General features: G+C 61.6%; 51 protein-coding genes and 3 pseudogenes (1 of these 54 cut by a window edge). 29 read left to right on the forward strand and 25 right to left on the reverse strand.

Translation table 11 applies throughout. From position 1 onward, the window contains the following. Nucleotides 1-495 (forward strand): annotated as a pseudogene (locus AC1Q6Z_RS26675) (hypothetical protein); the annotation flags it as partial. A gap of 37 nt (nt 496-532) precedes the next feature. Here AC1Q6Z_RS26675 and AC1Q6Z_RS26680 read toward each other — a convergent pair. Together AC1Q6Z_RS26680 and AC1Q6Z_RS26685 are read right to left on the reverse strand one after the other, a co-directional pair. Continuing rightward, entirely contained in the window at nt 533-1006 is a 474-nt protein-coding gene (locus tag AC1Q6Z_RS26680) for a type II toxin-antitoxin system VapC family toxin (protein ID WP_137935204.1), read from the reverse strand. Then, nucleotides 1003-1254 carry a type II toxin-antitoxin system Phd/YefM family antitoxin gene (locus tag AC1Q6Z_RS26685; RefSeq protein WP_298799596.1) on the reverse strand — a complete coding sequence of 84 codons (252 nt, stop codon included), beginning with the start codon at nt 1252-1254 and terminating at the stop codon, nt 1003-1005. The genes AC1Q6Z_RS26680 and AC1Q6Z_RS26685 overlap by 4 nt, the downstream gene beginning before the upstream one ends. A gap of 313 nt (nt 1255-1567) precedes the next feature. On the opposite strand from AC1Q6Z_RS26685, the gene AC1Q6Z_RS26690 reads away from it, so the two are divergent. From AC1Q6Z_RS26690 to AC1Q6Z_RS26720, 7 genes and pseudogenes are all read left to right on the forward strand, one after another. Then, entirely contained in the window at nt 1568-2494 is a 927-nt protein-coding gene (locus AC1Q6Z_RS26690) for an ArdC family protein (RefSeq protein WP_137935206.1), read from the forward strand. Continuing rightward, entirely contained in the window at nt 2494-3042 is a 549-nt protein-coding gene (locus AC1Q6Z_RS26695; RefSeq protein ID WP_137935207.1) for a hypothetical protein, read from the forward strand. Before AC1Q6Z_RS26690 ends, AC1Q6Z_RS26695 begins: the two co-directional genes overlap by 1 nt. Further along, nucleotides 3042-3985: pseudogene (locus AC1Q6Z_RS26700) on the forward strand (hypothetical protein). The gene AC1Q6Z_RS26695 and the pseudogene AC1Q6Z_RS26700 overlap by 1 nt, the downstream one beginning before the upstream one ends. A gap of 589 nt (nt 3986-4574) precedes the next feature. Next, nucleotides 4575-4865, forward strand: a complete 291-nt coding sequence (locus AC1Q6Z_RS26705; RefSeq protein WP_292870240.1) for a hypothetical protein — start codon at nt 4575-4577, stop codon at nt 4863-4865. Nucleotides 4866-5792: 927 nt separating this feature from the next. Then, nucleotides 5793-6104, forward strand: a complete 312-nt coding sequence (locus AC1Q6Z_RS26710) for a DUF736 domain-containing protein (protein ID WP_137935209.1) — start codon at nt 5793-5795, stop codon at nt 6102-6104. A 317-nt stretch (nt 6105-6421) separates the two neighbouring features. Next, nucleotides 6422-6589, forward strand: coding sequence for a hypothetical protein (locus AC1Q6Z_RS26715; protein WP_171026527.1), 168 nt, complete (start codon nt 6422-6424; stop codon nt 6587-6589). Between the two features lie 344 nt (nt 6590-6933). Next, entirely contained in the window at nt 6934-7107 is a 174-nt protein-coding gene (locus AC1Q6Z_RS26720; RefSeq protein WP_171026528.1) for a hypothetical protein, read from the forward strand. 43 nt (nt 7108-7150) lie between these two features. On the opposite strand, the gene AC1Q6Z_RS26725 is transcribed toward AC1Q6Z_RS26720, so the two are convergent. Continuing rightward, nucleotides 7151-7420, reverse strand: coding sequence for a WGR domain-containing protein (locus AC1Q6Z_RS26725; protein ID WP_137935210.1), 270 nt, complete (start codon nt 7418-7420; stop codon nt 7151-7153). Between the two features lie 615 nt (nt 7421-8035). Between AC1Q6Z_RS26725 and repA the strand changes: the two genes are divergently transcribed. From repA to repC, 3 genes are all read left to right on the forward strand, one after another. Continuing rightward, nucleotides 8036-9199 carry a plasmid partitioning protein RepA gene (repA, locus tag AC1Q6Z_RS26730; RefSeq protein ID WP_232375874.1) on the forward strand — a complete coding sequence of 388 codons (1164 nt, stop codon included), beginning with the start codon at nt 8036-8038 and terminating at the stop codon, nt 9197-9199. Next, on the forward strand, nt 9196-10203 hold the full coding sequence (repB, locus tag AC1Q6Z_RS26735; protein ID WP_137935212.1) for a plasmid partitioning protein RepB: 1008 nt from the start codon (nt 9196-9198) through the stop codon (nt 10201-10203). Before repA ends, repB begins: the two co-directional genes overlap by 4 nt. A gap of 190 nt (nt 10204-10393) precedes the next feature. Continuing rightward, nucleotides 10394-11608, forward strand: a complete 1215-nt coding sequence (gene repC, locus AC1Q6Z_RS26740; RefSeq protein WP_137935213.1) for a plasmid replication protein RepC — start codon at nt 10394-10396, stop codon at nt 11606-11608. Between the two features lie 20 nt (nt 11609-11628). On the opposite strand, the gene AC1Q6Z_RS26745 is transcribed toward repC, so the two are convergent. Both AC1Q6Z_RS26745 and AC1Q6Z_RS26750 read right to left on the reverse strand, forming a co-directional pair. Beyond that, nucleotides 11629-12009 (reverse strand): hypothetical protein, encoded by a 381-nt coding sequence (locus AC1Q6Z_RS26745; protein ID WP_137935214.1) that lies wholly within the window; start codon nt 12007-12009, stop codon nt 11629-11631. Then, complete coding sequence (locus AC1Q6Z_RS26750) at nt 12006-12689, reverse strand: ParA family protein (protein ID WP_171026529.1); 684 nt, start codon at nt 12687-12689, stop codon at nt 12006-12008. The genes AC1Q6Z_RS26745 and AC1Q6Z_RS26750 overlap by 4 nt, the downstream gene beginning before the upstream one ends. Before the next feature lie 384 nt (nt 12690-13073). Here AC1Q6Z_RS26750 and AC1Q6Z_RS26755 point away from each other — a divergent pair, with 384 nt between their 5' ends. Then, nucleotides 13074-13544: a MobC domain-containing protein gene (locus tag AC1Q6Z_RS26755; protein ID WP_492649889.1), complete on the forward strand. Its 471-nt coding sequence runs from the start codon at nt 13074-13076 to the stop codon at nt 13542-13544. Continuing rightward, nucleotides 13528-16116: a relaxase/mobilization nuclease domain-containing protein gene (locus AC1Q6Z_RS26760; RefSeq protein WP_492649890.1), complete on the forward strand. Its 2589-nt coding sequence runs from the start codon at nt 13528-13530 to the stop codon at nt 16114-16116. The genes AC1Q6Z_RS26755 and AC1Q6Z_RS26760 overlap by 17 nt, the downstream gene beginning before the upstream one ends. 10 nt (nt 16117-16126) lie before the next feature. Here the strand turns inward: AC1Q6Z_RS26760 and AC1Q6Z_RS26765 are convergent, their stop codons facing one another. Then, nucleotides 16127-16345 carry a hypothetical protein gene (locus tag AC1Q6Z_RS26765; RefSeq protein ID WP_492649891.1) on the reverse strand — a complete coding sequence of 73 codons (219 nt, stop codon included), beginning with the start codon at nt 16343-16345 and terminating at the stop codon, nt 16127-16129. A 415-nt stretch (nt 16346-16760) separates the two neighbouring features. Between AC1Q6Z_RS26765 and AC1Q6Z_RS26770 the strand changes: the two genes are divergently transcribed. The 4 genes from AC1Q6Z_RS26770 to AC1Q6Z_RS26785 all read left to right on the forward strand — a co-directional run bounded on the left by AC1Q6Z_RS26770 (nt 16761) and on the right by AC1Q6Z_RS26785 (nt 18196). Further along, nucleotides 16761-17063 carry a hypothetical protein gene (locus AC1Q6Z_RS26770; RefSeq protein ID WP_492649892.1) on the forward strand — a complete coding sequence of 101 codons (303 nt, stop codon included), beginning with the start codon at nt 16761-16763 and terminating at the stop codon, nt 17061-17063. Then, nucleotides 17064-17477: a helix-turn-helix domain-containing protein gene (locus AC1Q6Z_RS26775; RefSeq protein WP_492649893.1), complete on the forward strand. Its 414-nt coding sequence runs from the start codon at nt 17064-17066 to the stop codon at nt 17475-17477. Nucleotides 17478-17789: 312 nt separating this feature from the next. Then, complete coding sequence (locus AC1Q6Z_RS26780) at nt 17790-18002, forward strand: hypothetical protein (protein ID WP_492649894.1); 213 nt, start codon at nt 17790-17792, stop codon at nt 18000-18002. Next, on the forward strand, nt 18002-18196 hold the full coding sequence (locus AC1Q6Z_RS26785) for a hypothetical protein (protein ID WP_492649895.1): 195 nt from the start codon (nt 18002-18004) through the stop codon (nt 18194-18196). Before AC1Q6Z_RS26780 ends, AC1Q6Z_RS26785 begins: the two co-directional genes overlap by 1 nt. Here AC1Q6Z_RS26785 and AC1Q6Z_RS26790 read toward each other — a convergent pair. Next, complete coding sequence (locus AC1Q6Z_RS26790; RefSeq protein WP_492649896.1) at nt 18174-19334, reverse strand: tyrosine-type recombinase/integrase; 1161 nt, start codon at nt 19332-19334, stop codon at nt 18174-18176. The genes AC1Q6Z_RS26785 and AC1Q6Z_RS26790 overlap by 23 nt on opposite strands. Before the next feature lie 643 nt (nt 19335-19977). Here AC1Q6Z_RS26790 and AC1Q6Z_RS26795 point away from each other — a divergent pair. Then, a pseudogene (locus tag AC1Q6Z_RS26795) lies at nt 19978-20163 on the forward strand (DUF3363 domain-containing protein); the annotation flags it as partial. Here the strand turns inward: AC1Q6Z_RS26795 and AC1Q6Z_RS26800 are convergent. From AC1Q6Z_RS26800 to pdxR, 4 genes are all read right to left on the reverse strand, one after another. Beyond that, nucleotides 20133-20921 carry a YggS family pyridoxal phosphate-dependent enzyme gene (locus tag AC1Q6Z_RS26800; protein WP_492649897.1) on the reverse strand — a complete coding sequence of 263 codons (789 nt, stop codon included), beginning with the start codon at nt 20919-20921 and terminating at the stop codon, nt 20133-20135. The pseudogene AC1Q6Z_RS26795 and the gene AC1Q6Z_RS26800 overlap by 31 nt on opposite strands. Continuing rightward, the gene (locus AC1Q6Z_RS26805) at nt 20918-22222 is read right to left on the reverse strand and encodes a serine hydroxymethyltransferase (RefSeq protein WP_492649898.1); all 1305 of its coding nucleotides are present in this window, start codon (nt 22220-22222) and stop codon (nt 20918-20920) included. The genes AC1Q6Z_RS26800 and AC1Q6Z_RS26805 overlap by 4 nt, the downstream gene beginning before the upstream one ends. Nucleotides 22223-22385: 163 nt before the next feature. After that, a complete protein-coding gene (locus AC1Q6Z_RS26810) occupies nt 22386-23105 on the reverse strand; it encodes a glutamine amidotransferase (RefSeq protein WP_492649899.1) in 720 nt (239 codons plus the stop codon). A gap of 89 nt (nt 23106-23194) precedes the next feature. Beyond that, entirely contained in the window at nt 23195-24688 is a 1494-nt protein-coding gene (pdxR, locus tag AC1Q6Z_RS26815) for a MocR-like pyridoxine biosynthesis transcription factor PdxR (protein WP_492649900.1), read from the reverse strand. Between the two features lie 110 nt (nt 24689-24798). Between pdxR and AC1Q6Z_RS26820 the strand changes: the two genes are divergently transcribed. After that, nucleotides 24799-26031 (forward strand): benzoate/H(+) symporter BenE family transporter, encoded by a 1233-nt coding sequence (locus tag AC1Q6Z_RS26820; RefSeq protein WP_492649901.1) that lies wholly within the window; start codon nt 24799-24801, stop codon nt 26029-26031. Between the two features lie 66 nt (nt 26032-26097). Here AC1Q6Z_RS26820 and AC1Q6Z_RS26825 read toward each other — a convergent pair whose 3' ends face one another. Next, on the reverse strand, nt 26098-26883 hold the full coding sequence (locus tag AC1Q6Z_RS26825) for a helix-turn-helix transcriptional regulator (RefSeq protein ID WP_492649902.1): 786 nt from the start codon (nt 26881-26883) through the stop codon (nt 26098-26100). 97 nt (nt 26884-26980) lie between these two features. On the opposite strand from AC1Q6Z_RS26825, the gene AC1Q6Z_RS26830 reads away from it, so the two are divergent. The 4 genes from AC1Q6Z_RS26830 to AC1Q6Z_RS26845 all read left to right on the forward strand — a co-directional run bounded on the left by AC1Q6Z_RS26830 (nt 26981) and on the right by AC1Q6Z_RS26845 (nt 34204). Next, nucleotides 26981-28441 (forward strand): MFS transporter, encoded by a 1461-nt coding sequence (locus AC1Q6Z_RS26830; RefSeq protein ID WP_492649903.1) that lies wholly within the window; start codon nt 26981-26983, stop codon nt 28439-28441. A gap of 439 nt (nt 28442-28880) precedes the next feature. After that, nucleotides 28881-29390 (forward strand): RNA polymerase sigma factor, encoded by a 510-nt coding sequence (locus AC1Q6Z_RS26835; protein ID WP_151653956.1) that lies wholly within the window; start codon nt 28881-28883, stop codon nt 29388-29390. Nucleotides 29391-29514: 124 nt separating this feature from the next. Beyond that, nucleotides 29515-30471 carry a FecR family protein gene (locus tag AC1Q6Z_RS26840; RefSeq protein ID WP_492649904.1) on the forward strand — a complete coding sequence of 319 codons (957 nt, stop codon included), beginning with the start codon at nt 29515-29517 and terminating at the stop codon, nt 30469-30471. A 109-nt stretch (nt 30472-30580) separates the two neighbouring features. Then, the gene (locus AC1Q6Z_RS26845; protein ID WP_492649905.1) at nt 30581-34204 is read left to right on the forward strand and encodes a TonB-dependent receptor domain-containing protein; all 3624 of its coding nucleotides are present in this window, start codon (nt 30581-30583) and stop codon (nt 34202-34204) included. 219 nt (nt 34205-34423) lie between these two features. Here the strand turns inward: AC1Q6Z_RS26845 and AC1Q6Z_RS26850 are convergent, their stop codons facing one another. The 4 genes from AC1Q6Z_RS26850 to AC1Q6Z_RS26865 all read right to left on the reverse strand — a co-directional run bounded on the left by AC1Q6Z_RS26850 (nt 34424) and on the right by AC1Q6Z_RS26865 (nt 38300). Continuing rightward, on the reverse strand, nt 34424-35686 hold the full coding sequence (locus AC1Q6Z_RS26850; protein ID WP_151654450.1) for an aminotransferase-like domain-containing protein: 1263 nt from the start codon (nt 35684-35686) through the stop codon (nt 34424-34426). Between the two features lies 1 nt (nt 35687). After that, nucleotides 35688-36452, reverse strand: a complete 765-nt coding sequence (locus AC1Q6Z_RS26855; protein WP_151654452.1) for an amino acid ABC transporter ATP-binding protein — start codon at nt 36450-36452, stop codon at nt 35688-35690. Continuing rightward, nucleotides 36449-37318, reverse strand: a complete 870-nt coding sequence (locus AC1Q6Z_RS26860; RefSeq protein WP_492649906.1) for an amino acid ABC transporter permease — start codon at nt 37316-37318, stop codon at nt 36449-36451. The genes AC1Q6Z_RS26855 and AC1Q6Z_RS26860 overlap by 4 nt, the downstream gene beginning before the upstream one ends. Nucleotides 37319-37436: 118 nt before the next feature. Next, nucleotides 37437-38300 (reverse strand): ABC transporter substrate-binding protein, encoded by an 864-nt coding sequence (locus tag AC1Q6Z_RS26865; protein WP_192800953.1) that lies wholly within the window; start codon nt 38298-38300, stop codon nt 37437-37439. Nucleotides 38301-38455: 155 nt separating this feature from the next. Here AC1Q6Z_RS26865 and AC1Q6Z_RS26870 point away from each other — a divergent pair, with 155 nt between their 5' ends. Beyond that, nucleotides 38456-39346: a LysR family transcriptional regulator gene (locus tag AC1Q6Z_RS26870; RefSeq protein WP_151654458.1), complete on the forward strand. Its 891-nt coding sequence runs from the start codon at nt 38456-38458 to the stop codon at nt 39344-39346. A gap of 205 nt (nt 39347-39551) precedes the next feature. Here AC1Q6Z_RS26870 and AC1Q6Z_RS26875 read toward each other — a convergent pair whose 3' ends face one another. Continuing rightward, nucleotides 39552-40049, reverse strand: a complete 498-nt coding sequence (locus AC1Q6Z_RS26875) for an RES family NAD+ phosphorylase (RefSeq protein ID WP_151654460.1) — start codon at nt 40047-40049, stop codon at nt 39552-39554. A gap of 7 nt (nt 40050-40056) precedes the next feature. Beyond that, nucleotides 40057-40407 carry an MbcA/ParS/Xre antitoxin family protein gene (locus tag AC1Q6Z_RS26880; protein WP_151654462.1) on the reverse strand — a complete coding sequence of 117 codons (351 nt, stop codon included), beginning with the start codon at nt 40405-40407 and terminating at the stop codon, nt 40057-40059. 297 nt (nt 40408-40704) lie between these two features. Between AC1Q6Z_RS26880 and AC1Q6Z_RS26885 the strand changes: the two genes are divergently transcribed. From AC1Q6Z_RS26885 to AC1Q6Z_RS26900, 4 genes are all read left to right on the forward strand, one after another. Next, nucleotides 40705-42057 carry a purine-cytosine permease family protein gene (locus AC1Q6Z_RS26885; RefSeq protein WP_151654464.1) on the forward strand — a complete coding sequence of 451 codons (1353 nt, stop codon included), beginning with the start codon at nt 40705-40707 and terminating at the stop codon, nt 42055-42057. A gap of 202 nt (nt 42058-42259) precedes the next feature. After that, a complete protein-coding gene (locus AC1Q6Z_RS26890; protein ID WP_151654466.1) occupies nt 42260-43219 on the forward strand; it encodes an AraC-like ligand-binding domain-containing protein in 960 nt (319 codons plus the stop codon). 76 nt (nt 43220-43295) lie between these two features. Then, on the forward strand, nt 43296-45317 hold the full coding sequence (locus AC1Q6Z_RS26895) for a hydantoinase/oxoprolinase family protein (protein ID WP_151654468.1): 2022 nt from the start codon (nt 43296-43298) through the stop codon (nt 45315-45317). Nucleotides 45318-45328: 11 nt separating this feature from the next. Next, entirely contained in the window at nt 45329-47290 is a 1962-nt protein-coding gene (locus tag AC1Q6Z_RS26900) for a hydantoinase B/oxoprolinase family protein (protein WP_492649907.1), read from the forward strand. 234 nt (nt 47291-47524) lie between these two features. Here AC1Q6Z_RS26900 and AC1Q6Z_RS26905 read toward each other — a convergent pair whose 3' ends face one another. From AC1Q6Z_RS26905 to AC1Q6Z_RS26920, 4 genes are all read right to left on the reverse strand, one after another. After that, nucleotides 47525-48433 carry a LysR family transcriptional regulator gene (locus AC1Q6Z_RS26905; protein WP_151654472.1) on the reverse strand — a complete coding sequence of 303 codons (909 nt, stop codon included), beginning with the start codon at nt 48431-48433 and terminating at the stop codon, nt 47525-47527. A gap of 305 nt (nt 48434-48738) precedes the next feature. Next, nucleotides 48739-49605, reverse strand: coding sequence for a TniQ family protein (locus tag AC1Q6Z_RS26910; protein ID WP_151653962.1), 867 nt, complete (start codon nt 49603-49605; stop codon nt 48739-48741). Then, nucleotides 49602-50483, reverse strand: coding sequence for a TniB family NTP-binding protein (locus AC1Q6Z_RS26915; protein ID WP_151653960.1), 882 nt, complete (start codon nt 50481-50483; stop codon nt 49602-49604). The genes AC1Q6Z_RS26910 and AC1Q6Z_RS26915 overlap by 4 nt, the downstream gene beginning before the upstream one ends. A 12-nt stretch (nt 50484-50495) precedes the next feature. Then, entirely contained in the window at nt 50496-52112 is a 1617-nt protein-coding gene (locus tag AC1Q6Z_RS26920; protein WP_151653958.1) for a TnsB C-terminal domain-containing protein, read from the reverse strand. Between the two features lie 387 nt (nt 52113-52499). On the opposite strand from AC1Q6Z_RS26920, the gene AC1Q6Z_RS26925 reads away from it, so the two are divergent. Beyond that, on the forward strand, nt 52500-53066 hold the full coding sequence (locus tag AC1Q6Z_RS26925) for an RHE_PE00001 family protein (RefSeq protein WP_232375875.1): 567 nt from the start codon (nt 52500-52502) through the stop codon (nt 53064-53066). 119 nt (nt 53067-53185) lie between these two features. Here the strand turns inward: AC1Q6Z_RS26925 and AC1Q6Z_RS26930 are convergent, their stop codons facing one another. From AC1Q6Z_RS26930 to AC1Q6Z_RS26940, 3 genes are all read right to left on the reverse strand, one after another. Next, nucleotides 53186-54940: a thiamine pyrophosphate-binding protein gene (locus AC1Q6Z_RS26930; RefSeq protein ID WP_137935221.1), complete on the reverse strand. Its 1755-nt coding sequence runs from the start codon at nt 54938-54940 to the stop codon at nt 53186-53188. 304 nt (nt 54941-55244) lie between these two features. After that, on the reverse strand, nt 55245-55982 hold the full coding sequence (locus tag AC1Q6Z_RS26935; RefSeq protein WP_137935222.1) for an aspartate/glutamate racemase family protein: 738 nt from the start codon (nt 55980-55982) through the stop codon (nt 55245-55247). Nucleotides 55983-56025: 43 nt separating this feature from the next. Next, a protein-coding gene (locus AC1Q6Z_RS26940) for a GMC family oxidoreductase (RefSeq protein WP_137935223.1) crosses the window boundary here: on the reverse strand, nt 56026-56131 show its 3' end. Its footprint extends 1604 nt past the window's final position; 106 of the gene's 1710 nt are visible here — the last part of the coding sequence; the start codon falls outside the window, past its right edge; the stop codon is at nt 56026-56028.

Raw genomic sequence — 56131 nt, forward strand, 5'->3', positions numbered from 1 at the left:
GATGCCGCCCAGGCGATGCGGATCGCCGAAAGCTTCGGGACCGCCGTCGTCGACGGCGACGGCGTGCGCGACACGCATGAACGCCTGATCCTCGAAACCGTCGATGCTCTATCCGAAGGCCTCGGTGAGCGCGCGATGCAGATCCACCTGCAACGCATCGTCGGAGCCTTCGTCGGATCCGCCCATGGCGCTGGCCAGTTCTACTCGCGCGCCGTGACCGAAGCCCGCGATGCCACGGCCAAGGCCGCCAGCGATGCCCGTGACGACGACCGCGATGGCATTGTCGGTTACGACAGTTCCGCCCAGCGCAAGCGGGAATTTGCCGCCGACATGGGTATCCAGGCATTCTCGCTCCGCATGGCCGCCGAAGGCGCGGTTGCGGCCTACGAACACGCTGTCGGGGAAGCCTGGAAGCCCTTCGATCGCCCGATCGACAATCCTGGTCAGACCCTCGACCGCAAAGCGGCCGAAGCGCAGATGGACGCGCTCGGTTGAGCGATCAGGTGGGGCCGCGGCCCCACCATTTCCGTTGCTACCGGGGCCTATTGGCCCTTGGACTCAGCGGAAACTTGGCCGGGTCATCGGTCCATGGATCGAAAATTGCCGCGCCCGAGTGGCGCGTGTCTTTCACGTTGCGCGTGACGAGATAGAGCTCGTATTCGATCGCGGTCGCTGCCAGCATCGTATCGATCACGGGCGGTGGATGCCCAGTGTCCTTTTTGACTTCTCCCGAAATGCGTCCCCACAACCGCACGGCCTCGTCGCGCAGGGAAAGCACACGATCGCCAAACCGATCCGCAAGAGCGTCCCGCGACGCGATATAGCGCGAGCGGTCGGGATGGTCGTTTGGCAGGTTATGAATTCCCTTGTCATACTCGGCGAGTGTCAGGATGCTGAGATAGAAAGTCTCTTCGTCTTGACCAGTCGCCCATGCTTTTACGGAGGGAGCGCCCTGCGGGTTGGTCAGCGCGGCCACCACATTGGTATCGAGCAGCCATCCCCTCACAGCTCGACATCCCGGCCAAGGTCGTCGTCGCGTTCAAGATCCAGGCCCCCGAGATGCAACGCCTCCATGAAGTTGACGAACGGTACGCGTGGCGTAGCCGGTGTCAGGCGCTCGAATTCTTCGACGCTCATGATGACAACCGCATCATGTCCCCGAACGGTTACGCGTTGGGGACCGTCCTCACGGGCATGCCGGACAACCTCGCTGAAGCGCGCTTTCGCGTCCTCGAGTTTCCACCGCCCGCTCATTGTCGGGTTCACTGATCTGTTCGTACCTGAAAGTTGTGTTTGCTTGCCCATTCGTTCCACCTAGTCAGATGGTCAGATATATAGCATGTCCTTCGTTCCGACACCAGATCGAACCTGAAAAGGAAAGAAGAAAGGCGAGCGCCAGGCGACCCGTCCGGCTTCGGTCCTGCCGGAGCCGGGAACCCGCGCAAGGGCTTCGCCCTCCTCCACTTCGTTCCGGCGCTTAGCGTGCGCCGTGCCCCTATGGCTCCGGCTTCCGGACCGCCGTGACGGGGTCGCGATAGGCGCGACCTCTCGAACGGAGGTAAGGAAAATGAGGAAAAAGACCGAAGCGCAGCGCGTCGACATCTACACGCGCATCACCGACAGGATCGTCGAAGATCTCTCGAAGGGGGTCCGCCCATGGGTGCAGCCGTGGTGCGCGTCCAACATGGAAGGCAGGATCACCCGTCCCTTGCGGCACAACGGCCTTCCTTATAGCGGCATGAACGTCCTGCTCTTGTGGTCGGAGGGCATCGCGCGAGGGTTCTCCTCGCCGATGTGGATGACGTTCAAACAGGCGTTGGAGCTTGGCGCAGCCGTGCGCAAGGGCGAGTCCGGCGCGACCGTGGTCTTCGCCAGTCGCTTCAGCAAGTCCGAATCCGATGGTCATGGCGGTGAGATCGAGCGCGAAATCCCCTTCCTCAAGGCGTATACCGTCTTCAACGTTGCGCAAATTGACGGCTTGCCCGACCGGTACCACCACGCCGCAGCGCCAATTACCGATCCCGTCGAGCGGATCGAGCATGCCGATCGGTTCTTCCGCAACACCGGCGCGCATATCCGCCATGGCGGCGACCGGGCCTTCTTCAGCCCTGCGTCCGACCACATACAGATGCCAGTTGTCGAAAGTTTCAAGGATGCGGCCTCCTACGTGGCAACCGTGAGCCATGAGGCCACCCACTGGACGGCGCCGGCGCATCGCGTCGGCCGCGATCTCAGCCGCTACAGCAAGGATCGCAGCGAACGCGCCCGCGAAGAACTGATCGCTGAACTCGGCAGTTGCTTCCTCTGCGCCGATCTCGGCATCGTGCCCGAACTGGAGCCGCGCCCGGATCACGCATCCTACCTTCAGTCGTGGCTGCAGGTGCTCTCCGACGACAAGCGGGCGATCTTCGCTGCCGCCGCGCACGCTCAGCGCGCCGTCGCCTACCTTCACAGCCTGCAGCCGGCCGCGGCCGAAGAGCGGGAGGCAGCATAATGGCTCCCCTCCCCGCAAACCGCCTTCTGATCCTCGCCTGCTCGGCGACGAAGCGCGACGGCCCGGCCTATATGCCGGCCATCGAACGCTATGACGGCCCCCTATGGCAGACGCTGCGATCGGTGGACCCGCGTGGAGAGAAGGCGAAGGTCGCCTTTCTTTCCGCGCGCTTGGGGTTCCGTGCCGCATCCACGCCGATCGAAATCTACGACGCGCGCATGACCCCGGCGATCGCGGCCGAGATTAAGGCGGGCGATCTCGGAACGCGGTGGCCGAAGCAGAAGACCCAGCGCCGCGTCATCGCCTCCGGCGAGCATCCCGGAATGCACATCGCGACGCTGACGGGCTATGGGCGCATTCCCTTCTCGGATATCGCCCTCGTCGGCGGCCATCTTTATCTCGATGTCATGCGTCATCTCATCGATCTGTTCCGCGAGCGCGGACATATCGTCGGCGATGGGAGGATCACCGAGATCAACGGCTCCATCGGCATCATGCGGCGGGATCTTCGCCGCTGGCTTGACCGCGAATTCGCGGAGGGACGCTGATGCTCAACGCTCCGCCTGTTTTCGAGCCGGTGGGGGGAAACCCCTCCGCCATTCGCCTTCGCGCGCTGAGCCTTGGCGCTGGGGTGCAATCCACGACCCTCGCTTTGATGGCCGCCCACGGTGAGATCGGTCCGATGCCCGATTGTGCGATCTTCGCCGACACGGGCTGGGAGCCACAGGCTGTCTATGATCATCTCGAATGGCTCATGTCCGGCAACGTGTTGCCGTTTCCCGTGCATATCGTCTCCGCCGGCAATATTCGTGACGACCTGATCGGCGCCGGCGACGGCAAACGCTGGGCGTCGATCCCGGCCTTCGCAAAGACGGTAACGCCCGTCGGTGCGGCTGTCCCGGTCTACGACGAGGACGATGACGGAGAGCTGATCGAAATCGGCACACGCGCAACAGCCCGCGAGACCGTGTCGATCGGCATGATCCGCAGGCAGTGCACCACGGACTATAAAATCGTCCCGATCCGACGAAGGGTCCGAGAGCTTGCCGGCCTCGCCCGCAAGCGTTCCCCTGACCATGCCGTGGTGGAGCAATGGATCGGCATCAGCTGCGACGAGATCGTCCGGGCGAAGCCCAGCTTCGAGCCTGGCAGGTCAAGCGCTTTCCGTTGATCGAAAAGCGCATGAGCCGACGGGATTGTCTCGCCTGGCTGCGCCGGCACAGCTATCCTGATCCCCCAAAGAGCGCCTGCGTGGGGTGCCCGTTTCATGACAACGCGCGCTGGCGCTTCATGCGTGACCACGATTTTGCGGCGTGGGCCGACGCCATTGAGGTCGACCAGGCGCTACGCAATGGCATCAGCGGTATTCGCGGTGAGGTTTTTTTGCATCGCTCGTGCGTGCCGCTGGACGAGGCCGATCTCTCGACGGCGTCAGATCGCGGACAGCTCGACCTCTGGCCGAACGAATGCGAGGGGATGTGCGGTGTCTGACGACCCCCGTGAAAATCGGGGCCGCCGCTCCTGGTACGCCCCCAGACGCAACGGCCCCACTCCGCGACCACTCCCGGTCTTTCAGCGAACCGGGAGCGAGTGAAAGCTTAGCCACTCGCGATAGCTGCGGCTTTCATGAAAGTGCCAGGATATCGAAATCCTGCCATGAAATTCCAACGTCTTCGGTATCAGCCGGTGCCTGCGGTAGGGAGCCGCCCTCAACAGAGCACGGAGCGCTGCCGCGGGGGCAGTCGGTCCCGCCTCCTCTTCGAGCCGCTACGCTGAGGCTCCTGCGGCTGCCCTGTTTCCCGCGCCGGCGCGTCGAGAATTCCCGAAATCCCGGCCTCCGGCCGTCGCTATGCTCATTTCTCCGATGCTCTTCATCTCTCCAGATCTCGTCTAGCCCGCGTCGCGGCGCGTCGGCGAGATTGAGGTCCGGCCGCCGCCGGACCCGTACTTCCCGTCCCTCGTCCTGAAAGGAAAATCGATGACCAAACTGCATCCCCTCACCCAAACAGAGCACGATGCCATTTGCGATTATGCCCTGGAGCATGGGCGGTACTGGTAAGCCAGTCTGCGCGATTACTGGATGAACGCGCGAACCACAGGCGTCATGCAGGCGCTGCGAAACAGCCATGGCCCGAGCTGGTTGGTTTCGTTTTCACTGACGCGGGATGAATCTTCGGCAGGACCAATCCGTGCAATATCTGTCACCGCGGGCAATGGCGACATCTTCGAAGCGACCATGATGGGAGCCGATGATCCCTGGACGATCACCTACCCCGAAGGGCAAGACCGATTTTACGGAACCGAACTCGAGGTCCGCGCGCACATCAGGCAGCTCATCCTGTCTCGTGCGGCCGCAAAGGTCGCGCCGTAAGTCGACATGGGGAGTTACGCGGACGCTCGTCGACCTGGAGGCTGATTCTGTATCTTGTCTTTGGCCATCGCCTGCGGCGACCGCGCTCTATGCCTCCGGCACGTAGCCAGCCTTCGGCCGTCTTCGCCGATTCCGGTGACGATCGACTTGTCCGGGTCGGCGCTTCGCCACCTCTATTGTAGTCCCGGCCGCGCTGTCTTCTCCAGATGGGCGCGAACGGTCGCGCTGGCCCATGGTGATTGGCGCGGCAACCGGAAGACCAGGGAGCGCCCCGCCTTGGCAGGCGGGCTGAGCATCAGTCATCCGTTCGACGGCGGCAGCTCAGGTGAACCCGGCGGCATGGCGCTGCCAAGGTAGCAGATGACCGGAGTGCATGGAAGCGGTGCCCCTATGCCTGCGGAAGAAGAGGATTCCGTGTCATCAAGGGTGTCGTCGTCCTACCGGCATTCGAGGAAAACCCTCCGACAGCCAACGCGGAAGGAGCGATATCGTCGGCAGTGGGCTCAATCGTCTGCGGCGCCACACCGGACATATACCTGCAGCGCAGTGTCGCCGACGAGGTTGCCGGCGGGAGCGAAGAAGGCCTGACGATGACGGCCCGCCATTTTCGAGACCCTTCCGGTTTGGTCAACCCTGGCGCGGCCAACACGTCCTCGATGTGGCATGTCTGATCGGAGACCGGCTGCGCCTCGATCGTCCTCCCGCAACGGCCGTCTCCAACTTTCTTCCCCTGCCGGAACCCACCCCATTCGACAAGTCGAACAGGGACCCCGGGCCGCCGTCATTCCTCGCTGGACAAGAAAGCCGGCTCCGGCCGCCCTCCACTTCGTTCCGGCCCAAGGGGTGCGGTCCGATCGTCCCCGATCCTTTCGACAGCCATCGAGGTCGCGATGGACGCGACCCGAGCAACCCGAAAGGATCTCGAAAATGGCTATCATCGGCAACTTCTCCACCAACGGCAACCTCATCAGCGGCGCGGTCCGCACCCTGACGGTATCGATGAAGGCACGCCTGGTTCCGATCGAGCGCACCTCGCGCGACGCTCCCGACTTCCGCGTGATGGCGGGCATGGCCGAGGTCGGCGCAGGCTGGAACGCCACCTCCACCGACGGCGAACCCTACATCTCGGTCAAGCTCGACGACCCGAGCTTCAACGCCCCGATCAACGCGGCCCTGTGGCCGAGCCAGGCCGACGGCGACTACGACCTGGTCTGGAACCGCCAGAAGCGTGACGCCTGACATCGGAAGCCCCGCCTGCCAAGGCGGGGCGCTCCCCTCTTAAGATGAGCGGGAAACGGGCATCGAGCCCGCGTCCCGCTTTCCGGGTGCCATTCGGAGAGGAAAAGTCTGCTCAGTCCGTCCGAGGGTGCCATGGCGGCAGGCAGGCCTCAAGGACATCGTGGTTCCCCCAAATTTCAGTCCCGCCCCTTGAGGGCCGCGCCAGAAATTCGGCTCCCCCACTCGCCGGCTCCGCCGGTCGCGTTCCGCGATCCTTGACTCCTGCCTGCCACCATGACCGCGCGCGTCGTCTTTCACAAAACGTCAAGGAGACGACGATGACCTACGACCTCGACCGCACGATCCTCGAACTCGAAGCTGAAGCCCGCAACGCCGATCCGGCCGAGCGCCGTCAGATCGAGGCCGAACTCGGCCTGGCGCGGGCCGAACGGGAAACGATCCTGGCCGAACAGGACGGTCGCATGAGCGCCGAGCCGCCGTTCTAGGGGCGGTTTCTGCCGTGTCGACGGGCCAGCCGCGGATCGACCGACGCAGCCGGCGCGAAGCCCAGCTTCGCCTTTCCAGGCGGGAGGAAAGCGGCCGGAGGAGGAGAAAGGCCGGTTGCCGCTCCTTCCTTTCGATGCCCTGTCATCGGCATCGGGGATGTTGCATCCCTCCCGGCGCGCCGCAACCCGCCGCCGCCAGAATTTTCCCCGCCTGCGGCTCCTCGCGCGCCAAAATTCAGGTGCCGTCTGGTCCTCCGCATCCGCTGCGGCCGTCCCGGTGCAGCGCGCCTCTCCGGGTTGCCGCCTATCCCCGCAATGAAAGCTTATCGAAAGGAGTAGAGATCATGCGCCAACTCGCCAAATTCCTCACCGTCACCGGCCGACGCCTCCGCACCCTCGCCAAGGTCGCCGCCCAGTTCTTTCGCAAGGGCAAGCTCGGCCTGAAGATCGCGTTCAAGATCCCGTTCTTCGTCGAGATCGAAGTCGCCTTTGAGACTGACTGGACCCGACGTCGATGAGGCTTCCCGCGAGGCCCGTCGTCGCGGGCCTCCTCCCCCTCCCTCAGACGGCGCGGTCGGTTCGACTCGGTCCCGCAGGACGATAGCCGCGCGCCCGCTTCTGGCGTAGGAGATCGAGGAACAAGTGAACCGCCTCTTCCTCCCGCTCGAAATGATGCACCTTCTCCTGGCCCATCCTGCCGATGCGTCCCCATCGCCGTGTCAGGCAGGCCGTTCCGAACAGCGTCGGTTCGATCGTCATGGCGTAATACCGGGCCATGTTCTTCGTTGGCTCGGTGCGCTCGACATAAAGCTGGTAGGGCTGCGTGATCATGACGGAATCGTCGCTAATTGGGGCATTACTGTCCAACGACAATTCTGAATCGTTCGGACTTGATTGATTCACGTCGTTGATGGACGGCTGGACCGAGGAGAATCGGGCGAGATGCTTTGGCGATCGCGTGTTAGTCGATGCGCCGGGGAGCCCGAATACGGTGTCCGCCCATTCAACCCACCCCTCTCAAACTCTCCCCATGAAAGGTCAGGGCAGGATCTGCCGCCTCAAACACCCCACCCAAGGAAGGGCAAGCCCCTCCCTTGAACTCTACACTGGGGGAAGGGGATGGTTTCTTCCTCCCTTTCCTTAGACCCTATGCCTTTCCCGAGGGTGGCCCTTCGACGTGGACTTTTCGTTTTGCCTTGTTTCCCAAGGGGTTCAGCGAGTTGCCACATGGCAACTTTCGGCCCGGATCACCTATCCTGCTCCGCGGGAATCCTCATCGCTGGTTTCTACAAATCGCGTTAAGGTTTTGTTAACCCTATTTTCCTTGCCAACGATTGCGACTCGGAGCATTCTCGCCTACGACTTATTCGCCAACTTTGGAGAATTTTCGTAGTTATGTTGAAGGCTCGTAGTCAAGCCGCCGTTCCAGAGGCACCGAAGCCGTTGATGACCGACGTCATCGCGGGCGATGGCGCTGCGCTCTCCGAAGAGCTGCTTGCGATGCGCAAGGCGCTGTTCCCACCCGTTTCGAAAAAGACCCTTCGCTCTTTCTCCTCCGTCGAATCCGCGAAGTTAATTGGTATTGGCGACGCATACCTTCGTCAGCTTTCTCTTGGCGGGAAGGGCCCCCAGCCGGAAATCGGGTCTGGCGGCCGCCGCTGGTATAGCCTGGACCAGATTAATCAGATTCGCGCCGTCTTGGATGAGAATTCGAAGAGCAAGAATTATGTCCACCGGCGCAGGCCGGGTGAGCATTGCCAAGTCATGGCCGTCGTCAATTTCAAAGGTGGCAGCGGCAAGACCACGACCGCCGCTCATCTCGCGCAATATCTAGCGCTCCAGGGCTATCGCGTCCTTGGTGTCGATCTCGATCCGCAGGCCTCTATGACGGCATTGCACGGGTATCAGCCCGAGTATGACATCCAGGCGAATGAAACCATGTACGCTGCAATCCGCTACGATGATAAGCGGCGTCCCCTCTCGGAGATCATCAAGCCGACCTACTTCACCGGCCTCGATCTTATTCCCGGCAATTTGGAGCTGATGGAATATGAGCACGATACGCCCCGGGCCCTTGCAGAGCGATCCACGGAGCCCTTTTTCGGTCGCGTTGCATCCGCGCTCGGTTCCGTGGAAGCCAGATACGATGTGATCGTGATCGACTGCCCGCCACAGCTCGGTTTCCTGACACTGGGAGCGCTTTGCGCTTCGACGGGTCTGTTGATCACCGCCCATCCGCAGATGCTCGACGTCATGTCGATGTGCCAATTCCTGCTAATGACGTCCGACCTGCTCAGTGTGGTGCAAGATGCCGGTGGTGATCTCGACTATGATTTCATCCGATATGTCGTGACCCGTTACGAACCATCTGACGGCCCACAGGCGCAGATGGTCGGCTTCATGCGCTCGCTGTTTCGCGAAAGAGTGCTCACAAACACAATGCTGAAATCGACGGCAATTTCCGACGCTGGCTTGTCGAAGCAGACCCTGTACGAGGTGGGCCGTGAGAACTTCGCCAGGTCGACGTATGACCGGGCCATCGAGTCGCTCGATGCCGTAAACGGGGAAATCGAGAGCCTGATGAAGCAGGCCTGGGGGAGGGCGTCATGAGCCGCAAGGATACGCTCAAAGCCATGCTTTCCAGGCGAGACAGCGAGTTGCCACATGGCAACTCCGATGAGGAAGCGCACGAACTTGAAGCGGGCCAAGAGAAGAAGCTTCAGCATATCCGCTCGGGCGCCGTTGGGGCCATGGGACGATCGTTGGGCAACATTGTTAGCGCCGCAGACCAGGCGCGTGCCCTGATCGCGGAGGGGGCGGCAGTTGTCGATATCGCCCCCGACTTGATCGACAGCTCCTTCGTCTCCGATCGTCTGACGGATGACGGCGATAGCTTCCAGCAACTGCTGGAGGCTATCCGCACCTCCGGTCAGAGGAGCCCGGTCCTTTTGAGGCCGCACCCTGAAAAGTCTGATCGCTACCAGGTCGTCTTTGGTCATAGGCGCGTGCGCGTTGCCACCGCACTCCGGCGCCCCGTCAAAGCGGTCGTGAAGAACCTGTCCGACGAAGAACTGGTCGTTGCACAAGGTCAGGAAAACGCAGCGCGGGCCGACCTTAGCTATATCGAGCGCGGCCTGTTTGCTCTCGCACTCGAGGAGCGCGGCTTCGACCGGCAGGTAATCATGTCCGCATTGGGGATGGAGAAGACCCAACTCTCAAAACTTATGAGCGTCGCGCACTCGGTGCCCAGATCGATCATCGAAGCAATTGGACCAGCCCCGAAGGCTGGACGACCGCGCTGGATGGGATTGGCCGAGAAGCTCGCGGCAAGCAAGCCGAAGGCACTCGACGGTCTTCTGCAGAGCAAGGAATTCCGGGCTGCTGACACCGACGACCGCTTCGCGATGGTGATGGATGTGCTGACAGCAAAGCGCAAGGGAGTGAAACCCGAGACCGTCAAGTCAGAAAGCGGCCAGAAACTCGCGACCGTGCAGAGATCTGCCAAGGCCCTCAATCTGAGTTTCGATGAGAAATCTTCGCCTGCATTCGGCGATTTTGTGATCAGCAAACTCGAGCAGCTTCATCGTGAATATCAGGCGTCGATGGAGAGCTGACGTGGTTTACTTCTAGGACGACGGAAAGGATCAATCCGCAAAAGAAAAAGGCCCCCAATCGGTAAACCGTGGAAGCCTTCCTCGTATTCTGTAGCAAGATCGAGAATCGCATTTCCACGAATCACAGTCAAGAGTCTTTGGCACCGTTTTGGTGAGTGGATTTCTTTTGCCCTTTGAAAGGTGAAAGAAAATGCAAATTGGACGTGTGACAACGCCCCATGGGCGGCCGATGACGCTTGCCCTGGTGAGAGGCCAGCTCGAAACTGCCGACCGCGGCGCGGGCAAGGCGGTCAATAAGTGGAAAGTCTTCAATGACGTCGGCGAGGCGAAGGATGTGTTCGGCCTCCAGGATCGTTCGATAACGGTGCTGCAGGCACTGCTGAGCTTCTATCCGAGCGATGAACTCGCGGATGAGAGCGGTGGTCTGGTCGTTTTTCCGTCGAACAATCAGCTGTCGCTGCGCGCGCACGGCATCGCCGGCACGACCTTGCGCCGGCATCTTGCCGCGCTGGTCGATGCCGGCCTGATCGAGCGCCGCGATAGCCCGAACGGCAAGCGCTATGCGCATCGGGGTAGGGGAGGGGACATTGAGGCTGCTTTCGGCTTCAGCCTCGCGCCTCTGCTCGCCCGTGCGAGCGAGTTGGCCAGCCTGGCGCAACAGGTCGCTGCCGAGCGTCTTCAATTCAAGCGCGCGAAAGAGGCGTTGTCGCTTTGCCGCCGTGACGTTCGCAAGCTGATCTCAGCCGCCATGGACGAGGGCGCGGATGGCGATTGGGAGGCGATCGAGGCGATGTACATTGCGCTCCTGGCCCGTCTGCCGCGCTCTCCTCGTCGTCAGGACGTCGATGCGGTGCTCGAAGAAATGGCGCTTTTGCGTGAGGAAATCATCAACCGACTGGAAATTCAGGTAAAAGCAGAAAAAACGGGTGTCAATGACAGCCATGGCAGTCGTCACATACAGAATTCAAAACCCGAATCCTTCCATGAACTTGAACCTCGCTCCGAAAAAGAGCAGGGCGAGATGCCGAGCCCGAAACCGAACCGGACTGCCGAGCCTTTGAAAGCTTACCCGTTGCCACTGGTGTTGAGGGCCTGCCCGCAGATTGCCGACTACGCGGCCGGCGGCCGGATCGAGAGTTGGCGCGAGCTGATGACGGCCGCCGTAACCGTCCGATCGGCGCTCGGGGTCAGCCCGTCGGCCTATCAGGAGGCTTGCGAGGTGATGGGGCCGGAGAATGCCGCGATTGCGGTCGCCTGCATCCTGGAGCGGGCCGAGCACATCACCTCGCCCGGCGGCTATCTGCGCGATCTCAGCCGCAAGGCGGCGCGTGGTGAATTCGGGCTCGGGCCGATGCTGATGGCGGCGCTCAGGGCGAATGGGGAGGCCGCAAAGCGAAGCGCGTGATGACCTCTCCCTTTTCCCGCTCAGGAAATATCGGGAATCCGCTCGGCGATCTTTTCGAGATAGTCGTCGATCGCCTCCTCGATGTAGGAGTTGAACTTCCGCCGCTCGATCGCAGCGAGGATCTTCAGCTTCTTGTGGACCTCGGCGCGGATATGGATGCCGGTGGTGACTTTCTCGGTGTCGCGGAAGCGTTTGCCGGCAACCGGGTCGCGGCTTTCGCCCCTGGCCACCATGTTGCGGAGCTGGCCGCGCGCCAATGGCGGCTTCGCTGATGGTGCCGGCGCCTGGTCTTCTTCAGCGGATTTTGCGGGGGAAACCATCTTTTCGCGAACCGAAGGGCGATCGCGGCCTGTCGAGATCAATCCGAGGACGAGGTTCTTGCTGTCTACGCCGTCGCTCATCGCTTTGCCTCGCTTGTCTTCGACCGGTAGAGGGCAAGCAACTCGCCAAGGAGCGTTTCCATCTCGGCGATCGCCTTCGGATCAGGCTTCGCTGATGTCTGGAGCGTGCCGGCGGCGCCAATCGATTGATAGGACGCGCGGCGCGCGATCGGTTGGCTGGCGAGAGCGACACCGCTCTCGCGTAAAATTTCCCGGAGCGGCTCATGCGCCTTGGCGCGGCCGGTCACCAGATCGTGCTGGTTGATGACGATCATCGTCGAGAGCTTGCGCTTCTGATCCTCTTCGACCACCGGCACATGGTTCAGCGCGAGCTGCATGCCGGCAACGACGTCGTCCTGGGTCGTCTGCAGCGGGATCAGCACGATGTCGGCACAGTAGAGGCCGGCGAACAGGTTTTCGTTGGTCGTGCCCTCGACATCGACGAAGACGATCTTGCCCTCCTGCTGATGATGGAGAGCGAGCTTGTAGATCTGGTTGGGATCGAGGCAGCTTTCGGCTTCCAGCCGGTCGGGCCAGACGTCCATCTTTTTCGACATCGTGACCCAGCGCATCGTATTGGCGCGACTGTCGGCATCGATCAGGAAGACGTCGTTGCCGGCATGGGCGGCCGTGCCGGAGAGAGCGCGGACGAGGGTGGTCTTGCCGGTTCCGCCCTTGGGATTGGCGATGGTGACGATCATGATGGCTCCTTCATTCTGAGAATAAACTATAGTTATTTCCTCGCTTGTCTTTCCGCAATGCATTCGTTGCCCTTTGTTCGTTCACCGTTGATGATTGTCGATTGCTGATTGACCGCCGACAACGGGCAATGACCAACAGACAATTGCCAGTTGCCCGTTGACAATGAGTAACGGAAGCGCGGTTAACTGTCAGTGATTAATGGGTAATTGGGCGATTGCCAGTGATATCGCTAGCAATGATCGCACGAACAACGGGGAACTGTTAACGGGCCGGGTGGCGTTGGAGGTGCGTGGTTGTGGTGGGAGCTTGGGCGAGAGTGTTTGTATTGTGATGATGAATTGTAATAAAATATATTTTAGTTATAGGTGGCAGGATAGTCAAGTTTGTGGTACAAACTCGACGTCGCCCCGCCTTCGGCAGGGCAGTGGTTCGCGCCTCTGGCGCTCTGGGTCGCCTCCGGCAACCTGGCAAGCGGGAAGGAAGACATGCGCAGCGAAGTGGTGAGGGTCCGACTGCAGCCGGAAGAGCGCCAGGCGCTTGCCGCGCTTTGCGGGGAAAGCCGCACCGCCAGCGACGTCATCCGGCTGCTGTTCCGCGAACAGGCGGGCCTGCCGCTCCCCGTCGGACCAGCGGAGGCCGAGGCCCTTCGCGGCACGAATGAGGAACTTCGGCGCATCGGCATCAACCTCAATCAGGCGGTCCGGGCGATGAACGAGGGGCGGGTCGGTTACGAAACGCATCTCGACGCCGCTCTGCGCACGCTCCTCGACGGCGTGTTCCGGCTGCGCGCGGACGTGGACCTGATGCTGCGGATCAGCCGCAAGGAGCGGAGGGCAGATGGCCATGGCGCATGACTGGTCCGGGCTGCTCGGCGAGATCGAGGCTTTATCCGCCCGCCGTGCCGCTTCGCTGATAGACGAGGAAGAGGAATTGCGCCGGCGGCGCGCCAGCGTTTTCGGTCTTTCGGCCAGGGAACCGGGGCAACGCTTCGTTCCCACAGAGATCGCGAAAAAAGCGACTGCCGGGGCTTTCGTGCCTTCGAGCGAGCCGACGATTGCATCGATCCTGCAGGCGCCGAAGGGATCGCAGCGAGGTATTATTGAGCTGGTCGGTTCTCTTGGTGCCGCTGGCCGCAATGGCGAGGAGGAAGACGAGCCGAAGGTGTCGACCGGCGGAGGAGGGGGCGGTGGTTCGTCCGCGCGCGCGTCGCGCATTGCTCGGCCGACGACCACGCGACAGGCGGCAATGAATCGGACGTCGGCAGAGACAGCAAGCCGTGCAGCGATTGCCGCCGGCGCGCAGCCGGTCGTGATCAAGGTGACGTCGACCGTGTCCAGTCGCGCATCGGCCGCTGGCCTGATGACCTATCTCGGCACGCGCGAGGTCGAAATGGAGAACGGCGATAGGGCCAAGGTCGACATTTCGATCTATGATCAGGAAGGTGTTGCTATTTCCAGCCGGGAGGACAGGGCGGCGGCGCTGGCCGAATGGACTGCTGATTTCCGCGAGGCATATGCGGTCAACGCGCTCGCCACCTTCTCCATCAAGCTTGCCGATGAGGTCGATGATACGGCCCTTCACGACGCCCTGAACGTCTCCTTCAGCTCGAAACCCTTTCTCTATTCCCGGCATCCCGATGGACAGGTCGCGGTTTTTGCTGCGACCGATCTGCCGGCCAAGCGGATCGCCGGCGCGCTGAAGGCCCGCGAGAAGGGCGAGGGGCCGGTGCGCGTCGTCGAAAATGCGGAGGGCGATTTCGTGCGCTGGCTGGCCGACGCCGGCGTCTCGGCCGAGGTTCGCATTCTCGGCGCAGCTGTCTCGGAGAAATCCGGCCGCTACTTCCTCGAGAAATTCCTGCGGACGGAGAAGTCCATCACCACCAGTGAAGGCGATCCGGTCAAGCGCGGTTCCAGCGCCAAGGAGAGGGCCGTTGGCATCTGGCGGGCCTGGTCCTCGCATATTCGCACCGTCGAGCCGCGCAACGCTTTCCACATCATTTTCTCGGCGCGGGCCGGGACCGATCCGGAGGCGATGACCCGCACTGTTCGGGATTTCCTCAGCGAGCAAGTTGCCGGGCACCGCTGGATCACGGCGCATCACCCGGAAACCGGCCATGTTCATGTCCATGCGATGATCTCGGCGCGCGACGATGTCGGCAAGGCGCTGCGGCTCACCAAGTCGGAGCTGTACGAATGGCGCGAGCGCTTCGCGGCGAAGGCGCGGGAGCAGGGCATCGCCATGGTCGCCACCCGGCGCGCAGATGTGGCAGCCACGCGGCCTTATAGCCAGGCGCAGGCTGGCGCGTACGAACGCGGTAAGCAAGATCCTCGCTATCTCAAGACGACCGGCGTCACCAAGCGCGTCGAGCGCAAGCGCGCCGGCGTCGTCGACCGTGCCTCGCTCACCAATGGCAATCTCGCGCTTGCCCCGAAATGGCAGGCGACCGCGAGCGCCCTGCAGCGGGCCGGCGCGGAGCTATCGGTGATTGCGGCGGCCGACCGGTTCGCAGCCGCGGCCACCGCTCAAGCACCGCATGCTGCTGCTCGGGCCAGCGGCTTCGTCCTCCTCCGGTTGGAAGTCCAACAGGCCATGGAGCGCGAGACGATGGCGGTGATTGTCGAGGAGGCCATCGGCGTCGAGGCCAAGTTGATTTCCGCCGAGGGCAAGTCCGTCCAAGTCCTGGCGCCCACGACTGCGAGCGTCAGCAAGATCGAGCGCGAGCTGGCCAGGCAGAACGACGAGTTTGGTCCCGGTCCCGAGATGCGTTCCGTCGCCGGAGATTTCCAGGCGCGGTTGCTGGCGCATGGATTGCGCGCCGCCGTCATCGTCGAGGCGGCCGGCTCAGCAAAGGATAATGCACCGTCGCCCTGGCTGCAGAAGCGTTTTGATGCCCTTGCGCAGCGCTCCGGCGCGCCGTCGGACGAGCCACTGGCGGAATTCAAGACTCTGATCGCGACCATTCAACAGCAGAAGGAAAAGGCCATGCCCCTATCGTTGGAACAGTTCGACGAGCGCGTCTCACGGGCGAACAAATCCATGGACCGCCTGGAGACGATGGTCGACAGCAGCGCGGAGCGTCAGGCCGTCGAGGAGATGCGCAAGGAAATCTCCGCGCTGTTCGAAGAGCAGCGTCGTGACATCCAGATGCAGCAGATGCGCTCGGTCAACGACACAGCGGGGGCAGGGGGCACGCCGCCGCCGGCGCGCGTCGACGAGTCGCGCACTCAGGATCGGCCAGCGCCGGCAACCGTCGATCCCGCAATCGCGGCCCAACAGCAGACCATTGCCGCGGGTCGCGCTTCCCGCGCGGCGCGAGAACAGGCTGGCGCGTCGAGGGCTGCCCAGGACGAGCAGCGTCAGCAGATCCTTCGGCAGGCGGAACAGGAACGTCAGCGCGGCAACGACCGCGACGGGGCCGAACGGTAGGTGCGCTTCCCTATTCCTCCATCAAGCCGTCGAAGACTTCCAGGAGGGCGTTGACGATGGCCTGGCCAAGCGCATTGGCCGCGGCGGCAATCTCATCGTCGCCCTGATCTCGGGTGGCGATCGCAAGGTTGCCACCCTCCTCCGTGACAATCGCCTTAGCTCTCTCGATGGCCCAAAGGGCGAAATCGCTCCGGTTGGAGATCGTCATCGTCTCGCTGGTCTCATCCATGGCGTTTACTCTCCGTCGGCGCAGCACAACCCGCTGGCAGTTTCCCTCTTCTCGAAATCCAGCCATATCGCTTGGCGGGTATCGGGGGAACCATCTTCAGAGTCTTATCTTCGGACTGAATTCATTCGGCATTTTTGCGTCTGAATGTTTGCGCCGCGCCGCGTGATCGCCTAGACTCACGGGTGAAGCAGTGACGCGCTGCTTTAGGGCGTGGAAACCCTTGTACACGGGTACGAGTGCCGACCTGTAACGGTACTATCTCCTTGACCTTATGGTCGGGGAGCCTGCGGCGTATGCAACAGGTTCTCCGAACTAAAGGCCGTGGGGATCGTGTGTACACGGTTTTCCAACTCCCCGATCACCAGGGGTCAAAGAGCAGCGCGGGGGCGTACCGCAAGCTCTTGGAGGAAACCGAGTGTCAGCAGAGCCCTCCTATATATTCTACACCTATTCGTCCGCGATCGACCCGTTGGAGGCGCGCTGGCGCGACGACGGCATTGGTGGCGCGTTCTTCGGCAATGCCGAGACGGCTCGCGCCGCAATCGTCGAACTGCGTGATGCGGTTGCCGACGAGCCGGGTCACGAGTGGCCGCCGATGCGCCTGGAGCGGATCGAAACCGTGCCAGTAACGAGGGATGCGTTCCTCGCGCTGCTTAACGACGGCGTCGGTGCCATCGTAAAGACCTACGACATCATCGAGACGATCGGAGAAAATTGAATGGCGAAGGTCCCCGATCCGATCGACGTCGAAGTCGGCGGCAAGATCAAGGCGCAGCGCCGGCTGGCCGGTATGAGCCAGAATATTTTGGCCGACCGGCTCGGCGTCACCTTCCAGCAGATCCAGAAATACGAAAAGGGCACCAACCGTGTCAGCTCAAGCCGTTTGGCCATGATCGCGGACGTCTTCGGCGTCCCGCCCGCCTATTTCTTCCCGGGCTCAACGATCGACTCTGGTCAAGCCGTGGCGGCCGCCGCGCCGGAACTGGTCAGCTTCATCGAGACCAACGAGGGCCGAGACCTCAACGTTGCGTTCGCGCGGATCAGCTCGCACACCATGCGCAGGAAGGTCGTTGGCCTCGTGACGGCCTTGGCCGCTGCGCTTTCTTCCGGGGAGGGTGCCGCCGGCGAATAGCGCCTGAAGCGCATAATTTCGTTAGGTGGTTCTTGAAGAATGCTGCGATGCAGCATACATACAGATTGTCGGAGCTGCACTCCTCCTCCCAGCAGCTTCGGGCAACGACTGGCAACCCTCCTCCTCCCAGTTGTCAGTCAGAATCGAAGCCCGGTGCATCTCCTCCCGCACCGGGCTTTATCATTTCTGGTCGAAGCAATGTCGGGGCGCGGAGGGCAGGGGTGGCGGACGATATCTATTAGCGACCGAATCGACTTGGATGAGCTGGCGTGCGGCTGTAGATGGGCCTCCACCGATAGGTAGGAGTCGGGGATGAACTGGAAACTGAAGCGCGTCCGGCAATGTGCGAAATGTCCTTGGAAGGTATCCACGGACCCGCACGATATTCCGGACGGCTACAGCGAGGCGCTGCATCGCTCTCTGGCCAGCACCATCGCGGAACCCGGATCGCTGGTCGGCACGGGCCGAGCCATGGCCTGCCATGAGCATCCCCGGGAGACGAAGCGTACTGTGTCGGCTGGCTGATGAGCCAGATCGGAAATGGCAATAACATTCCGCTGCGTCTTCAGGTCAGATCTTGCGAGAATATCGACGCCGTTGTTCTCGACGGTCCGCAGCATGAACGGTTTGAAGACACGCTGCCGAAAGAGACGGCCAGGACAGCGTGCGAGGACACCTTCCGCCGATGGCGGCTGATCAAAGCCCTGCCGCCTTCGTGAGGTTGACGCGGAACCGGTCGCGCCGGCGCTGGTAGCGACGGGTCATCTCCGCCGAGGCATGGCCGAGCTGCCTCTGCACATGGCGCTCGTCGACTTCCGCCGAGGAGGCGAGGCCGGCGCGCAGTGAGTGGCCGGCGAACTTCTGGCCGCGCTCCGCCTCGGAAAGCTCACCACGGACGCCGGCGGCGAGTGCGGTCTTCTTGACGAGGCGCGCGATCTCCTGATCGCTCAGCCGGTCCGGCCCGACGTCCTTTCCTTTTCCGGTCACGCGACGGAAGAGGGGTCCTTTGGCGAGCTTGGCGAATTTGATCCAGCTTTCTAGCGCGGCGACAGGGCAGGTGGCGTCGGACGAGCCGCGGCCGATCTCGACCTCGCGCCACCCGGTCTTGCCGCGTAGGGTCAGCAACGCGCCCTTATCGAGTAACTCGACCCAGCCACGCCCGTCGTCCGTCTGGTCGCGACCAAGGTCGAGACCGGTAATCTCCGAGCGGCGCAGGCCGCCGGCGAAACCGACGAGCAGCATGGCGCGGTCGCGCAGGCCGCGCAGCGAGCCGCGGTCAAGCGTTTCGAGCATGGCGATCAGGTCTTCCGGCATGATCGCTTCCTTGTGCCGAGGCGGGGCGGCGTGCTTGTTTCGAATCCCGGCCATGACGGTGGCGATCGCCCGGTCCTTGCGATCGAGCTGTTGCTCACCGCGTTGGGCATAGTTCCAGCCGAGAGCGGCGAGGCGCCGCTCGATGGTCGAGACACTGTCGGATTTGCCGCCGCGTTTCGTGGTGTGAGTGGCACCGCCGGACGCGGTGCCACTGGCACAGGCGGTGATATAGAGCCCGACGACCCGCGGGTCCGGGGGGAGGGGAGAAAGGTTCTGGCGCCGGCACCAGGCGTTAAAATGCTTCCAATCCGCCGCATAGGCCCGCCGCGTATTGGCCGAACTCGCGGCCGCGACGTAACCGCGCGCGCGCTCGGTCAGATCCTGCAGATGCGCGGGCAGGCCTGCGTTGCTTTCGGCAGGAGGGGCGGGGAGTTCGGCCGCCAGCCCGGCCGCGGAAACACCAGCAGAAACTGCTGTGCTGTGCGGCGGCGCAGAGCTTTCCGGAGCATGAATTTCGCTGTTTTCGTCGATGATTTGCGCCATTTCTCTATAATGAAGAAAATGAATGATAATGCAAACTTATCGGACATTATGTAGTTACGACTGGATGTGCGGTTTATGTCGGTATTGGTGGCGTAATAGCGCGTATGATTTGCTCTTCCGAGAAGGGATTTGATCGTGAGCATGTCATCTGCGTCGCCCACATAGTCCACCCAACTGCCAGCCTGTGGGTCCCTTACAACGTGGCAAAGGTCATGCTGATTTTCAAAACATTGTGTTCCACGTTGGCGCTGAGGTTTGAACGGCGGCCCGGGATGCTCATAGGTTGCCTGCAGGATAGAGATCGGTGACCGTGAAGCGCGGAGCTGTAAGCTCGACTTTGGTCCCGAGTAGCAATCGCGAGATTGCGACATGGCCCGGCGACGCGACAAGCATTTTCAACGTCCGAGATCGCCATCGTCTTCGGGATCCCGCGCAGCCGATTTGAAGGTCGGTAAAGTCTTCAATAATCAGATCTGGAGCACGTCCTGCAATCGATGAATCCCTTGTGATGTGACTGCGGCGTTTGCGGATGATTAAACATGCACATTGATGGATGCGGACGATTGGAAAAGCGCTGAGCGGGCATCCTCGATCACGCGGGTTTTGAAGGCTTCAGATGAAGCATGTCGGCGCGTCAGGGGACGGCACCCTGCAGCTATCCAGCGGCAAGTGCGCCATTTTGGAAAAGAGCTACGAGTTCATCCTTGTCGCGTGGCGAGCTGTCATCGAGCGCCAACTCGGCCGTGAGATCGCGAGCGTCGTGCAGGGTGGTTCGGGATCGCGGCAGACGGGCATAGGCTATGAGTGCGGAATTGTGCCGGGCCAGTAGAAGGCATCATCGGTCGGACGCGGGCCGAATATGGCCTGGCCGACACGAACGACATCAGCACCTTCTTCGATGGCAACCTCATAATCCCCTGACATGCCCATGGATAGCTGCGTCAGGCCGGAATGAACGGCGATGGCCCGGTCGCGCAGAGTGCGCAGCAAGCGGAAGCAGGGTCGCACCCGTTCGGTATCCGCGCTAAAAACGGCCAGCGTCATCAGGCCGCGGGGTTTCAGCCGGGGATACTCCGGCAAGCGTTCCACGAAAGCGGTCAGATCGTCAGGGTGCAAGCCGTATTTGCTGGCCTCGCCGGAGGTGTTCACCTGCACGAACACGTCAAGATCGCGCCCCTGTGCATCGAGGCGGCGATTCAGTTCCTCCGCCAGCCGGAAACTATCGAGAGCGTGGAATTCCGATGCGAGGCGGACAAGATATTTCACTTTGTTGGTCTGGAGGTGGCCGATGATGCTCCAGCGGATAGCAAGATCGCCAAGCACCGCCTGCTTGTCGCGCGCCTCCTGCAGCTTGTTTTCCCCGAAATCGGAGATGCCTGACGCAAAGGCGAAGCGCAGGATATGGGCGGGAACCGTCTTGGTGACGGGCAGAAGCCGCACGTCTTCTGGCTGGCGCCCGCTGCGCAGGCAGGCGGAGGCAATGCGTTCCTGCACATTTTGCAGGTTGGTGGCAAAGGCGCGAGCGGGATCGTTCCCGAAGCGCGCTATGTCTTGCGACGAAAGATCGATGTTCGACGATGCTGTCATATCCGAACAGGCTCCCCCATCGTGGCAGTCAGCAGGGCCGCGGAAAGCGACCGACGAGGCCGCGCACTAGCCCACCAATTCGTTCTCGCTCGGCTTCGGGCAGTTCCACCGCGAAGGGCGCGAGGCGTGTCGAGCATCGGAGCGGCGATCTGCCGATACTCGTCCACACCGAAGCCGCTTGAAGTTCCTGCTGCGCTGCCGACCCGGATGCCTGATGTCACCATGGGTTTCTCGGGATCGTTCGGCATGGCGTTCTCGTTCAGCGTGATGCCGACCGGTTCCAGCGCCTTTTCGGCGATGTTGCCGGTGACGCCGAAAGGACGCAGATCGACCACCGCAAGATGACTTTCCGTGCCGCCTGTGGTGATCGCCAATCCGCTATCGGTGAGTGTTTGCGCGAGGACGCGGTAATTCCCGGCGACGCCCCGCGAGCAGGTCCTGGACGAGGGGTGAAGCGTCTCACCGAACGCCACGGCCTTCGCCGCGATGACGTGCATGAGCGGGCCGCCTTGCAAGCCGGCAAAGGTCGCAGAATTGCTCTTCTTCGCAAACCAGCCGCGCGGCCCGAGCAGCTTCTCATGGGTGGTCGAGGTGACGACATCGGCAAAGGGTATCGGCGACGGACAGGCGTTGCCAGCCACCAGGCCCGCGAAGTGCGCCATGTCGACCATCAGGACCGCGCCCGTATCGTCCGCGATCTGTCGGAAACGGGCGAAATCCAGAGTGCGCGGATAGGCCGATCCGCCAGCGATCAACAATTTCGGGCGATGCGTCCGCGCCAGTTCTGCCACCTGATCCATGTCGATCAGATGGCTTTCGGGGTCCACGCCATAGCTGACGACACTGAACCATCGGCCCGACAGGTTGACGGCAGCGCGATGCGCAAGATGGCCGCCCGCCTTGGGGTCGACGCCGAGGATTGTATTGCCGGGCGTCAGCAGCGCGAGGATTGCCGCCTGGCTGCCGGAGTGTGGCCGCACATTCGCATACGTGCTGCCGAAAAGCTGGTTCAGGCGTTCGATGGCGAGGTCTTCGGTCACATCGACATTGACGCAGCCGCCATAATAGCGCCGCTGCGGATAGCCTTCGGCATAGTTGTTCGTAAGGATGGAGACTCGCGCTTCCAGAACGGCGGGGCTGACGAAATTCTCAGAGGCAATAAGCTCGATGCAATTGCGCTGGCGGTCCCGTTCGTCGGCAATGTCCGCGAATACGGGGCGGTCGCCACCCGACAGACCGACGTTTCCAACGCTTCCTTCCGCAAGGGGTTGGTTCAGGGGTTCGGCTGTCGGTGTTGCCATCGCTGATCTCCTTCCAGGTTTCAGCAGGGATTGGCTCACCACATGGAGATCATGCAGCATCTGGCCTGCCGGTCCCTATCATGAGAGTGGTCCGATATATCCATCCACTTATGGGATCATATCCAGACCAATTGAGCCGCCTGGACGCAGGGTGGTGGATCAATCAGACGGTGCTGGAGAGCCATTCCTCCATCATCCTTTGCGCGGGCACGCGCATGTCTTCAGGGATGCTCTGTGCCTGCGCCCTCAACTCGCGTGGATCGATACCAGATGCCGCCAGTTCGGCCGCATGCCCTGTCAGCCAGCGTTCTATCCCGGCGCTGGCATCCACCTCGGGATGAAATTGCAAAGCCAGTATGTTCTGGCCGATGGAGAAGCCTTGGGTGGCGCACGATCCTGTCGTTCCAAGGTTCGCTGCTCCATCCGGGATACAGAAGGCGTCCCCATGCCAGTGTAGCACAGGGATGCCTTCCAGATGCCGGAGCGGCCCAAGCCGTCCGGCATCCGTCAGCGAAACGGGGCCAAAGCCGATTTCCTTGTGTCCCATAGGTGCAACCTCGGCGCCAAGTGTCGCGGCGATCTGTTGCGCCCCAAGGCAAATGCCGAGCGTCGGACGATCCTTTGCAAGCCGAACCGTGAGTATCCGGCGTTCCTCGGCAAGCCAGGGATAGGCCTCGGCTTCATAGACGCCGACAGGCCCGCCGAGGACAATCAAAAGATCGGGCTCCAGCGCGTCCAGCGTTGAAAGCGCGTCGCCATCCAGATCGAGATAAGTAACCTTGTATCCGGCCGCCGTCAGCACTGGCTCGAAAAGCCCGAGGTCTTCAAACTGGATATGCCGGATGGCGACAGCTGATTTCGTGGCGTCGGGGCCGGCTACCATGTTTTATCTCCAAAACTGTTTTCCAGCCCGCACCTATCACGAATATGGACTGCCAGTTCCCACCAATCCAGAAAACATGACCAGACCATTCATGTGCGCGTCTTTACCATCCGCAGGGCGTTCGCCAGTTTCATGACGGCAACTTCAAGCTCCGCTGGCGTGTAGGCGGCGAAGCCCATCAGGAAGCCGGCTTTGCCGTCACCAGCGGCATGAAGGGCGGACAGTCCCAACAGTTCGACGCCGACACGTCGAGCCACATCGATAGCAGCGCGCTCGGGAATGTCGCAGGTAAGAAGGCACGGCATTTGCAAGCCGCCGACGGGGATACGGGGTTCGACAAAATCGGAAAGGTGTTTGCTGACCAGGCCGGAAAGCACCTCAAGCCGTTGCGCATAGATGCCGCGCATGGCGCGAACATGCGCTCCGAAATGCCCGCCTTCCATGAACCGCGCCAGCGTCAGTTGCGCTATGGATGCCGTGTGGCCGTCAAGCAATGTGCGGGCGACCGTCATCGGGTTCACCAGTTGCGGCGGTAACACGACATAGCCAATCCGCAAGCCCGGAAAGAGCGATTTGGTGAAGGTGCCGATATAGATGGTCCGGTCATGCGGATCGAGGCCCTGCACACAGGCGGTAGGCTTGCCCGCATAATGGAACTCGCTGTCGTAATCGTCCTCAATGATCCATGCCTGATGCCGGGCGGCCCATTCGATCAGCGCCAGCCGGCGATCGAGCGCCAGCGTTGCGCCGGTCGGAAACTGGTGCGAGGGCGTGAGGAAAATTGCCCTGGCCCGATGCGGATCGCTCAGGATCGGCTCGACCGTGACGCCCTGGCTGTCCACGCGGATCGGCACCGATTCCAGACCAGCGGCGTCGAATGCCTTGCGCGCCCCGTAGTAGGCCGGGTCTTCGATGAAGATCCGCTCGCCGGGATCGAGAAGCATGTTTGCGCAGAGCGTCATCGCCTGTTGCGAACTGGTCAGCACCAGCACGCGGTCGGCCGTGGCGCGTGCCCCGCGTTCGAGGTTCACATAGTCGGCGATAGCCCGACGCAGCGGCTCGGCGCCCTGCGGGTCGCCATGCAGCAGCGCCAATGTGCCGACTTCTTTCAGCACCTGCCGCTCCAGCCGTTCCCAAAGCGGTAGTGGAAAGCTGCGCGTGTCCGGCACCCCCGGCGCGAAGGGCCGTGGTATCAACATCTCACGCACACCACCGCTGCGGAACATGGTGTCGCCGCGCTTACTAAGGTTCGGGGCCTGATTGCGCATGAGGGCGTCGCGCCTGGAGCGCCGGTGTACGGGCGCGAACTCCGTCATTTCCGCCACGAAGCTGCCGCTGCCGACACGCCGTTCAATGAAGCCCTCGGCATGAAGCTGCGCATAGGCGGCTTCTATCGTGTCGCGTGAAACGCCCAGCGATGCCGCAAGCGCGCGCGAGGCCGGGAGCGGCTTTCCGGGGCCAGGCGTGCCGTCAAGGATCAGTTGCCGGATCGCCCGCTGTATCCGCGCATAGAGCGGCATCGCCGCATGCGCAGGATGTGCGAGCCATGCCTTCACGGATTCGAGCTGCGAGTGCCTGAACAAATGGTCTGATCCTCTGGAAAGAATTGGCAGGGAACATCAGGCCATTGACCGGCTAGATGTCAAGGCATGTTCGCGGCCTCGTGCCCTGTCTCCGGAGAATGCTCGGAACCATGTCGTCCAGTTCGTCACCATCGCCTATCCGGCTGAATGATCTTACCCATCCCATCGTCGCCGGGCTGATCTCCGTCATCGTCAACTATGGCGGGACGTTCATTCTGGTGTTCCAGGCTGCACGGGTTGCGGGCCTTAGCCCGGAACTGACGGCATCCTGGGTATGGTCGGTCTCGATTGGCGTCGGGCTGACCGGGCTGTTCCTGAGCTGGCGCTACCGGGAGCCGATCATCACGGCCTGGTCAACACCGGCTGCCGCCTTTCTTGTCACGGCGCTTGCCACCACGTCTTATGCGGAAGCGGTCGGGGCTTACATCATCTCTGCTGTTGCCTTCGTTCTGCTCGGCATGTCGGGATATTTCGAGAAGGTCATTCGATTGATCCCGCCCGGCATCGCCTCGGGCCTGCTTGCGGGCATATTGCTGCAATTCGGAGTCGGGGCCTTTGGCGGCGCGAGCGTCGATCCGGTGCTGGTCGGTCTGCTGATCCTCGCCTATGTGCTGCTCAAGCGCATTTCCGCGCGTTATGCCGTGGTCGGCATCCTCGTAATCGGTCTTGTGTTTCTGCTCTGGCAGGATCGCGTCGATCTGTCGGGCCTGCAATTGCAGTTCGCCATGCCGATCTTCACCATGCCGCAGTTCACGCTGAACGCGGCATTGAGCGTCGCGCTGCCCTTGTTCCTCATCACACTGACCGGCCAGTACATGCCGGGTATGCTGGTGCTTCGGAATGACGGGTTCAGGACGAGCGCCAACCCTATCGTGACCGTGACCGGCCTTGGCTCGCTTGTCATGGCCCCTTTCGGCTCCCATGCGTTCAACATCGCCGCCATCACGGCCGCCATCGCCACGGGCCGCGAAGCGCACGAAGATCCGTCGAAGCGATGGATCGCCGGTATTGCGGCAGGCTGCTTCTATGTGCTGGTCGGCGTGTTCGGCGTGACCCTTGCGGCGGTATTCATGGCGTTCCCCGCCACGTTCATCACCACGCTCGCGGGCCTCGCGCTGCTCGGCACCATTGGCGGCAGCCTCGCGGGGGCCATGGCGGAACCGGCATCGCGCGAAGCGGCGCTCATTACCTTCCTCGCCTCGGCCGCCAACATCAACATGCTCGGCGTCGGAGGCGCGTTCTGGGGGCTGGTGATCGGCCTCATCGCATACATGGTGCTGAACGGACAGCTTCCCGGCAAACGGTCTGTCGAAACTGCGATCACCGAAGGCGCGGCAGAGTGAAGACCATGCAGCCCCATCATTTCGATCCAGAGCCAGGGCGTTCATGCTTGCCTACATGCAGCGTGGTCAGCGTTTTTGCGCGTAGACGACGAGGCGCAGATGCTGTCCGCCATCAACGGTAAGCGATGTGTGCTCAAACTCCATGGGCTTCCCCCCGACACGGATCATCCGGGTGCCGGTGCAAGGCGCATGGACGTCCTGACTGCGCCACCAGCCTTTGAACGCGCGCGAAACCGCCTCCAGTTCCGCCACCAGCCTTCCGGCATCGGCATCTTCCCGTGCGGCGGCGAAATCACGGCGGAAGCTCGCCAGCATTGCCGGCGCCTGTTCTTCCCAGTCAACGATGGCATCGCGCAGCGCGGGATCGGTAAAAAGCAGCCGAAGCATGTTTCGCTGGCCGGGTTCATGGCCATTGAACCCGAACAGCGAGTCGGCGGGATCATTGAAAGCCAGCACGTCCCAGCGCAGGTTAATGATATAGGCGGCGTGGGGGGCAAGGTCTTCCACCAGTCGGGCGGCGAGTGCCGGCACGATGCAGAACGTCTTGCCGGGTTCTGCCGGCGGACGCTCGTGGGCGAGCAGAAACAGATGCCTTCGTTCGGCGGCATCGAGTTTGAGCACGCGGGCAAGATTGTCGAGGAAATCGGCAGAAACCCCAATCTCGCGGCCTTGCTCAAGCCATGTGTACCAGGTCAGTCCGACCCCTGCGAGGGCGGCAACTTCCTCCCTCCGCAGCCCGGGTGTTCGCCGACGCTTGCCGGATGGAAGGCCAACGTCTTCCGGTAACAGCCGCTCCCGGCGCGTACGCAGGAAATTGGCAAGCTCTGGTCGGGTTCGCTCAAGGGTGCGCATCGGTTCGCCCATTACAAAAAGCAACAGCATAAGCAGTTAAATTGTAAAAGGATAATGTCCGTGGAATCGCTGGTGCGTCAACACACGAGGACGCCAGATGAGTTCCGAGGCCTGCACCACCGAACACCTTTCCCACATTCCTCCCGAAGCTGTCCGGCGGCCGCCATGGCCTGGCCTGTTCATTCTGCTGCTGGCCGGGTTCGTGACGATTTTCGATCTTTTCGTGGTCAATGTCGCGATCCCTTCCATGCAGGCGGAACTTGGAGCGAGCCTGTCGCAGATCGGGTTCATCGTGGCGGGTTACGAACTGGCCTTCGGCGTCCTGCTGGTTACAGGCGGGCGGCTTGGCGATCTCCATGGGCGGCGGAGGCTGTTCATTCTCGGCATGGCCGGGTTCACAGTCGCATCGCTTTTTTGCGGGATTGCTCCAACCGTGGAAATCCTGATCGGCGCGCGCGTATTGCAGGGGTTGGCGGCGGCGTTGCTCTTCCCGCAGGTTTACGCCTCGATCCGGGTGAATTTTTCCGGCGAGGACAGCCGCCGCGCCTTCGGCTTTCTCGGCATGACGCTCGGGCTTGCCGCCATTGCTGGACAAATCGTCGGTGGCTTTCTGGTTGAAGCCAACATCTTCGATCTTGGATGGCGCACGATCTTCCTCATCAACGTGCCTGTCGGAATATTCGCAATCCTGATGGCGCGGTTCATACCGGAGACGCGTTCGCCTGAACGTCCGGTGCTCGACTGGCCGGGTGTGGCGTTGGTTACCCTCGGGCTGACGATGCTTCTCGTGCCGCTGGTCGAGGCTCCGACACATGGCTGGCAGCTCTGGAGTTTCCTGTCGCTTGCCGGGGCTGCACTCCTGCTCACCACCTTCTATCGCCATCAGGAACGTCGCCGCAAAGCCGGCCATCAGCCTCTCGTCGACATGGCGCTGATGCGTCGGCCCCGCTTTGCCCAAGGCGGACTGTTGGTGCTCCTGATCTATTCGACGGCCTCATCCTTCTTTCTCTGCTTCGCGCTTCTGGTGCAGACGGGTTTTGGCCTCAGCCCCTTCGATGCAGGCAGCGCCTTCGTGCCCTGCTCCATCGCTTTCGTCATCCTCTCGCTCAGCGCTCCGCGCCTTGTCGCACGTTTCGGCACGCCTGCCATTGCCCTGAGCGCGGTGGTATATGCAGCCTCACTCGGAGTGCTGATAGGGCAGGTGTGGATTGCCGGCGCAGATCTTGTGGTGGCGCATCTTATCCCGGTGCTGATCGTTATCGGCGGGGCGCAGGCAATGATCATGACGCCTCTGCTCAACCTCGTGCTCGGCTTCGTGGAGGAAGGTCAGGCCGGAATGGCATCGGGCGTCATCTCCACCCTCCAGCAGGTCGGCGCGGCGCTCGGCGTGGCCCTCGTCGGCATCCTTTTCGGTGCTGCGCTCGGGGAGGGTGCCGAATTACAGGCCGCGCGCTACGCCTCGGCCTTCGTCTCCGGCATGAGCTACAATGTTGCGGCGGCCATCCTGGCAGCGATCCTGCTGGCACGACTGGCAGTTCATGGAAGCCGGAAAAGCTGAGGGTGGTGTGTGTGGCCGCCTCCTTGCCGGAAGGTGCGCAGCCGCAGCCCGCGCAACGGACTGAACGCTCTCTTCGCAGCGAGTCCTTTTCTGGAAGAGTATCGCGTCATGTCAGCCCGTCCTGTTCCGCCATCGTCGGTGGCATCTGTTGAACAGGCCATCTCATCCTCAGCAGATGGAAGTCTCTAACCAGTCGCTTGTCTGCGCATGCCAAAATCCGATCGTCGCGATGGAGAGGCTGCATGGACTGCCCCGCCAAAGACCGGAATCCGCTCAAGCCCGCATCCATGGACCGGATCTGTCCTGACGTTGAGATTCATACCGATTGTGGTCCCTTCCTAAACATGATTAAGAAACACAACTTTTATCATCCGATCCGCTTCTGAAAGCGGGGAACCAGTCGGTGTCTCATGCCTGGCCTTTTGAAAGAAGCAGACGAATGACCGGCTGGAGCCAGCGTCTGGCGCGTCTTTTCGAGCAACATCGGCAAAAGCTGGAATCTCTGGTGACGCGATCCACTGGTGATCGGGAAGTGGCGTCCGATATCGTGCAGGATGTATTTTCACGAGTGCTGAATGGCGATCAGGAAAGAACTCACGAAGAAAGCGTCAGGATCCTGTATGTGTCGGCCCGAAATGCGACGATCGACCATGTGAGGACGCAGAAGCGCCGACGGGAACTCCTTCGACGCATAATGCCGGAGCAACTTGCCTGCGATGTTCCGACACCGGATTCGATAGTTGCGGGCCGTCAGGCGCTTCTGGAGCTTGATCAAAAGCTCATGGAGCTGGGACGCATGACACGGGATATTTTCCTGTTGCGCCGGGTTCACGGCATGTCGAATGCCGACATCGGCAAACGATACGGCATTTCCGTGAGCTCGGTCGAAAAGCATGTTGCCCGCGCCATGCGCCATTGTCAGAAGGCGCTGTCCGACCGACCTGGCTGAGGCGAATGGTTTTTCATCTGTGAGGATTTTTTCCTCGGACGTTATCAGATTAAAAGGCTCGTTTATCCATTGGCCAGCTGGGATATGCCGTGGAAAGATAAGAGAGGTCGAGCCAGGGGGATGGATGCCGCCAAGCCGTAATACGACTGAGGAACAAAGGGATATCGCTGCACTGTGGCTGGCGAAGCAGACGGGCGGCTCGCTCACGCCTGATGAGCGTCGCGAGCTGGAGCACTGGCTGAATGTCGATCCGGCCAACCGGTTGGCCTGGGATGAAATGCGGGTGCTTTGGGCGCGCCTGGAGAAACCAGCGCAACAGGCCGCGGCCTCCTCACCTCCGCGCGGCGTGGTGGCCCGGCAAATGATGTCGCCTAAGGCATGGCTGACGGCGACCTGTGCAGGCGCGGTCGCCGTGTTCGCGGTCTGGGTGGTCAATCCCCATTTTCTGGAAGACCTGCAGGCCGATGTCGTCTCGGGACACGCCTATGTGATGCCGGTGAGGCTCCCGGACGGCTCCGTGGCAAGGGTAGGGGCCGATACGGCGATTGCCTTCGACTTCGATACCACGCGCCGGCATGTGCGCCTGCTGCGCGGAGAGGCTTTCTTCGAGGTCACGCCAGGCAGCACGCCGGCCTTCACTGTCGATGTCGATGGCGACCAGATACGGGTGGTCGGGACGGGTTTCAATGTCGACCGCAAGTCCGGCCGGACGACGGTGGCGGTCGAGCACGGCGAGGTTGCGGTGAGGGGCGCCCATGACCGGACGTCCCGTCATCTGACGCCGGGGCAACAGATAGCGGTCACCTCCGGGGCCGGAGGCACAGTGGAAGAAGCCGACCTCGACGCCTCACTCGCCTGGTTGTCGGGGCGGCTGGTCGTTCGTCAGGTACCGGTTTCCGATGTCATTGCCGCGCTCGGCCGGCACACCTCACAGCGGCTTCTCGTGAGAGGAAGCGTTTCCGGCAGGCGGATTTCCGGCACGTTTTCGCTGGACGATATAGACGGGTCGCTCGACACGATCGCGGCTGCGGTGGATGCGACCGTCGTCCGCGCGCTGCCTCTCGTAACCCTCATGTTTTAAAGTCGCGCTTTTTTCTCAGGATTTTTTGACCCGACCATGAGGTCTTGCCTCCGTCATTCGTTTTAAGGGTAGGGGATGACGGATGTCCCCGCTCGCTCGGGGAGTCGTGATGTCGGGGTCGAACCACAAGAATCGTATCAGGAATGTCGCTGCGCTCCTGCTTTGCAGCACCGCAGCACTGGCTGCAATGCCGGGCTGCCCGGGGCTCGCCCATGCTCAGGCCTCGTCGAGTGAACAAGCCTATCAGTTCGACATCCCGGCAAAGCCGCTGGCTTCCGCTCTGGCCGATGTGGGGAAGGTTTCCGGCTGGCGTATCGCTTATGCCTTCGACCTGTCCGGCACCAGTGCCCCGCTCAGCGGCAGCATGACGCCGCAACAGGCGGTGTCGCGCCTGCTTGCCGGAACGGATGTGAGTTATCGTGTTTCGGGTCCCCGTTCGATCGTCTTGCAGGATCGCGTCTCCGCTGCCCACGCAACACCCGCCGCCGGCACTCCGCCACCAGACGGCTCGACAGTTCTCAACACCATCAACATACAGGGCGGCGGTGCGAGCACGGTCTACACGCCGTTCGAGACGGCTGCCGCAGCGAGCCACATTCCGGCCGAGCGCATCGAACGCTTCCGGGGATCGAGCCCGGCCGACATATTTCGTGGCACGCCGGGCGTGCTGTCAGGCGAGGCGCACAACGGCGCTGGTTCCGTAGACGTCAACATCCGCGGCATGCAGGGGATGGGGCGTGTTCAGGTCAGCGTGGACGGCGCCGAGAACGCGCTTCAGATCAGTCAGGGCTATCAGGGCATTTCCAATCGCACCTTCCTTGACCCCGACCTGATCGCCGGCGTGGATGTCATCAGGGGCGCGGACGTTTCATCGCGCGGCATCGCCGGCAGCGTGGCTTTGCGCACTTTGAGTGCCGACGACATCGTCAGGCCCGGCGACACCTGGGGGGTACGCGTCAAAGGCGGTTTCGGCACCAACACATCGAAGCCGGAGCAGGGGGCGGTTGGCGGCTATGCGTGGCCCATCGTTCCCTGGCTGGAGCCGAAGGTGCCTGTCGCCTCCGATCAGGGTCTGGATCGTCCGGGGCTTTTGCAGCCCAGCAGCGGCTCAGGCAGCATCGTGGCCGCAACAAAGAATGAGAACTATGACCTGCTGGCCGGATATGCATATCGAAAGCAGGGCAACTATCATGCGGGCAGGAACGGGCCGGCAGCCTCGCCGGTCAATCTCGGGCCCCGGCCATACTGCTATTCCGGCGGCATCTGTGATGATCGCTCCTGGGAGAATTACTATCAGAATGAAGGAATAACCAACTACCGGCCCGGCGAGGAAGTGCTGAACACGCAGCTCGAAACGCAGTCGTGGCTGGCCAAAGCCACGTTGCATCTGGAGAACGAGCAAACGCTGCATCTTGGCTATACAGGTTTCCGCAGCGAGGGCGGAGACCTGCTGGCATCCCTGTTAAGCACCGAACGTATCCAGCCGGTGCAACAGCGCCTGACCACGGGGGTGGGGCTCGATACCGGCACATTGCGGTATCGCTGGCAGCCGGCGGACAACGAACTCATCGACCTGACGGTGAATGGCTGGGTGTCGCATCTGCGGCAGCGCTACGCACCGCGGGACCAGGGCAAAAACAAACCGGAAGATCTGGGCCTGCCTACCGACTTCCGCGCAGGCTCCGACTCGCTGCTGTGGGGCGGGGATGTCGCCAACACGTCGCGTTTCGATCTCGCCGGATATGGCTCGCTCGATCTCTCATACGGTCTTTCCTACACCGCCGAGGACACCAGCCCGACAAAACATGCTCTCGTGATGGTTCCCGGGCAAGGCAGCCGCGGGTCGGTCATCCGCGACGCCGCAAGGCAGGAGGCCGGAGCATATGCCCGCCTCGCATACAAACCGCTCGACTGGCTGACGGTGAACGCGGGAATGCGCTATTCGCACTACTGGTCGGATGATCGCAAGGTTCCCATCATCGATTACGGTGCATCGCGCAAACGCAACGATGGTGGCTTCACCCCATCTGTCGGCCTGACGCTTGAGCCTCTCCGTGGCGTTCAGCTTTATGCGAATTATGCCAGCGCGATGCGCATGCCGAGCATCGTGGAGGCAGGCGGAACTTTCGTTGTGCCCACGGGAAATCTCAGCCCCGAGCGCAACAACAGCTGGGACGTTGGCGCGAACTTTACAACGGACGGCCTTCTGTCCTCCGGCGATAGCGCCATGCTCAAGCTTGGCTATTTCAACTGGGATGTGAAAGATTACATTTCGCGCGAATACGGCACGCTTGGCGGCACGCAAAATGTCGGCATGTATGTCCACAACATCGATCGCGCGAAATTTTCCGGCATCGAACTGACCGGCCGTTACGAGAACGGCGGCTTCACGGCAGAGCTGAACGCAAACTATTATCTCGGCGTCGATTTCTGCTATGCGGCCGGAACCTGTGCCAATGCCACGCTCTATGGCGACTATGCCACCAATCAGGTCCCACCGGAATATTCCGTCGACCTGTCGCTGTCGCAGAAACTCTTTGATGACCGCCTGACGCTTGGCGGCCGCATGCTCCATGTCGGCCCCCGCGCTGCCGGCCATGGGCAGGTCACCACCACCGGGGCGATGCAGTTCATTTCGCTGGTGTCGTGGAAGCCATACACGCTGGTTGACGTATTCGCCGAATACAAGGTCTCGGACAGTCTCACGGCAACCGTCCGTGTCGAGAATCTGACCGATCAGTATTATGTCGATCCTCTGAGCCTTGTCCGCCAACCTGGCCCGGGGCGAACATTTTATGCAGGCCTGACGGGTACCTTTGGCGGAAACCAGACCCTTCCGCATTTCTCAGCGCCCTTTATCCGGGACCTCAAGGGCGGCAAGGTGGACTGGACCGGCGCCTATGCCGGGTTTCATTTTGGCACCGGTGTTGGCCGCACATGGGGGAACACGACCTCGCTCGACGGCACGGCAACAGACGTAGCGGCAACGGAATCCGCCGATCTGAACCTCAACGGCATGAATTTTGGCGTGCAGGCCGGCTACAACTGGCAGTTTGGCAACGGGCTGGTTCTGGGCGCAGAGGCGGGCTGGACGAAAAGCTATCTCAATGGAGCGCAGGGGGCGGCAACGACGGAAAGCTGGACAAGCTCCGTTGGACTGCCCGGAGAAGGGCTTCAGGCGAATACCCACTACGATATCGACTGGACAGCCGCCTTGCGCGGTCGCGTCGGCTATGCGTTTGACAACAGGTGGATGATCTACGGATCGGGCGGCGTCGCCTTTGCAAAGGAAACCCAGTGGCGGGATCAGTTTGCCATCCAGGAAGTCATGCAGGACACGACGGATGTGGTCTTCGTGGAGAAGGATTCGGCCACGCGCATCGGATATACGTTCGGCGGCGGTGCGGAATATGCGCTCAACGAGCGATGGTCCATAAATGCCGATTATTCATACAGCGGCTTTTCGCGAAAGGGCTTCAGGTTCGACAAGGCGCGTGCTGGCGTGACCCGGGACTACGTGACACAGGAAGTGATCGGCAAGGAGTGGAGGGAAAACCCGAACCGCGAGATCTTCGGCGATGCGATGTGTGACATGATTCCGGGCTTCTGCGATCCTTTTGAGGCGGATGTCTACGGACCGGTTCACCATCAGGGCAGCCCCACAACGGGCCGCCGCGCGTCGAACGCGCTCGACTTCCACACCTTCAGGATCGGCCTGAATTACAGGTTTTGATCGCGAAACAGGGTCTGGCGCTCTCCTCGTCTTTAGGGAGCGTCACGAACCTGTCTGGGACCGTTGTCCAGCAAAATTCTTGACCAAAAGGGACTTGAGGCACATCGCCCTGCAGTTCTTCGGCCATCGGCTTCCGAGCCGTTTGGCGCATGGCCGCGTGAACGAGGCAGACTGCGGAACGGAACGGGAGCGCTTGCCGTTCCGCCGTCTGCGCCCGCATCAGAAGGTCTGGAGTTTTAGCGATGCGTCGGCGAGAGCCTCCAGTTCCGAACTGTCGACCTCTCCTGTGCGAAGCGACGCGAATGCCTCTCCCAGAGCCGCGACGCCCTGCCGGATGCGTTCCGGCTCCTCGTAGGAATAGCAAAGGCGCAGCGCATTTCTGGAAGGCTCCAGCGGATAGGACAGGCGACCCGAATAGGTTTTCACGCCCTTTTTTATCGCAAGACCGGCCAGCATGTCGGCATCGACGTCGTCCGGCAGTTCCACCCAAAGGAAATATCCCCCCTGCGGAACATGGACGCTCGCTTCGGGCAGATGGCGGCGCAGTTCGTCTACCATCATGTCCCGATGAATGCGCAACTGGCGAATGATCGCGGCAATGTGGTGCGCCACCTGATTACCGGCGAGGAGTTCGAGAAAAATGCGCTGATTGAACGGACTGGTGCCGCCATCGGCCTTGTGCGCGGCCATACGCTCTATGATCGACGCGGAGGCAATGACCCAACCGATGCGCATGCCTGGCGCCAGTATTTTCGAAGCCGTACCCAGCGCAATCACCACGCCGGACTCATCGAGGCTTTTCATGGGCGGCACCGCCTCGCCCTCGAAGCGGATACGCCGATAGGGGTCGTCCTCGATGATCACGAAGCCGAAACGCCGGGCGAGACGGATCAACTCGTGCCGCCTCTCCAGGCTTGTGGTGATGCCGGTCGGGTTGTGAAAATCAGGAACGTCAAACAGCAGCTTGGGCAGTTTATCTCCCGCGCTCTGAGCGGCCGCGAGCCTTTGTTCAAGCACATCCGCCTGCATTCCCTGCTTGTCCTGCGGGATGGCCCAGAAATCAGCCTCATGCGTGCGCAGGATGCTGAGCGCGGTCATATAGGTTGGCGCGGTGACGATGACGGCGTCGCCCGGTTCGATGAAAACCCGGCAGGCAAGATCAAGCCCATGCTTGGCGCCGTTGACGACCATCACATTGTCGCGCGCGCAGACGATGCCGTCGGCGGCAACATAGTCGACGATCTGGTCGCGAAGCTCTTCCAGACCAAGGACGTCGGAATATTGCATCGTCTCCGTTCGGTGAGCCGCCGCCGCCTTGCCTGCCTCCATGCTGATATCGGGCAGGCAGCGTGGAAAGGCATAGCCTCCCGACAATTCGACGAGGTCATTTGCTGCGGCATGGCTGGCATGGCTGGAATTCAGCGCGCGCGCGGCAAACCGGTATGAGGGATTGTTTGGTGTCTCGATATTATGGTTTGCCATCTCACATAACTCTGCTCAGGAATGCACGGGTGCGTTCTTCTTTTGGATCGGTGAGGATGGAACGCGCGGCACCGCTCTCGACGATTTCGCCGTCGACCATAAAATGCACCGTATCGGCGACCTCACGGGCGAACCCGATCTCGTGGGTGACGAGGATCATCGTCATCCCTTCTTCGGCCAGCGTTTTCATCACTGCCAGCACCTCGCCGACCAGTTCCGGATCAAGCGCCGATGTCGGTTCATCGAACAGCATCAGGCGTGGCTTCATCGCCAGTGCCCGCACGATGGCGACACGCTGCTGCTGGCCGCCGGAAAGCTGCGCCGGATATTCGTTTTCCTTGGCGGACAACCCCACCCGGGCCAGCAATGCACGCGCATTCGCGGTCGCTTCCTTGCGGGAAGCGACACGCAGGATCACCGGCGCCTCGATGATGTTTTCCAGCACCGTCATATGCGGGAACAGGTTGAAGCGCTGGAACACCATGCCGATATGGGTACGCTGGCGTGCGAGCGCGGTTTCATCCAGCTCGTGGAACCGGCCGTTGCGTTCCTCGTAACCCATTGGCTGGCCGTCGACATAGATCATGCCGCGGCTCTGGGTTTCGAGCCGGTTTATGCAGCGCAGGGCAGTGGATTTTCCGGCTCCGGAAGGACCGATGATACACGCCACTTCGCCGTCCAGAACATCAAAGCTGACATTCCTGAGCACATTGACCGTGCCAAAAGACTTGGAAACGTTCCGGACCTCGACGACAGTCTTTTTCATGGCGTTCCGGCTTTCCTGTTCCTGCTGCGCCCGAACATGATGGCGAAGAAATCCCTGAGCGATTGCAGGGCCTGAGGCTCCTGCGTTTCAGCAAAACCACGCGAATAGCGGCGCTCGATATAGAACTGGATGATGCTGAACACCGTGGTCAGAAGCAGGTACCAGAGGCTCGCAACGACCAGCAGTTCGAGGATGCGGAAATTCTCGTTGTAGATCCGGGTGGCCTGGGTCAGCAGATCGCCCGCCGCAATCACCGAGATCAGCGACGACGTCTTGAGCAGCGAAATGAACTGGTTTCCGGTTGGCGGGATGATGATGCGCAGCGCCTGCGGAAGCACGATGCGCGACAGAACCCTGCCCGGCGGCATGCCGAGCGCCTTTGCGGCTTCGCGCTGGCCGCGATCGACACTCAATATGCCGGCCCGCACGATCTCGGACATGTAGGCGCCTTCGTTGAGGCCCAGTCCCAGCAGTGCCGTGAGGGTTGCCGTCATCAGCGCATTGGTTGAGATGTCGAACATCACCGGGCCGCCGGGAATGCTCAGCGATATGCTTGGGAAGATGATGCCGATATTGAACCAGAAGATCAGCTGCACAAGAACAGGCGTTCCCCGGAAGAACCAGATGAACGCACCGGCCGTGCTGCGCATGACGGGATTGTCGGACACACGCATCACCGCAAGCATGATGCCCAAAACCAGCCCGATCAGCATGGATCCGCATGTGATGTACAACGTGATCCAGACGCCCGTGAGAATACGGGGATCAAACATATAGGCCGGCACCGTCGAAAAGTGGAATATCTCGTTGCGCGCCACCTGCCAGACCAGCAGGACTACCAGCAGTGCGATGAGCAGGCTGAACACCCACCGCCCCGGGTGGCGTCGGGGGACGATCTCGTAGCCATCCTTTATCATTGTCGCTATTCGCTCCGGAGAAATAGGGCGTGACCCGGAAGGCACCGGGCCACGTTTCAGGTGCGGGTCAACGGGCTGCCGCGTTGACGGTCGCCTTGCCGATCGCGATCTGGCTCACGTCGTATTTTTCGAGAATGCGCCCATATTCGCCGCTGGCGATGATGGCATCGAGACCGCGCATCAGCGCCTGAGCCAGCGCTTCGCGGTTCTTTGCGATCGCCATGCCATAAGGGGCAGCGGAGAACTGCTCGCCGACAAGATCAAGAACGCCGTCGGATTGCTGCACTTTGTAGGCCGACAGCGGATAATCATGGATGATCACGTCCGCACGACCGCCGCGCAGCTGAAGCATGGACTGGGTGGCTTCAGGAAATTCGTTGACCGTGACGGCAGGCCGTCCTTCAGCAACACATTTCTCCGACTGTCGTTTCGCATAGGTTGTGGCAAGATCACCGGTCTGCGAAGCAACGATCAGGCCACAGATATCATCAATACCCTTCACGCCCTTTGGATTGCCTTTGGCGACGATAATGCCTGAACCGACATCGGCGTAATTGACGAAATCGACGACCTGCTGGCGTTCAACGGTGTCGGTAATGCCGGTCATACCGACATCGAAGCGGCCAGCGCTGATGCCCGGAATAATGCCATCGAACTTGATGTTGACCCACTCGACCCTGAGCCCAAGTTCCTTCGCAATCGCTTCGATGATCTCGGCGTCGATGCCGACATAGGCACCGCTGCTGTCAACCGAGACGATCGGCGGGAAGGAAGCGGTTGCCGCGACTGTAATGGCGCCTTCCCTGATCAGGCCGAGATCCTGATCCTGCGCGGAAGCAGTCGTAACTGCACCGAGGGATACGGTGAAAACCACCGCCGCCATCGCAGAAATTTCGCGGCAAAAAGTGCGTGTTTTGTTCCTGATTGACATAAGCTTCCCCTTTTCCAATTCGAGTTTCTTATACAGGTAAAGCTGACGAACTTCCCTGTTTATAAGGATGAGCCTATGTTTCATTCAGTGTCTGCGAACTGTCCAATCCTATTATTGGTATGAAATATAAGGTTCGCTTATAAAGGGGGGGCGACATGAATCTGAAACAGCTTGAGGCGTTCAGGGCCGTCATGATCGCGGGCAGCATGGTTGGCGGGGCCAGGCTGCTTCGCATCTCCCAGCCTGCTGTCAGCCAGATGATCCGTCTCTTCGAGAAGCAGGCGGGGATTCAGCTTTTCCGCCGCCACAACGGCAAGATTTCAGCCACTCCCGAGGCGGACATTCTTTTTGCCGAGACCGAACGCGTCTATTCGGGGGTCAAGATGCTTGAGCGGCTGACCGAGGGCCTGCGCCACAACACCTACGGGACATTGCGCATCGCCGGCTTCCCGGCAATCAGCCGGCAGGTTCTGCCGAGGATCATCTCGCAGTATTGCCGAGAGCGGCCGGAAGTGAATGTCACACTGGATTCCATCCAGTCGCGCAATATCGCGGATCTCATCGCGCGGCGTGAAGTCGATCTTGCCCTGTCGGTCCTGCCCAGTGACCGCGACGAGGTGGAGGGACGCATCGTCGGCACCCTGAGGGCGGTCTGCATTCTGCCGCACACTCATCGCCTGCGCGATCGCGACGTTATTCACGCCAAAGACCTTGAGGGGGAGGCGTTCATCTCCCTTGGCGGGACAGATCCCTCCCGCATGATGATTGATGAGGTTTTCGAGACGCTCGGCGTCAACCGCCGGCTTCATGTTCAGACGACACAGTCCGACATTGCCTGTGGCTTCGTCGCTGAGGGAACAGGTATATCCATCATCGATGAACTGACGATGTCCTGGTACGGTGCCGAGCGGATCATCGCACGTCCCTTCGAGCCGGGCGTATCCTTCCGGGTCTGGCTTCTCCAACTGCGCACCAGCCGGCAATCACGGCTGGTGAAAAGCTTCTCGGAACTGCTTCGCGACCAGATCCCCGGCTTCCTTGGATGACAGGAAGCCGGCATGCGGGGGAGGGAAAGCGTAGCGAGAAGGTCCGGTCCCTGCACGGCAACCCCCTGTACCGCAACGCGCACGCTTTCATTGAGCCCGGGCCAAAACATCATGCTCTTCAGGCCAGCCGCCCTGATTGTACAGTTGCGTTGCGGATCGCCGGCTCCGTGCCGTCAGCATCTTTAAATTCGAACCCGGAATGGCCCTACCGCGACAGCCGGCCTTCGTCGTCGATCAGGGTGAGCCGGCAGGGTGCGGCGTCGCCCCAGCGCCAGAGGACAAGATTGAGGTCGTCATCGCTCGCGCCATGGGCGAAGCTGCGCACCAGCAATCCGTGGTAGCCGGCCGCCAGAAGCCTTGCGGCGAAGGCCTGCGTCGGGGCTTCGCCGGTGGCTTTCATCTGGTCGCGCCAGGTGGCGTCGGCAAGGGCTTGCGGGGTCATGCCTTCGGCCCGCAGGGCGGTGACGTCCCGGCTGTCGAAGACATTCCCGATGTCCGCCTCATAGGCGACGAGGGTGGTCGGTTGCAGCGAGCCGACCTGATTGGCCTCGCGCAAGGCCGTCATGATCGACAGCGACGCATAGAGGGCGGGTGTTCCCTTGCGGTTGAAACGGCCGCCATAAAGCTCGGCGCCGCGCCCGGACAAGGGCTCGCGCGCATAGATCGGGTTCAGCGCCCGGTAGAGTGATCCGCGATACTCCATCTGCGGTTTATGCGTGCACGCCGGCGTCGACCGCGTCGATATAGTCGAGCACTTCGTCGGCCCGACCGTCGCGCACCAGTTGCATGGCCGTGAGGCCGGAGAAGCCCGGCAGCGGTTCCGACCGGTACCACGCATAGGCCATCAGCGCCGAGCCGAACCGGGGCTCGACCTTGTTGACGATCTCGGTCATCTCGCGCAGGCGCCGCTGCGTCTTGTCCGAACGGATGCGATCCTTGCGCTGGATCGCATCCTTGCCGAGCCCCGCCGTGCGCGCGATCTCCTCGCTCGTCGTGCGCAAGGCGCTGGCGATCTTGCGTGGCGAGAACAGCCCGTCATCGGCATATTGAGCCAGACCCATCCGCTTGCCTCCATTCGAGAATGCCAATTATTATGACGCAATATAGCGTCAGAATTTCCGGATTTCAATGGTCCGTGGCGGACGGCTTCGGCAACCCGCATATGCGCTGTCGTGCAAACAATCGTTCCCTGCCGGCAAAGACAAGCTTTTACGCAGGGCCTAGCTTTCCGGCTGCACGGTGCAAAAGACACCGGCAGTCCGCTCCGCAAGAAAGAGCGGGCCGTGTCAACGAGGCTCGGGAACGTCTCGGAAGCGCACATATCGCGACGAGGCTTCGCGCTGCGAGGGGAAAAACCCATGTCCGGAAAGATTTCGATGGAAGAGGTCGACACGCTCGACTTCTCGACGACGGCTGTGCCGCCGAATGCGCGCATGCCGAAATTCGGCCTGACCATGGCCTGGTGGGCCGTGTGCAGCGCCCTGTTCTATATCGTGGTGGGCGCGGCACTGGCGCTCGGCTTCGGCAGCAAAAATGCCATCATCGGCATGGTGCTGTCGGTGATCGCCTATTCGGCGGTCAATGCGGTGCTGAGCCGCTATGCGATCAGGACCGGCCTGTCGGTCGCCCTGTTCTCGCGCGTGCTGTTCGGCAATGTCGGCGCGGGCATCGCCACGCTCATCTTCTGCGCAACGGCCATCTACTATGCGGTGTTCGAGGGCTCGGTGATCGCGGTCGGCATCAACACGGTGTTTCCGTCCGTCGCCTATCCGGTGGCGGCGCTGATCGTGGTGCTCTACAGCGTGCCGCTGATCTTCGGCAGCATCCAGAGCTGGCTCGACAAGTTCAACGGCGTGCTGCTGCCCTTCTACATTCTTGGCCTGATCGTGGCGGTGGCGCTCGCCATCGGCGAATATGGCTACAGCGACAAATGGCTCAATCTCGGGCCCGAAGGCGGCGCGCCCGCTTCCGGCTGGTGGTCCTGCTTCGTCGCCTATATGGGCGTGTGGGTGCTGATGATGTTCACCTTCGACTATGCCCGTTTCGGCCGGCAGGAGGATGCGGACTATCACGCCTGGTTCAACTTCGGCACGCCCTTCTACCTGATGGTCTTCGTGGTGAGCGGGCTGTTCGGCATGTTCATGGTCGCCACGGTGCCCGATGTCGGCGCGACGGAGGTTTCGGTGCTGCTGGCGCTTCTCAAGCTGATGGGCATCTGGGGGCTGGCGTTCGTGTGGATCACCCAGACCCGCATCAACACCGCCAATTATTATCTGGCGGCGGTGAACATGGAGGCGCTGGTCGCGGCCTTCGGCAAAATGCCCTTCGGCCGGATCGGCTGGGCGATTGCCGTCGGCGCCATCGTCTATGTGCTGATGCTGGCCGACGTCTTCGCCTATCTGCTTCAGGCGCTGGCCTATCAGGGCATATTCGTCGTCGCGTGGGTGGCCGTCGCCATGGCCCATATTCTCAGCGATCGCTACGACCGGCTTTCCGGCGGCACGGTGGAATACAGGTCCGAACAGGTGCCGGCCCTCAATCCGCTTGGCCTCACCGCATGGTTCGGGGCGGCCGCCATCGGCATCCTGCTCCACGTCTCGGGCGGAAGCTACGCGGATTTCTCCGCTCCGGCCACGGCAGTCGTCGCGTTCGCAATCTACGCGGCGGGTCTGCGCAGCGCCAGGCGATCCTGGTTCTTTGCGGCAGGATGACAACGCCCCGCACCTGCCGGTTCAGGCCGGCGGGTGCGCCCGGGCACAAGACAGGGTGCACACAGATGCAAGACTCGGCAGCATGGCGAAACTAGCGTATTCCTATGACGAGACTATTGCAGGAGACGATAGCTCGGGGTTCCGGGGAAATTTGTTCGACGGCGGCGCGATATTGCGCCTGACCACGGAATGGGAGGTTCGAATGGACATCAGATATTCCACCGCCGATGCCAGTCCTGCCGCGCGCAAGCGTTACTGGAACGAAGCCGTATCGCAGACCTATTTCTCGCTCGACCTGACCTTCAGGAACGAGCCCCGCTTCGACGGCTCCCTCAACAACTGGAACCTCGGCACGCTGTCGCTGTCGCGGCTGGCATCGGACGGCCTGCTCTATCGCCGCCACAAGCACCATCTGCTGCACGAGCGCGACGAAAGCTACCTGATCACCGTGCCGGAACGCGCCGACGTGCATTTCCTGCAGGACGGCCGCGAGGCGCATTGCAAGCCCGGCCAGATCCTGGTCGAGCGCAGCCATCTTCCCTATGATTTCTCCTATGCCGAGGCCAATGCGCTGTGGGTGCTGAAGGTGCCGGGCAGCGTGCTGCGCTCGCGCGTCGTGCTGCCGGAGCGGCTGGCGTCGCTGAGCTTCGACGCCACCTGCGGGGCGGGCGCATTGTTCGTCGACATGATGCGTCTGGTCGCCGCGCGGCTGGAGGAGATGGACGATCAGGCGCGCACCATGTCCGGCCGCCATCTGGTCGACATGCTGGCCATGGCGGTTTCCGCCGACGAAAAGATGCTCAACGCCAACGCGTCCTCCGTGCAGATGGCGCATCTGTATCGCGTGGAGAGCTTCATCCGTCTCAATCTGGCTTCGCCCTCGCTCAGCCCTCAAACCATCGCCGACGCCTGCGGCATCTCCGTGCGCTATCTGCACCAGCTTTTCACCGGCTTTGGCCGCTCGGTCAGCGAATGGGTGAAGTTGCAGCGGCTGTTGATGTGCAGGCAGATGCTGTGCGATCCCGCCTGCCGGAAGAAGGTTTCGGAGATCGCCTATGAATGGGGCTTCAGCGATCAGGCCCAGTTCAGCCGGCTCTATCGCGCCGAGTTCGGCGAAACGCCAAGCGGGACGAGAGAGCGAAGCCGCATGACATCGCCCTGACTGACAGCGCCGGCATAACCAGCTGAGAGCGCTGCCGGCGCGCCCTTCCCATTACATTGCCAAAAAGGAGAACACGATGCCCAGCTTGCGTGTGGCGGTCGACGTCGGAGGTACGTTCACCGACGTCTGTATCATGGACGAGAAATCCGGAAGCATCCGGATCGAGAAGACCGCCTCTACCCCCGATCCGATCGACGGCATCCTCGGCGGCGTGGCCAAGGCGGGCGTGGACATGGCCGATGTGGCGCTGTTCTCGCACGGAACCACGGTCGCCACCAACGCGCTGATCACCCGCCGCCTGCCGCGCGCGGCCATGGTCTGCACCGAAGGCTTTCGCGACGTCATAGAGATCCGCCGCGCCAACAAGGAAGACCTTTGGGACACCTACAAGGACGTGGTGCCGCCCTACATTCCGCGCCGCGACCGGCTGACGGTGCCCGAACGCGTCGATGCCGCCGGCAAGGTGGTCCGGCCGCTCGATGAGGCGGCCGCCCGCGAAGTCGCCCGCATCCTGAAGCGCCGCAACGTCGCCGCCGTGGCGGTGTGCTTCATGAACGCCTTCGTCAACGGCGCCAATGAAAAGCGCATGAAGGAAATCCTGCAGGAGGCAATGCCGGACGTTCCCGTCTCGACCTCGTCCGAGGTGCTGCCGGAAATCTTCGAGCATGAGCGCTTTTCCACCACCGTCGCCAATGCCGTCCTGACCCCTGTGGTGGTGGACTACACCAGACGGCTCGGCCAGCGCCTGCAGGAGGACGGCTACACCCGCGACCTGCTTCTGCTGCACACCGGCGGCGGCGTGATGACGCCGAAGAGCGTCGAGGATTTCGCCGCCCGCCTCGCCGGGTCGGGCATTGCGGCGGGCGCCATCGCCAGCCGCCAGATCGCCATGCTGTGCGGTTTCCGCAACTCCATCGGCCTCGACATGGGCGGCACCTCCACCGACGTCTCGCTGGCCTATGACGGGCAGTCGCGCGTCACCAAGGACTGGTTCATCGAATATGGCTATCCGATCCGCTTTTCCTCCATCGAGGTGCTGACCATCGGCGCCGGCGGCGGCTCGCTGGCGTGGCGCGACGAGGCCGGCTCGCTGCGCAACGGTCCGCAATCGGCGGGCGCCAATCCGGGACCGGCCTGCTACGGGAACGGCAACAGGCAGCCGACCAACACCGACGCCAACGTGGTGCTCGGCCGTCTCGGCACCAGCCTTGCCGGCGGCAAGATCACGCTCGATCCGGCACTGGCCGCGCAGGCGGTTACGGAAGGCGTCGCCGAACCGTTCGGCCTGTCCATTCATGCGGCCGCCGACGCCGTCATCAAGGTCGCCAACGCCAACATGTCGGATGCCGTGCGGCTGATCTCGATCAGCCGCGGCTACGATCCGCGCGACTTCGCGCTGGTCGCCTTCGGCGGTGCGGGCGCGCTGCATGGCGCCGCGATTGCGAAGGAACTGTCGATCCCCGCCGTGATCGTGCCGCCCAATCCCGGCGTCACCTCGGCGCTCGGCTGCCTGCTCGTCGACATGCAGCACGACTTCTCCGAAAGCTACATCAAGGCGGCTTCCGAAGCGGATGCCGCGACCATCGAGGCCGATTTCGCCCGCATGGAGAAGGATGCGGTGGAGCGGCTGGTGCATGAGGGCGTCGAGCCCGGTGACATCGTGCTCCAGCGCAGCGTCGACATGATGTATCAGGGTCAGTGGCGTTCGCTGGCGGTGAATGCGCCGACCCCTGTCACCAGCATCGCCGATCTGGTCGAAGCGTTCCACCGCGAGCACAAGCGCGAATACAATTTCCGCCGCGACGAAACCCCGGTCAGCCTCTACCGCCTCAACCTGAAGGCCACCGGCATCGTGCCGAAGGCCGAACTGCCGAAGCATGAGCCGACCGGCGTCACACCCGCGCCGCTTCATCGCCGGCCGGTCTGGTTCGGGCCGGACGAGCCGCATGACACGCCGGTCTATGACCGCGACGACCTGCCGGCGGGCTTCAGCTTCGAAGGACCGGCCATCGTCGAGCAGCTCGACTCCACCGTGGTGGTGCCGCCCGGCACGAAGGCGGAAGTCGACCAGTATCTCAACATCATCATCCGCGTCTGAGAGGAACCAAGATGCTGACCAAGCCAACTCTCGATCCCGTCACCTTCGAGGTGCTGAAGAACTCCTTCATCACCTCCGTGGACCAGATGGCGGAGCAGATCCTGCGCACCTGCTATTCCTTCGTCATCTACAACCGCGACTTTTCCAGCGCGCTGCATGACGCGGAAGGCAACTGCGTGGCGCAGGGCAACCAGGACATCGCCGTGCATGTCGGCACGCTCCACTTCACCTGCAAGGAGGTGATCCGCGCCTTTGCCGGCGACATGCATCCGGGCGACGTCTACGCCATCAACGACCCCTATGCCGGCGGCACCCACTTCAACGACGTGCGCCTGATCCGGCCGATCTTCCACGATGGCGAGGTCATCGCCTTCTCGCAGTCGAACGGCCACTGGTCAGACCTCGGCGGTTCGGTGCCGGGCTCCTTCGACGTCAGCGCCACCGACATGTTCAGGGAAGGCATGCGCATCACCCCGGTGCGCCTGTTCGCAAAAGGCCGCTTCTGCGAGGACGTCGCCCGGATGATCGCTTCCAACACCCGTGACCCGGCCTCGATCATCGGCGATATCCACGCGCAGGCACAGGCCACGCAGGTGTGCGAGCGCGAAATCCTGCGCCTTGTCGCCAAATATGGCGTCGACACCATAAAGCTCGGCATGGCCGCCGTGCAGGATTATGTCGAGCGCGCCATGCGCCAGCGCATCGAAGCCCTGCCGGACGGCGAGTGGGAAACACAGGACTTCATCGATCAGGACCCGGCCGGCGAAGAGGGGCTGATCCCGATCAAGGTGAAGCTGACGATCAAAGGCGACCGCGTCAGCTACGATTTCAGCGGCTCTCACGCCACCATCGGCTCGATCTACAATTCCGCCTTCGGCTCCACCTTCTCGGCGGTGGCGGCGGGCATGAAAACCTTCTTCCCCGACCTGCCGCTGAACAGCGGCTTCTACCGCCTGTTCGACATCACGGCACCCGAGGGCTCCATCGTCGATGCCAGATGGCCGGTGGCGGTGACGGGCTTCCTGATGCCGTTCGAGAAGATCATGAACGCCATCTACGAGATGTGGTCCAGGATCCTGCCCGAGCGCGCCATCGCCTGCGCCTTCAACCTCGAATATCTGCTGACCGGCGGCCGCGACGCGCGCAGCCCCGAAAAGCCGATCTTCATGTTCTACGACTGGCTGCCCGGCGGCTGGGGCGGGCGCAATGGCCGCGACGGCTGCAACGTCACCACCGCCTGCTTCGGCACCGGGCTGATGGCGCAGCCGGTGGAAGGTCAGGAGCGTGCCAACCCGATGATGACCACGCGCTTCGAGGTGCTGACGGATTCCGCCGGCCCCGGCAAATGGCGCGGCGGTGCCGGCGTGCAGAAAACCTCCGTCATGCTGGAGGTCGAGAACACGGTGATCTCCTACATCTGCGACCGCGAGCGCGCCGTGGTGTGGGGCATCGAAGGCGGCCTGCCGTCCATGCCGCATGGGCTGACGCTGCGCCGCCACGGCTCGGACAAGCCCGAATGGCTGGGCTCGGTGTTCTCCAACGTCGCCATCGGGCAGAACGACGAGTTCGGCCGCCCGACCGCCGGCGGTGGCGGCTTCGGCGATCCGCTGGAGCGCGACCCCAAGCGCGTGTTGCAGGACGTCATCGACGATTATGTCTCGGTGGAGCGCGCCGCGCTGGACTATGGCGTGGTCATCACCCCTGTCGATCCCGAAATCTGCGAATACGAGATCGATGCGGAGGCGACGAAAAAAGAGCGCGAGCGCATCCGGGCCGGACGCAGCGGCTGGATCGCAACCCCGCCTGAAGAGGTGGCGGCCCTGTTCCAGGCCGGAAAGATCAATGCGCTCGATGCGGTGCGGCGCTATGCGGTGATCCTCGACTGGGACAAGGGCACGCTTCTGCCGAAATCCACGGAGCAGTTCCGCGAGATGTACCACAAGCGCACCGCCTCCCGCTGGGCGGCAGCCTGAAACAGCCTCTCTCCATTCCGCCGGACTTCACGGTCCGGCGGCAGGATTTACGGGCGGCAGGGATGCCGCCTGCCGCGTCGGGGACGCCGCTCCGGAGTTTCCCCCGACCTGCGCCAGCAGATCAGGTCTGCATGCTCTTATCCTGCATGATGGAGACATGTTTCCCTGCGGTGAAGCTGTCCTTGCGGAGGAGGAAGCCAGCCCCGTCACCGGCGGCGGCTGTCTCTCCGATGCTTAGCGGAGGTTGGTTTCCGAGACATATCTCTCCAGCAGCGCCTTCAGGGTTATGGCGGCGGCGGGCAGGGCTGTGTCGCGTTTGCTGATCAGGAAAACGTCACGGCCGATGCGGTGCCCCTCGATTTCCCTGAAGCCGATGGAACCCTTGCGCACGAGTTCCGCCACGAGCCGTGGCACGATCGATATGCCCATGCCCTCGCATATCATGCCTTCGATCGCCTGCCAGTCCGAAAGCTCGTAGCTTGCCTGCTGCATGGCGGCTTTCAGTTCGGGATCGCGGTCGATGATCTGGCGCATGCCGCCACCCTCCGCCCAGGCAATGATGGATTGCCCGCGCACTTGTGAAGGCGATACCGGGCTCCGTTCAGCCATGATGGCCATGTCGTTGCGGCCGATCATCACCAGCGGGTCGTGCATCAGTTCCTGATGTGTGAAAATCCCTTCCTGCTCGCAGGTCGACACGATCCCCAGATCCGCCTCGCCGATTTCCACGCGCTTGCGCACTTCGCTCGACAGGCCGGACAGGACGCGGACCTTCAGGTCCGGGCGCGTGCGTGACACTTCTTTCAGAAGGCTCGGAAAGAAGACGGGAATGATGGAGGTGACGGAGACGGCAATCGTCACCTGCCGTCCGCGATCCTTCAGTCCCCGGCGCAGCTCCCCGATGGTCCGGTCGAAATCCGACAGAACGCGGTCGGCGATCGCCGCGACCCACTCGCCCTCCTTCGTCAGGCTGACCCGACGCGTCGTCCGGTCCAGCAGGGTGGCGCCGAGCCCGTCCTCGAACCGCTTTATGGCAATGGAAAGAGCAGGCTGCGAGATCGACAGCTGCTCGGAAGCAATGCGGAAATTGCGGCAGATCGCGATTTTCTGGAACACCCGCAACTGCCTGATGGTCACGTCCATACCCGCTTTCCTCCACTCGCATTGGCCCCAAAGGTGCCGCTTATTAATAAACAAACATTGTTAAAACTGAAATTCAACAAATTGGACAAATGGATTTGCACGCCTCAGTCTGAGGTCATCAGCTGCCACTTCCGGCCGGCTGCCAAATATTGAACGAAAGCATGATCGACAAATTTCACACTTCTGCCGCCGATGCGCTCGGCCATGTCGAGGACGGTTCGACTGTCGCTTGCCACCTAAACGCAAGAATGCGCCGGTTTGGGTCGATGTGGGCAGTTAATTTGAGAATTCCGACGTTCCGATTCTCAAATTAAGTGCATCTGTAAAGAGGTCCGCGGCTTGGAAGCGTGGGCGATCATGTTCTCGGCAGCGAGAGTGAACCGGGTCCTGTTCTCACCCATCATGTGACCGCGCAGCATTCGGAGCATCTCCGGTCCGGCAAGCTCGACGATGGCTACTCCCGCCAGCAGTGCCGGCCGCAGGTGAAGCGGCAGGATTGGCCTTGCAGGCGAAGGCAGATTTTCCTCTTGGTGGGCGACGACATCGTCGAAATCGGGAACGATTGCGCCGAGCACCCGGAAGCGCCAGAGGTCGTGCTCGCGAGGGAAGGGTCTCGGCACACGTCGCATCAGCAGGAGCCGGGCTATCTCGGCCGGCGATGTCCAGGTTCCGGTACCGCGCTCGGCTTCATCGTCGAGGAGCTTCTCGCCACGAAGAGCAGCACCGCGATAATGCTTGAAAGGGGAGGGGCGTTGGTGCCCGCTTTCGTCCCGAAGCAGGTGTCCACAGACGGCGCAGGTGAAACGCCACCCCAGCAGCTGGCTTCGCAGGATCGGTCTTTGTGTCATGTGATCTGAGCTGCAGATCAAGCAGCTCTGCGTTGGTCTGGAAGCAATGAACCGATGCAATGATTGCGCGACATTGGTGAAGGTCATTCGTCGCACAAGGGCCGGCTCGGTGGCGAACATCCTGGTGATGCGGATTTCCTGAGCATCTGTCAGATGAAGATCGGCTTCCCGCAATGAGGAGGCGTCCGGCAAGCAATGTTGGAGCATGACGAGCGGCGGTACCGCGTAGAAGCAGGCATGGCGACTGATCCAGGATGACAGGAGCTCATCAGGTTGCGGAGGGAATATCACCGGCAGCCGCCGCGGAATTGTGCCCTTCTTCATGCGAACGCCGCCTCGGCATCGAATTCCGGCTCCCACATGTCAACCATCTCATCGGAGATGTGCTCGCGGCCGCTTTCGATTGCGTCCACCGCAAGGCTGTTGACCATATGGAAGATGTTGGCGGTGATACCCTCAGTGATCTGCAGGATCCGACGCAGCGATTTCGGCGTGAGCACCGAGGGCCGGCGCAGCGGCGTGTTGCGCAGGATCGATGCCACCAGTGTCTCGAACTGCTCGTTGGCGGCCCATCTGCCCAAGGTCAACTGCTCGAACCGGCGCGCAAGCTGAACGTCCCCGCCAATCGCTTCTCGGGCCTCGTTGACACCGAAGCAGACCAGCGAGATCTGGAGACGGTTGCTGAGGAAACGCAGCGTGTTCAGGACAATGCGCTGCTCACGATAGGTCCCGGCGAGGATGTTGTGCACTTCGTCGATAACCAGCACCTGTACGCCGATGGCTTCCATGATGCGCAACGCAGCCTGCTCCATCTGGGCGATGTCGGCGCGCGGCCGCTGCGGCGCGCCGAGAAGGGTGAGCAGTTCGGCATAGAAGCGCCGCTCGCCAGGCCGGCTGGTCATTTCCATCGCGAGCACCGGTGTCTTTAGCGAGCCCGTCACCGAATTGAAGCTCGGTGGGTGCTCGTCGCGGAACCGCTTCATGATCATCGTCTTGCCCATGCCGCTGTCGCCGTAGATCGCGACCGAAGGCATGCGCGTGCCGCGTGGATGCTCGAGGAGTCGGCTCAGCCGATTGAGGGCCTGCTTGGCGCGCGGGTAGAGCACCCAGCGACGCGATCGTATCGCGCGAATGCGTCGCTCGTCCGTTTCGGACAGCAGAGCAGCGGCGTTTGTGGTCAGGTGAGAGACATCATCTTCCATATTCACTCCAGCTCAATCCGTATCCTCGACAAAGGGTATGGGTTTGCTGGAATCAACGCCGCGGAGCGAGCCCCATCCGCGATCATCCACCTTCGATTTCGACGCGCCGGCCGTGCCGCGCCGCGCCGCCGCCGTCTTTCTGGTTGCCGTGTCGACCAGTTCGCGCTGCGCCATCGCGGTGCGGACAATTGCACGAGTGTCGACTTCACGGTGGCCTTTTGCCAGCAAGGTGCGTCGGGCGGTCACCGCCTCGTGTTGGGTGATCGAAGGCAATGTCACATCGGCATAGCGGGCTTCCACGAAGTTTCCCGATGGCCGTCGAACGAAGATGCGCGACATGTCACGCGGATCGTATTTGACAAGCAGTCGCCGGTCCGCACCCCCGACATCGGCGCTGAGTGCTGCCGACCAATAGCGCAAGCTGAACAGATGAATGCCGGTCGGCCGTAAGGTTCGCTCGTGCTCGGGGAGGAAGTTGAGCCAGAAGCGAAGCCGATCCTGTGGCAGCCGAAGCGGGATGTCACCTTCCTGTTCCCGCCAGACCGCAATGGGCGGCCGGCCAAGGCTGCTGTGGATCGACTGATGATATGAGCCGACAATGTCGAGGGCGATGTACCGCTCGAGCTCCCGCAGTGTCAGTGCCGCGTGCCGCTTCGAATTGTAGTCACCGAGCTCCTGCTCGTTGCTGAAAGTCGTTCCAGGCAACAGGTGCAGCTTCCCCATCTGTGTGCCGATCAAACGCTCGATATGGCCGCCGAAGCGTGGCTGGCCGGGTGGTCGCCATTCGATCGCGATGCCGGCGTCCTGGCATCCTCTCTTGAAGGCCCGGCTGCGGAAATCTGGACCATTGTCGACATGCAACATTCCTGGCAGTCCCGCGACGGGCCACGGCTCGGCGATCTCACGCTCCCGCAGCCATGCTGATTTATCGAAGACGGAATGCAACAGACACAGGCTGGTCGACAGCCTGGATGGTGCATCCATCGTGAGATAGAAGCCGGTCACCATCCGGCTGCAGATGTCCATCGCCAAGGTCAGCCACGGCCGGCCGATCGGCTTCCGGGTCTCCTCGTCGACGACAAAGATATCGGCCTTGGTATGGTCGATCTGAACTACGTCCAGGGGACGCTCGACCTCGAATGACCCGGGAACCGGTGTCGTTGTCTTGACAACCTTCTGTTCTCCGCGCCGCTTCGCGCGCTTCTTTAGGTCGATATCCCTGACCCGGACCAATATCGTACGGCGATGGGGTGGTTTGAGACCTGCCGAGATGCAGTTCGTGTGTATGTCGCGAACCAACTGCGAAACAGTCGGGCGGTTCTGGTTCAGGTAGTGCGCCTTGATCGCCGCACGGATGATCTCCTCCCGTTCTCCGTCCAGCGTACGATGCCCCTCTGGCCTTCCTCGCTTGCGATCCACCAGGGACAGTACCGTCCCGCCGCTGCGAAACAGCTTGATCAGGCGATAGGCTGTTGCCTGGCTAAGGCCGAGTTCCGTTGCGAGTTCCGCAACCGCTCCGGCACCTCTACGGCTGGGATGGCGTCTCAGAAAACCGCGGATCGCATCCGCCCGTCGGCACGCTTCCTCCCAAAGTGGCTCGTCAATCTCGTCGGGAAATAGGTCGCTCATCTAGGCTCACGAAGTGAAAAACACCGAGAACCTGATTCTCACATTAAGTGCACAAATCCAAGCCAAATTATCAATTTAACTGCACTTTATCAAGTTAAGTGCCATCCCAAGCGCCTGAAATCATTGACCCGGGATTCGCAGAATTTAATGGCAAGCAACACAAGTCCGCCTGTACCACGCCGGCGATGCCGAAGATGCATACGCCTCTATAGAGGTGGGCCCGGCGGCGGCGGTACAAAACGATGTGGCGGAGAACAGCGGAGCCGGTGACATTGCCGACGATCCGATGACAATGGAGTTGGCGGCGATCAACGCCTTGCTGGTCCGCTCCGAGTCGGTGATTGTCGCGGCGAAGGCGCCGGCGCGCGGTAATGAGGGCGACCGTTCGTGTATGATGTGGACTGGGACGAGAACGCCCGTCTCGATGAATCGTGCGCCGTTCTAACAAAAATCAACGACATGCCGCCAGTGCTTCAGACCGTGCTGGCGCTTGATGCCTGGAATAATCTCGCCCTCCTGCAGCACGCGCCCTGGCTTGGTCGGCTTCTGGCCCCGTCCCTCCTGCACCAAGCGGGCCTCAGCAACGGCGGGCATCTCTTCGCCCTCAATATCGGCCTGAAGATCGTGCCCGTCGAGTGTCGTCGGCATCGCGACCGCAACATTCGTCTTTCGGCGATCCTACATGGTTTCGCGGTGGCTGCCGAACTCGGGATGAGGGAGCATGACCGGCTGACTTTGGCGCGTACCATGATGGAAAGGCGTCTTGTCGGTCGGCGCACTTCGTCACGCCGACCGGGGCTAATCGATCTGCTCATAGCGCAGCCGCTGGTCTCGGCCGAGATGGTCGCTGGCAACTTGGACGTCACGCCGCGGGCGGCACTTCGGCTGATTGATGAGCTCGGTCCATGTGAGATTACAGGGAGGAGCAGGTTTCGAGCGTGGGGCGTGATTTGATGGATATTGAATCTCTCCGTGGACGCCACTTTCGATGCATTCCGGCAACCTCGATGCCGTAACCGATCATGGCGTCCACGGCCGAGGTCTGCACGGCGCTGAGTTTGCAAGCGTGGAGTTCAGAAATAGCGGACTTCTTCAGCTTCGATGCTGAGAGGGTCCTTGCCTCTTTTGTTCAGCCAAGAGTAAACTGGTGGTACACGGTCCGCGATTGATTCAACATGGATATCGATCAGGCAAGGCCCCTGGTGATAAGCAAATGCTGCGGCGAGGGCCGAATCCAGTTCACGGGAATTGGTGGCCGTCCATGCCTTTACATCGAATGCCTCCGCGATCGCCTGTCCGCGCGGCGGGAGGAAGTCGACTCCAAAGCACTGATTGTGGCCCTTCAAGCGATGGAGCCCTTTGATCCATCCAAACGTTCCGTTGTTGAAAAGCAGCAAAATGGCGGGGACCTGCAAGCGGACGAGAGTTTCCAGTTCTCCGACGGTCATGCCGAACGACCCGTCACCAAACATTCCGATCGGTCGGCACTCCTTGTCGGCAAACCAAGCGCCAACGGTCGCTGGAAGGGCGGAACCGAGGCCACCGAATGCCCGAGGAATTGCGATCCGGGTACGATTGTCCTTGAGCCTCAAGAATCGTGTCATATGAGGAGTCGGTGTTCCAGCGTCCGAGTAGATTCGGGCCGGTTTTCCATATGCGTCAAGTGCCTCGTTGAAGCTACGGACAGCTCGCTCCGGCCGTAGCGGCGCGGCTTCCGAATTAAGCAACATCTCGGCATTTTCCCAGAAGTTGGCACGGAGCGTGTTGAGCTCGTCAACCCAATGCTGAGTCCGGGAAGCGTCGTTATCGTCGGGGGCCATTTCGAGCAATTTCCGCAGGACCAACTGCGCATCTCCCTGCACGGAAACGACGTTTTCATAGTTATTCGCCATCACCTCCGGATCGATATCAATCTGCGCAACGCGTTTGTTCAGGGTTACCTTCGGAAAGGTCCAACCGATGGTTACGACCGAACCCATTCGGGATCCAACAAAGAGGACGAAGTCCGCATGTTCAAGCGACCAGTTTGCATGCGGATGGAAGCCATTGTCACCAATCACCCCGACAGCGAGGCGATGGTCATCCGGCATGGTGCCTTGACCGGTCATGGTTGTGCAGACTGGTATGTTCAAACGCTCCGCCAGTTCCGTTATCTCAGTTCCGGCACACGAGCGATTGACACCGCCGCCAGAAACGATCAGCGGCCGCTTGCTGCTGGTCAGCAACGACATGACCGCTTCCAGCTTATCAGCCGGTGGAAGCGTCGGGTAAGCCGGGAAGGTCATGCACTCATGTTCGACATGCAAGGAAATCCTTGACGGATCGATTTCAGCGAGGAGCATATCTTCCGGGATCTGCAGATGCACGGCGCCAGGCTTGCCGGAGCATGCGACGCGGAATGCCCGTCTGATGATCTCCGGAAGCTTTTCCGGCGACTTGACCTGCACCGACATCTTCGTGATGGGATCGAAGAGGCGCGCGCAGTCCAGCTCGGTCAAGACGCCACGCCCTTCACCTGGGAGGGGAATGTCGATCGTCAAAAGGATAACGGGAACCGACGACATGTTGGATTCTGCGACCGGCGGCAAAGAATACATGGCCCCGGCTCCGGACGGGCACTCGAATACACCCGGCTTACGCGTGAAGCGCCCGTATGCATCGGCCATATAGCCGGCGGAACGTTCGTCCCTCGCCATAACGTGACGGATTTTTCCTTCACGTTCCTGAAGAGCCTCATAGAGCGGGACGTTTGTATCCCCAGGAACACCGAAGATAACCTCGACGCCGTAGCCGATGAGCATCTCCACCAATATGTCTGCACCACGCATCGTTCTCTCCTTCAGTATTCGTTATAAGATTCAAAGAATTGACTCAGCTTGGGAGCAGTTTAGGAGCCAGACCCTAGGCCTATTAGAGGCGTCATCATCGGGATCACGACCTCAGTCGAAGTCGCAGCAGCAGACCAGTTTTGGACACAACTCCTCATCGCCGCTGCCTACAATGGCCGCGGCCCCTCCGCGCGTCGTCTGTTCATGACAGGGATGTGCATTCGCAGCACATCTGTTGGTCAACGTGAGATCATTCTAGTCTAGCAGACCCGGCTGAGCAGGAAGACCCCCTTAGTGCTCACGGCTAGTAACCTCCCCGGAAATGGGACCGCACACAGCTAGCGCGCACATAATTGATCATCGTTGTGAAATCGAAGACAGGGACATGAATCTGATCCTGAAGCGATTTTGCGTATGGCGGGAGGTTCGAGCACTCGAGCAAAATGGCGCCAATGGAAGGATGCTGATCGATTAGCCCCACCCCGATAGCGACAACCTCCTGGCTGACAGCTTCCGGATCGATGTCCCCCATTTCGTCAAGGATCGCATGGCGAAATTCCGACTGCTTCTGCATGCCTCCGACGAATATCTCCCGGTCCTGCGCTGGAAAAGCCTTGCGCAGCATATCGTCCGTTAGGCTGCTGGAATTAGCACATATGATCCCTATCGACTGGGAGGGGGGCAGGAGTGCCGAAATCAAGGGCAATTGCAGCAAGCTTGACATCATCACCGGAACATCGACAGCTTTTCGCACTATGTCTTGGAAATGCAGCATGTAGCCGCAATCGCTCGTGATTGCCTTGACACCCTGCCGCTGGAGATGGAGTGCAGCGTCCACGATATTTTGAGCGAGGCTTAGATCCCCCTCCTCAACAAGACGCTTGATCGTCACGTCGGGGACAAGGTGATACAGAACGGGGAAGTCGTAGGTGTAGGCGTTCCCGACATCACCAGGGATGAACGGGTTGAAGCAGTCGATCATCAATATCCCAATGTCGTGACCGTAGCTTATCGCTCCTTGCCTTCCCTTCAGACGTTTCATGTCATCCTCGATCCCGTTTTCGATTCGGCCAGCTCAGTCGTCACTATGCCGCCTGCTGAATGTGATCGGCCATCTTCTCGGCGATCATCATCGTGGAGAGGTTCGTTGTCGCGCAGGGGACCGAGGGCATGACCGATGCATCGACGACC

The organism is Shinella sp. GW835-FHT14H05 (genome assembly GCF_058793575.1).

Excerpts from the sequence above, each read along its gene's own strand:
- AC1Q6Z_RS26685 (WP_298799596.1), bottom strand. The coding sequence starts at position 1,254 with ATGAGCGGGCGGTGGAAACTCGAGGACGCGAAAGCGCGCTTCAGCGAG.
- AC1Q6Z_RS26690 (WP_137935206.1), top strand. The coding sequence starts at position 1,568 with ATGAGGAAAAAGACCGAAGCGCAGCGCGTCGACATCTACACGCGCATC.
- AC1Q6Z_RS26695 (WP_137935207.1), top strand. The coding sequence starts at position 2,494 with ATGGCTCCCCTCCCCGCAAACCGCCTTCTGATCCTCGCCTGCTCGGCG.
- AC1Q6Z_RS26705 (WP_292870240.1), top strand. The coding sequence starts at position 4,575 with ATGAACGCGCGAACCACAGGCGTCATGCAGGCGCTGCGAAACAGCCAT.
- AC1Q6Z_RS26710 (WP_137935209.1), top strand. The coding sequence starts at position 5,793 with ATGGCTATCATCGGCAACTTCTCCACCAACGGCAACCTCATCAGCGGC.
- AC1Q6Z_RS26715 (WP_171026527.1), top strand. The coding sequence starts at position 6,422 with ATGACCTACGACCTCGACCGCACGATCCTCGAACTCGAAGCTGAAGCC.
- AC1Q6Z_RS26720 (WP_171026528.1), top strand. The coding sequence starts at position 6,934 with ATGCGCCAACTCGCCAAATTCCTCACCGTCACCGGCCGACGCCTCCGC.
- AC1Q6Z_RS26725 (WP_137935210.1), bottom strand. The coding sequence starts at position 7,420 with ATGATCACGCAGCCCTACCAGCTTTATGTCGAGCGCACCGAGCCAACG.
- repA (WP_232375874.1), top strand. The coding sequence starts at position 8,036 with ATGACCGACGTCATCGCGGGCGATGGCGCTGCGCTCTCCGAAGAGCTG.
- repB (WP_137935212.1), top strand. The coding sequence starts at position 9,196 with ATGAGCCGCAAGGATACGCTCAAAGCCATGCTTTCCAGGCGAGACAGC.
- repC (WP_137935213.1), top strand. The coding sequence starts at position 10,394 with ATGCAAATTGGACGTGTGACAACGCCCCATGGGCGGCCGATGACGCTT.
- AC1Q6Z_RS26745 (WP_137935214.1), bottom strand. The coding sequence starts at position 12,009 with ATGAGCGACGGCGTAGACAGCAAGAACCTCGTCCTCGGATTGATCTCG.
- AC1Q6Z_RS26750 (WP_171026529.1), bottom strand. The coding sequence starts at position 12,689 with ATGATCGTCACCATCGCCAATCCCAAGGGCGGAACCGGCAAGACCACC.
- AC1Q6Z_RS26760 (WP_492649890.1), top strand. The coding sequence starts at position 13,528 with ATGGCCATGGCGCATGACTGGTCCGGGCTGCTCGGCGAGATCGAGGCT.
- AC1Q6Z_RS26765 (WP_492649891.1), bottom strand. The coding sequence starts at position 16,345 with ATGGATGAGACCAGCGAGACGATGACGATCTCCAACCGGAGCGATTTC.
- AC1Q6Z_RS26775 (WP_492649893.1), top strand. The coding sequence starts at position 17,064 with ATGGCGAAGGTCCCCGATCCGATCGACGTCGAAGTCGGCGGCAAGATC.
- AC1Q6Z_RS26780 (WP_492649894.1), top strand. The coding sequence starts at position 17,790 with ATGAACTGGAAACTGAAGCGCGTCCGGCAATGTGCGAAATGTCCTTGG.
- AC1Q6Z_RS26785 (WP_492649895.1), top strand. The coding sequence starts at position 18,002 with ATGAGCCAGATCGGAAATGGCAATAACATTCCGCTGCGTCTTCAGGTC.
- AC1Q6Z_RS26790 (WP_492649896.1), bottom strand. The coding sequence starts at position 19,334 with ATGGCGCAAATCATCGACGAAAACAGCGAAATTCATGCTCCGGAAAGC.
- AC1Q6Z_RS26800 (WP_492649897.1), bottom strand. The coding sequence starts at position 20,921 with ATGACAGCATCGTCGAACATCGATCTTTCGTCGCAAGACATAGCGCGC.
- AC1Q6Z_RS26805 (WP_492649898.1), bottom strand. The coding sequence starts at position 22,222 with ATGGCAACACCGACAGCCGAACCCCTGAACCAACCCCTTGCGGAAGGA.
- AC1Q6Z_RS26810 (WP_492649899.1), bottom strand. The coding sequence starts at position 23,105 with ATGGTAGCCGGCCCCGACGCCACGAAATCAGCTGTCGCCATCCGGCAT.
- AC1Q6Z_RS26820 (WP_492649901.1), top strand. The coding sequence starts at position 24,799 with ATGTCGTCCAGTTCGTCACCATCGCCTATCCGGCTGAATGATCTTACC.
- AC1Q6Z_RS26825 (WP_492649902.1), bottom strand. The coding sequence starts at position 26,883 with ATGCGCACCCTTGAGCGAACCCGACCAGAGCTTGCCAATTTCCTGCGT.
- AC1Q6Z_RS26830 (WP_492649903.1), top strand. The coding sequence starts at position 26,981 with ATGAGTTCCGAGGCCTGCACCACCGAACACCTTTCCCACATTCCTCCC.
- AC1Q6Z_RS26835 (WP_151653956.1), top strand. The coding sequence starts at position 28,881 with ATGACCGGCTGGAGCCAGCGTCTGGCGCGTCTTTTCGAGCAACATCGG.
- AC1Q6Z_RS26840 (WP_492649904.1), top strand. The coding sequence starts at position 29,515 with ATGCCGCCAAGCCGTAATACGACTGAGGAACAAAGGGATATCGCTGCA.
- AC1Q6Z_RS26845 (WP_492649905.1), top strand. The coding sequence starts at position 30,581 with ATGTCGGGGTCGAACCACAAGAATCGTATCAGGAATGTCGCTGCGCTC.
- AC1Q6Z_RS26850 (WP_151654450.1), bottom strand. The coding sequence starts at position 35,686 with ATGGCAAACCATAATATCGAGACACCAAACAATCCCTCATACCGGTTT.
- AC1Q6Z_RS26855 (WP_151654452.1), bottom strand. The coding sequence starts at position 36,452 with ATGAAAAAGACTGTCGTCGAGGTCCGGAACGTTTCCAAGTCTTTTGGC.
- AC1Q6Z_RS26865 (WP_192800953.1), bottom strand. The coding sequence starts at position 38,300 with ATGTCAATCAGGAACAAAACACGCACTTTTTGCCGCGAAATTTCTGCG.
- AC1Q6Z_RS26870 (WP_151654458.1), top strand. The coding sequence starts at position 38,456 with ATGAATCTGAAACAGCTTGAGGCGTTCAGGGCCGTCATGATCGCGGGC.
- AC1Q6Z_RS26875 (WP_151654460.1), bottom strand. The coding sequence starts at position 40,049 with ATGGAGTATCGCGGATCACTCTACCGGGCGCTGAACCCGATCTATGCG.
- AC1Q6Z_RS26880 (WP_151654462.1), bottom strand. The coding sequence starts at position 40,407 with ATGGGTCTGGCTCAATATGCCGATGACGGGCTGTTCTCGCCACGCAAG.
- AC1Q6Z_RS26885 (WP_151654464.1), top strand. The coding sequence starts at position 40,705 with ATGTCCGGAAAGATTTCGATGGAAGAGGTCGACACGCTCGACTTCTCG.
- AC1Q6Z_RS26890 (WP_151654466.1), top strand. The coding sequence starts at position 42,260 with ATGGACATCAGATATTCCACCGCCGATGCCAGTCCTGCCGCGCGCAAG.
- AC1Q6Z_RS26895 (WP_151654468.1), top strand. The coding sequence starts at position 43,296 with ATGCCCAGCTTGCGTGTGGCGGTCGACGTCGGAGGTACGTTCACCGAC.
- AC1Q6Z_RS26900 (WP_492649907.1), top strand. The coding sequence starts at position 45,329 with ATGCTGACCAAGCCAACTCTCGATCCCGTCACCTTCGAGGTGCTGAAG.
- AC1Q6Z_RS26905 (WP_151654472.1), bottom strand. The coding sequence starts at position 48,433 with ATGGACGTGACCATCAGGCAGTTGCGGGTGTTCCAGAAAATCGCGATC.
- AC1Q6Z_RS26910 (WP_151653962.1), bottom strand. The coding sequence starts at position 49,605 with ATGAAGAAGGGCACAATTCCGCGGCGGCTGCCGGTGATATTCCCTCCG.
- AC1Q6Z_RS26915 (WP_151653960.1), bottom strand. The coding sequence starts at position 50,483 with ATGGAAGATGATGTCTCTCACCTGACCACAAACGCCGCTGCTCTGCTG.
- AC1Q6Z_RS26920 (WP_151653958.1), bottom strand. The coding sequence starts at position 52,112 with ATGAGCGACCTATTTCCCGACGAGATTGACGAGCCACTTTGGGAGGAA.
- AC1Q6Z_RS26930 (WP_137935221.1), bottom strand. The coding sequence starts at position 54,940 with ATGCGTGGTGCAGACATATTGGTGGAGATGCTCATCGGCTACGGCGTC.
- AC1Q6Z_RS26935 (WP_137935222.1), bottom strand. The coding sequence starts at position 55,982 with ATGAAACGTCTGAAGGGAAGGCAAGGAGCGATAAGCTACGGTCACGAC.